This is a genomic window from Ignavibacteriales bacterium (assembly GCA_026390815.1).
Taxonomy (GTDB): Bacteria; Bacteroidota; Ignavibacteria; order Ignavibacteriales; family SURF-24; genus JAPLFH01.
In genome coordinates this window covers 115344-173014 of sequence record JAPLFH010000024.1, presented here as the reverse complement: position 1 = coordinate 173014, position 57671 = coordinate 115344, and the positions used below count along the sequence as shown (strand labels likewise).

Here is a 57671-nt window from a genome sequence, read left to right as displayed (position 1 = left end):
CTGGCTCGCTTTTCTTGAATGATTTCCTGTAACCCCAGCACATTTTTATAAAACTTTACAGAACGATCAAGATCGGAAACCTGCAATTCGACATTACCAATTTGTGCGTCTGGATGTATAAAATATTCCTGCATTTTTTACTATTCAGTTGGAATTTCTATTAATAAAATTTTTGAGTCTGATAAAGCGCTAATTGATATTTCACTCAAACCATTCAAACCAATTGCATCACGTTTAAATAATTCTTCATCCGCAATTTTAATTTCTCCATCAAGCACAAAAACATAAATACCATTACCCGGAAATTTTATTTTATAATTTATCTCAGTTGAATTCTCCATGGATGCAAGTGATAATGCTGCATTCTGATGAATGTAAAGCGCTTCATTTTTATCAATTCCGGAAGCAACAGTTTGAAATTTATTTTTCCTGTCATCAGGTGAAAAATATTTCTGATCATAGCGTGGCTTTATGTTCTTTTCCTTTGGAAAAATCCATATCTGAAGCAGGTTTAGCAAATCATTTTGGGACGGATTAAATTCCGAATGCAAAATTCCAGATCCGGCAGACATTACCTGTACTTCATCTTTCTTGATTACTGAACCATTACCCATACTATCCTTATGTTCAAGTGCTCCTTCAAGAATAATTGTGATTATTTCCATGTTATTATGTGGATGGGTTCCAAATCCTTGACCGGGTTCAACTATATCATCGTTTAATACGCGAAGCAACCCGAAATTCATTTTGTCCGGATCATAATACTCGCTGAAGCTAAAGCTAAATCTTGTATGAAGCCAGCCATGTTCGGCGGCACCTCTATCTTCTGCACGGTGAATTATTGTTTTCATATTTCTCTCTAATTTTATATTTCTTCCAAATGTTTAATTTCCGATTCCCACGGTACCCCAAATTTTCCGTCATAAATAATTTCATCAATAGGTTTCCTTGTCCTTACAGCAAGTTCTCTAACTTTCAAATTTTCCGGAAGCATTTCAGGTTCACCTTTATAGCCAATTGCAAGCACACTTACCGCAGAAAATTCGTCCGGTAATAGAAATACTTCTTTTGCTTTTTCGGCACTGAATCCTCCCATTTGATGAACATATAAATTTATAGCCGTTGCCTGCAATGTTAAATTTGCAACGGACTGACCAACATCATAAAAAGCATATTTGTTGAGTTTATTGTTGAAATCAAGATTTTGTTTTGCGACAGTTAAAATAAGCGCTCCGGCGTTCTTTGCCCAGATCTTGTTTGGCTCATTTAATATCTTAACCATTTTATCGAAATTCTCCAAATCTTTTCTAACCGCTACAATAAACCGCCATGGTTGCTCGTTCATAGATGATGCAGCCCATCGAGCGGCTTCAAATAAATCTTCAAGCTTTTCCGGTTCAATTTCTTTTTCTGTAAACGCTCTTGGGCTATTTCTTTTAATTATCAGTTCGTGTAACATAATTTCAATTCCTTTTTATTTTCTTAACTCAAGTAATTATTGATTGAGGAAGAAATAATCTTCAACATTCAATCGTTCTTTACTTTATTTTTCTTTTACAATCTCAATATTGCACTGAATGTCAACATCTTTACCAACTATTGCTCCACCAGCTTCAATTAATGAATTCCATATTAGATTGAAGTCAAACCGATTTACTTTACCTGTTAAACTAAAGCCAACATGTTTGCTTCCAAAGGCTTCAATCTCACCGGTTTTAACTACATCAAATGTTACTGTTTTGGTAACATCGCGCATTGTAAAATCGCCGGTTAGCTCGTATTTATTATCATCAACTTTCTTCATCGATTTGCTAACAAATTTTATCTGCGGGAATTTTTCGGCATTAAAAAAGTCATCCGATTTAAGATGAGCATCCCGCTTCTCGTTATCGGTATTAATGCTGTTCGTTTCTGCTGTAAATTCAATTTTTGCAGTTGAAAAATCATCTCCATTTGTTGTAACTGTTCCATCAAACTTTTTAAAATTTCCGGTTACACTGCTAATTACCAAATGAGTAATGCTGAATTTTATCTGTGTATGTGATTTATCAAACTTCCAATTTGTGGTTTGAGCAAAGGATACTGCCGATAACACCAGGAGTACTAATAGCAAATTTATTTTTCTCATGATCCTATTCCTTTTTTTTGATTGAATTAAAGTTTTATAAAGATTTTTGTTTTATTATTTCAAAATCGCAGGTGATATTAATATTCTTCCCAACCATTGCCCCGCCGGTTTCAATCAGAGCATTCCATTTTAAATCATAATCAAAGCGGTTTAAGCTGCCTATAACTTTGAATCCTGCGCGAAGATTTCCGTAAGGATCAACTATCTGTCCACCATAGGTAACATCAAGTTCGATTGGTTTTGTAATATTTTTAATAGTAAGATTACCAAGCAATTTATATTTCTCATCATCAACTTTATTAAATATTTTGCTTTTGAAAATTATCTCCGGAAAATTTTGTGCATCAAAAAAATCTGCTGAACGAAGATGGTTATCCCGGTCGGTAACACCGGTATCTATACTGTTTGTATCGATGGTTAATTCAACTTCGCTATCTATAAAATCGTCAGTTGAACTATTCATTTTGAAATTGAAAGATTTGAAATTCCCGACAACTTCTGAGATTACCATATGGCGCACAGAAAATTGAAGCTTGGAATGCATTGGATCGATTGCCCAGCTTTGAACCTGGCTTACACTTTCTTCTTGCAATATATTTGATGAATTCATTTTCTACTCCTTAAATTTTGTTTATATAATTTTTCGTTCTTAGTTATAACAACAAGTGTTGTAACATTAAAAGTTCCAACATCAAATATATTTTTACAGGAAACTACAAATTTTGCTTAAATCCAAGAAAAATGATTAAATTATTACTGAATAATCTGGAGCACTAAATGAAAATTCTATTTGAACTGCTATGTTTGATGGCGCTTTTTCCTATTCTCCTTCTTGCACAACCTATAAAATTTAACAATTTTTTCTTTGATAAAACAATGCGGATTGATTATTTCCACGTTGGCAATGCTAATTCTGAAATCATTACAGTTGATAAAATTTATCAGCAGGGAATTTGGGCTGGCAGCTTGAACAACCTGATCGACGACTTTAACAATGGAAAATATTATTATAAAATTTATGATAAATCCTCCGGCACGCTTATCTATTCAAAAGGATTCGACAGTTACTTTGGCGAATACAAAACAAGCGACGATGGAATAAAAGGCATCCAACGGACTTACCACGAATCGTGTCTTCTCCCATATCCAAAAGATAAAATTATTTTTGCTCTGGAAAAAAGAAACAAACAGAATCAGCTTGAAGAATTCTTCCGCCAGGAAATTGATCCTAACAGCATTGGCGTTTTGAAAGATAAAATAATTGATAAATCAGTAAAAGTTTTTGAAGCTGTTAAGAACGGCAATCCGCATACAAAAGTGGATATTGTAATTTTAGGTGAGGGTTATACCGCAAAAGAAGTAAACAAATTTAAAAATGATTTGGAGAAATTTTCAAAAATCCATTTTGCACAGGAGCCATATAAATCATTAAAGAAAAATTTCAATATTTACGGCGTGCTTAAACCATCGGAGGAGAGCGGTGTAGATGAGCCTGACCACGGATCATTCAAGAATACAACTCTAAACTGTACTTTCAATTCACTTGGCTCCGAAAGATATCTTTTAACTGAGGACAACAAAACAATGCGCGATCTTGCAGCCCACGTTCCTTACGATGCAATTTATATTATGGTAAATCATAAACGGTATGGCGGCGGCGGGATTTATAATCTCTATTGTACTTTCACAACCGATAACCAATGGCACGAGTATCTTTTCCTGCATGAGTTTGGACATTCTTTTTCCGGACTTGCCGATGAGTATTACACTTCCGATGTTGCGTACAATGAATTTTATCCAAAAGGAATTGAACCTGTAGAACCAAACATCACCGCTTTGCTTGATCCGGAAAATTTAAAATGGAAAAACCTTGCAACACCGGGAATTGAAATTCCAGCTAAATGGGAAAAAGCCGGTTATGATTCAGCAGATTACGATTACCAAAAAATCCGCCGCGAATTGAATAATAAAATTGCTGAAATGAAACGAGGTGGTGGAGATAAAAAAGCGATTGCGGCACTGGAGGAAAAATCTGAACGTGTTTCACTTGAAAGAGCAAATGAAGCCGATGCTTATTTGTTGAAGAGTAAGTATTGGAATAAAGTTGGAGCATTTGAAGGTGCCGGTTACGCTTCCAACGGTTTGTATCGTCCAATGCTGGATTGCATTATGTTCAGCAAAGGAAAGAAACCGTTCTGCAAAGTTTGTGAACAAGCAATTATAAAAGTAATAGAGCATTACACAAAGTAAATTTTTATTTCGGATTTTGGATTGCAGAATTAATTCATTCCTTTCGCAACCTAAAATCTGAAATCCGCAATCACAAAACTGCCGATTCCTGATGAATCAAAAACATCTTCGGAAATTTCTTCATTACAGCATTTGCAATTATGTTTGCTGTTTCTTCATAGCTAAGCAGATTCGTATTCAGGACTAAATGATACAGAAGCAGATCATCAATATCTTTATGAAAATGTTTGTGCAAGTATTCTTTTCTGGAATCATCTTCATTTTTAATCATTGCAAGAGCTTCTTTCCTTCCAACATTGTAGTAATCCATCATTCGCTTTATTCTGTCTTCAAGCGGAGCAACTAAGCGAACGTGGAAAGAATTTGGCAAATGCGCGGTTATGATATTCCCAGCTCTGCCGACAATAATTACATTCCCCATTTGTGCAAGTTGTAAAATAGTATGCGTTGTTTTGTGAAGTAAAGAATACATCGAGGGCTGAAGCCCAAGTAGTTCACTCACCATGGATTTGGCAGATGAATGTTTTTCCTGGTGAAATAATTTGCCCAATCTTTCGGGAAGATTATGATCTTCCAAAACTTTTTCAATTAAATTTTTATCAAATATTTCCCAATCTCCATATTCCTCGCTTTGATGCTGCCGGAGAATATCTTTTAGTTTTTCATCAACAATGCCGGAACCCGCGCCAGATTGGCGGGAGACGGTTATACATGGACCAACCATTTTTATTAAATGAGAACCTGCGGTATGGGATTCGAGATACTCCCGAGCTTTTTCACTTTCACTTTTTACTTTCATATCAGCCTCCTTAAATTAGGTTATCCTCATTTCATAAGAGGGAAGTAATTCTTGAAGTAAGATAGATATTTTTATTCTTAATTAAAATACATGTCCGTCCCGTTTAAAGAAACTGTAAAAATTCATATAAAATGATATGCAATTCCGTCCAATGAAAAGATTGCTTCCAATTAATGGAAATCTTTGTTAACTTTTCAAGAAAATTTTTAGGAGTATTATATGAAAACAACAATACACATAACTCTCTTTTTCCTGGTTCTAATGTTTCTTCCGGTTTTTGCTCAGAGACCAATAAAAACCGACTTGCTTCCATTCTTTGAAAAAGTAATTCCACCGCCTGCTACTGCCAAAGATGCGTTTGAAAAAATATGTGTCAAATCTGAAGAGGCGGAAGATCCACTTTGCAATTCAGAACCACTTTTCAAACCGCTGAAGGATCAATTGGAAAATTTTTTGAAAGAAATAAACGCAACGGTTTTACAAGATAATATGCCCAATCAAGATCAGATAGATATGGCAAAAAAGTTTAAGGATGAGAAGATGGATGAAAAATTAAAAAATATGAGCAAGGAAGAAAAAATTAAGTGGGCGATGGAAATGGGAAAAAATATGGGTCCACAGGCAACTATTGAATCTCCTGCGGTGATAAAGGCTTTTCAGGATGCTTCTGAGCTAACACAAGCCTATTCAACAGAATTACAAAAAGTGATGAGTAATTATCCGGCTGAAGCAGAGTATGCACAAAAACTGGAAGCTAAGCATAAAGAAATTGATGATTGGGAGCGTGCGGAAATAGAAAAGCTGCCAAATTTATCTACAGGAGAAATGTCGTATAAAGATCCACAGCTTGTGCACAATATAAAATTAAAGGCAGCAGAAAAACACATTGCCGTTGTTGATGAAGAACTACAAGTCTTCGGTGGTAAATGGGCGGATATGAAAGAAAAAGCTAAATTGCGTTGTGCGCCATTTAATGAAAGTTTGGCTAAATGCCATTACGGAAATGATGCAAAGAATAAAATGATGGTTCAGTCTTTTGCTTCTGGACAGCAATTAATCATTAACACAATCATTGGATTGATTGCAGAGTCGTCTAAAGCATATGAAACATCTGCTCCTTATTATGCAAGGAAAGTAAAAATAGAAAAGGAAAAAATAGATTAGTCAAATATATTTGGCGAGTTGAAAGGCGACTTTAAAGGTCGCCTTTATCGTTCATTTAAATTTATTCTTCCAGAATTCTATTTGCTCTTTAACCATTTTCGGATTTGGAGAGCCGAATGTTTTCTTCCGGCTTAACGCAGTTTCAAGATTCAAACACTCCAATGCTGTTTCATCAAAGATTGGATTAATTTCTTTCATATCTGCCAGCACAAGATCATTAAAAGTTTTTCCATCATCCTCGCAATGCCGAACAAGAGTTCCAACAATGTTATGCGCTTCACGGAATGGAATTCCTTTCAATACAAGCCAGTCTGCCAAATCTGTTGCAAGAGAAAAATCTTTCTTTAGTTCTTCTGTAAATCTTTTAGCGTTCACTTCCATTGTTGCTATCATCATCTTCATAATGGAAAGAGAATTGATGTAAGTATTAAATGAATCGAACACCGGCTCTTTATCTTCCTGCAAATCGCGGTTGTAACTTAGCGGTAAACTTTTCATTGTGGAAAGAAGAGAAAACTGGTTGCCGAATACTCTTCCGGTTTTTCCTCTAACTAATTCCGCCATATCAGGATTTTTCTTTTGTGGCATCAATGATGAACCGGTTGCGAATTCGTCTGATAGTTTTATGAACTTCCATTCAGCCGAAGACCAGAGAATAATTTCTTCAGCAAGGCGGCTAAGGTGCATCATTCCAATTGAACAGGTATTTAAAAAATCAAGAAGGAAATCGCGATCAGAAACTGCATCCAAAGCATTGCGAGCCGGAAAATCAAAACCTAATTTTTCTGATGTATAATTTCTATCAAGTGGAAGCGTTGAACCGGCAAGTGCGCCAGAACCAAGCGGACATGCAGCCTCAGCCCTTTTCCCAATGGAAGAGATTTTAAAATCCCCTTCCTTTGGGGAAGGGGTTAGGGGATAGGCTCTTGCTTTATCTCTTTCAAGCATTTCTACATAAGTCAGCAGATGAAACGCAAAAGAAATTGGTTGCGCTCTTTGCAGATGTGTATAACCGGGAATAATTGTTTCTGTGTGCTGTTTCGCTGTTTCTACTAAAGTTTTCTGGAATGAAAGAATTTCATCTTTCAATTGATTGCCGGCTTTACGTATCCACAGTTTCATGTCTGTCGCAACCTGATCATTCCGGCTTCTTCCAGTATGTAGTTTGCCTGCGGATTCGCCAATCAGTTCTGTAAGCCGCCATTCAACGGCTGTATGAATATCTTCAAACTTGTTTTCATCCAGAACCCAATCATTAGATTTCCATTCCGTTTCAATTTTATTTAATCCATTTATAATTTGATTGCTTTCATCTTCCGTAATCAATCCAACTTTAGAAAGCATTTCCGCATGAACTTTACTGGCAAGAAGATCTTCAAGAATTAAATTTATATCAACGGAAAGCGATGAAGAAAAACTCAGCGCTTTGTCGTTTAACTTTTCTTTAAACCTTCCGCCCCACAACATCAGGCAACTTCCTTTTCTAAAACTGATTCGTAAACCTGGGTGATTGTTTTGTATGGTAAACCGTAAATTTTTATAAAGCCTTCACTCGCTTTATGATCAAACTTATCATCGCTCGTATAAGTTGCAAGCTCAAGATTATACAAACTAAACTGCGAGCTTCTTGAAAGCACGGTAATGTTTCCTTTGTAAAATTCCATTGTTACTTCACCGGTTAAATTTTTCTGAGTTGAATCAACAAACGCCATAAGCGAGTTGAACAGCGGTGAAAACCACAATCCGTCATAAATTAAATTAGCAATTTTGTTAGAAACATCCTGCTTAAATCTGAATGTTTCTTTATCAAGTATCAGCTTCTCAAGTTCGTTGTGTGCTTTATGAAGAATAACCGCGGCGGGCGCTTCATACACTTCTCTCGACTTAATACCAACAACACGGTTCTCAATCAAATCCATTCTTCCAATTCCATGCTTACCACCAATCGCATTAAGCACTTCAAGCATTTCAACAGGATCTGTAACAGAATTATTAACACAAACCGGAATACCTTTTTCAAAACTGATGGTTACTGTTTCAGATTTATCCGGAGCATAAATTGGATTAGTTGTTATTTGAAATGCATCTTCCGGAGGAGCGCAGGTTGGATCTTCAAGTACGCCGCACTCAACTGCAATGCCCCAAAGATTTTCATCAATTGAATATGGTTTTGCTTTGGTAATTTTTATGGGAATTTTATTTTCGATTGCGTAATCAATTTCTTCTTCTCGGCTTTTAAATTCCCATTCGCGCAGCGGGGCAATAACATTTAACTGTGGGGCAAGAGTCTGAACACCAACTTCAAATCTTACCTGATCGTTTCCTTTACCAGTACAGCCATGAGCAACTGTATCCGCGCCTTCCTGCAGAGCAACATCAACAAGCATCTTTGCCAGCAGCGGTCTTCCTATTGAACAAGCCATCGGATAGACACCTTCGTATAATGCACCGGCTTTTAATGCTTTCCAAAGATATTCAGTTACAAACTCGTGGCGTAAATCTAAAATAATTGATTTAACAGCGCCGGTTTTCATAGCTTTTTCTTCAAGTCCTTCAAGCTCTGCTCGCTGCCCTAAATTTCCGGTTGCTGTGATTATATCAGCATCATATTTTTCGCTTAACCATTTTACCATAATGGAAGTATCTAACCCTCCCGAGTATGCGACCACTATTTTTTTCCTGGACATTTTTCACTCCTTTATAAATTTAAATATGTTAATTCTTTTTCGATGGTGAACTGGTGGAATGAAAAATCAGGATAATCATTTATACTTTTTTATACGGTTCCACTATTTCACTTATGAATCTTTTTAAATGCCGGCGGTTCAGCCATCATTTGTTTTATCATTAGAACAATTTTACCAAGCTGAATTACCGAAGCTGGTATTACAAGCACTGTATCATCACCCGCAACGGTGCCTAATATTTCCGGCTTGTTCAACCGGTCTATATAATGCGCAACACCCTGAGCCCGTCCTGCAAGGGTTCTGATAAGAGCAAGTGATTCATTTTGCTCAACATTTAAAATTTCGAATCCGATAAGTTTTGCAATCTGCTTTCCTGATTCATCAGCGTTCAGGATATATCGCGGACCTCTATCGGTAAAGGTTCTAACAACACCAAGCTCCGCAAAATCGCGGCTTAGCGTTGCCTGTGTTGCTTCTACATTTTCTTTGTGAAGCACTTTCAACAGATCCTCATGGCAGGAAATAAATTTGTAGTTGAGGATCTCTTTAATTTTGTATTGTCTTCTTAGTTTTGCAGACATTTCTTTCTCAAATTGTTTTTGGATGGAATGCAATATAACATTTTTGAGAAATATTGCTAAAGACAAAGATGAAGGAATTTAAATTCCAAACTCTAATCCCGCATTGCGGGACCAAATAGCAAATAATTTTTAAATGCCAACTTTCTGGTAAAGATTCTTTTGAATTTTTATAACTTAAGATTTGGTGCTTCACAAATGTTTCGTTAAAGTTCATTCAATACTCCACTTAAAGCAGCACCAAATTGTACAATCTCTTTTTCCGTTATTATAAATGGTGGAAGCAAACGCAGAACAACTTCACCAGATGTTCCGGTTACTACACCATCGCTTAATAACTTTTGCGCAATTACCTTTGCAGAAATTCCTTCATTAAATTCAACTCCTATCATCAATCCTTTACCTCTCACTTCTTTTATCTGAATTGCATGAAGATTTATGATCGATTCAATTAAACTTGTTCCCAACTTATCTATTTGGTTTAAGACAGAATCATCAAGAAGATTAACAACTTCAATCGCTGCGGCAACAGCAACCGGATTGCCGCCAAAGGTTGAACCATGACTGCCCGGTTTAATTTCATCTCCGACTTCTTTAGAACAAATTGCAGCACCAAGCGGTAAGCCATTTGCAATTCCTTTTGCAATCGTAATGATGTCCGGCTTTATTTCTTCCCACTGGTGTGCGAAAAACTTCCCGGTTCTTCCCATTCCACTTTGAACTTCATCAAGAATTAAAAGAAGATTATGCTCATCGCAGAATTGTCTTACATTTTTTAAATATCCTTCAGGAGGAATTATGATTCCGCTTTCTCCTTGAATTGGCTCCAACATTATTGCGACAGTTTCGTTCGCATGTTTATTGTATTCTTGTTCAAGCACATCTATGTCTCCAAACTCAGCATAAGAAAAACCCGGCGTAAGTGGTTCAAATCCTTCCCAGACTTTTTTCTGTCCGGTTGCAGAAAGGCTTCCCATTGTTCTTCCATGAAAACTGTTTAGAGCCGTGATGATATGACTTCTTCCTTTGCCCCATTTTCTTGCAAACTTGATTGCGGCTTCATTTGCTTCAGTTCCTGAGTTGCAGAAGAAAACGGAATCCAATCCGGATATTTCAGCAAGTTTTTCAGCAAGAATTTCCTGCTGTTCTGATTCAAATAGATTTGAAACATGCCATAATTTATTAATCTGTTTTTCTACGGCGGATTTAATTCTTGGATTACTGTGCCCAAATCCTGTTACAGCAATACCGCTAAGAAAGTCGAGATATTTTTTTCCGTTCTTATCAAAAAGGTAAGCGCCATCTCCAGAAACAAATTCAACCGGATAGCGGGAGTAATTTTTTAAAAGCGATGATTCTTTTTCAACTATATCATTATGCTGATTGAACAATCCACGTTCCTCCTGAAACTTTCTTTTCTCCAATTATATCTTCCAGAATTTTTGAACCAATCCAGATTTTGTTTATCCCTTTATTCAAAAGGTCAAGGCAGCTATTCATCTTTGGAATCATTCCGTCGGTAATCTCGCCTTCATTAATTCCTTTAAGAATATCTTCCGCATCAATTGTCTGCTGAAAATTTCCATTCAGCATTACGCCTTGAACATCCGACACAAAGAAAACTGATTCAGCTTTTAGCGAAGCAGCAAGAACTTCAGTAAAAATATCTGCATTAACATTCATAAGATTGCCAGCGGCATCTCTGCACACACTAGAAAAAACAGGAATAACTTTTGTTTTTGCCAAATCCTTAATCCAGTTAATGGATTGAACTTGTTTGGGCACGCCGACAAAACCTAATTCTTCATTTACATTTTCTGCAACAAATGATCCTCGGTCAATTCCTGTTAAACCAATTGCATTCAAACCGGAAGAAATTAATTTGCTTACGATTTTCGCGTTCAATATGCCCGCCTGAACTGCTGCAACAACATCCATAACTTCTTCGGTTGTTACGCGCTGACCGTCAATAAATTTACTTTGGTGACCAAGTGCTTCTGACCATTCGGAAATATTTTTTCCTGCACCATGAACTATTACTAATCCATCATAAAAATGATTTAGCTTTTGGATTGATTGAATCCATGCTTCGGAAGCGAACAATTCGTTCAAAGCTTTACCAGATATTTTTAGAACTGCTATCTTCATCTTAAATCTCTTTTCTAAATGTTAGTTTACTTCTCAACGATCAGGATAATTGTTTAATTGTTACATTGCTTTTCGTCTTGCGTTTGACGCCTGCCTGACGGTAGTCGGGTTTCACACTTCACGCTATTTTAGGTTCTATAATCCGCATTTATTCTAACGTACTCTTCAGAGAAATCGCACGTCCACCAAGTCGAAGAATCGTTTCCGCCGTTAAGATTAATTTTAATCCGAAACTCTGGTTTAGTTAAAATTTCTTTGGCAGCTTTCTCATTTAAAACAATATTGTAATTAGGAAGCACAACTGGCAAATCATCAAAGAAAATGCTCATAGTAGCAGGATCAATATCTGCACCGCTGTTTCCAGCCGCCGACATAATCCTTCCCCAGTTTGCGTCCTGACCATACAAAGCTGTTTTAACAAGAGAAGAATTAGCAACAGCTTTTCCGACCATATCCGCATCTTGTTGCGAATGCGCTCCGGTTACATTGATCGTTACTAATTTAGTTGCTCCTTCTCCATCAGAAACAATTGATTTTGCCATTGCCACACAAATTGCGTGAAGTGCTTCCTGGAAAAATTTTTCATCTTTGGATTGTTCATTTATCTCTATTCCGGAAATTCCATTTGATAATAGAACAACCATATCATTTGTGCTTGTATCGCCATCCACAGAAATTTTATTGAATGAATTTTTAACTGCATTGCTAAGCATTTTTTGTAAAACGGGTTGATCAATTTTTGCGTCAGTTGTAATGAACGCAAGCATAGTTGCCATATTGGGCATAATCATTCCGCTGCCTTTGCAGATTGCTCCGATTGTAATCTCGTCTTTTTCCAGTTTAACTTTTACCGCAAACGATTTCTCTTTTTTATCTGTAGTTAAAATCGCTTCGGCGGCATCGGCTCCACCAGTGATAGTTAGCTGTGGAACTATTGCATCGATACCTGAAAGCAATTTTTCCATCGGCATTCTTTGTCCAATTACTCCTGTTGAACTTACCAAAACCTCCGAAGGTGAAATGCCCAATGAAGCGGCACAATATTTTTGAGAAATCTCAGCATCTCTATAACCCGATTCGCCAGTGCATGCATTGGCGTTGCCAGAATTAACCAGAATTGCTCTAATTAAATTTTTATTGTTGATGAGTTCTTGTGAAAGAATAAGTGGGGCGGCTTTAACTTTATTCAAAGTGAAAGTACCAGCAGCCGTGCATTCCTTTTTAGAAAAAATTAGCGCAAGATCTTTTTTCCTTTTCTTAATGCCGCAAAAAATTCCAGCAGCTACAAATCCTGGAGTAGAGGTAACGGTTCCATTCTCAATAAACTGATACATCTTTAACTCCTTTATTTAATATTCCAAGTTTCTCATCCCAATCAAATAGTTTATTCATATTTTGAATTGCCTGCCCGGCAGCGCCTTTAATTAAATTATCAATTGCGGAAGTGAGGATTACTGTTTTGTCCTTTACCGCTACATTTATATCGCAAAAGTTTGTTCCTGTTACCCAGCCTAAATTCGGTGGAGTGTTTCTCAATCGTACAAAAAATGAACTGCCATATGACTCTTTGAAAGCCTGGTTCAAATCGTTTTCACTTATTTTGCTCTTCAAATGAATTGATGTAGTAGAGTAAATTCCAACAGCAACAGGAAGCAAGTGTGTTGTAAAGGAAAATGGTGAGTTGAATCCTGCTTTGTGCAACTCCTGCAAAATTTCCGGTTGGTGCCTGTGTTGATTAACGTTATACGCTCTAACGTTGCCATCCATTTCAGACATTAGCAAATCAGTTTTAGCGGATTTACCTGCTCCGCTGGTTCCTGAATAAGCAACTGTACTAACTGATAATATTTCTTCACTGAAATTTGATGCAAGCGGAAGTAGCGAAAGTAATGCGGCTGTTGGATAACATCCAGGATTGGCAACCAAATCATATCCGGAATAATCTGTGTCGGAAAAATCTGCAAGTCCATAAATTTTATTTTTAAGCAGATATGGAGATGAATGTTTAATTTTATACCAGTTTGTATAAATCTCTTCCATATCAAGTCGGTAATCTCCGCCAAGATCAATAACTTTTTTGCCCTGATTAATTAAGAATGGAATGTAGTTTAAAGCTTCGCCATGCGGTAAAGCGGTAAAGTATAAATCATGTTCAAGTGAAAGATCGCCAACAGATTTAATTGTTTTATCATCAACCCACCCGGACATTTCCGGAAAGACTGTGCTTATATTTTCGCCTGCGGTTATATTTCCGTAAACTTCAAACCCATCAACAAAAGGATGATTGTTACAAAATTGAATTAACTTTTTACCCGTATAACCGCTGCCGCCAATAATTCCAACCGAAATCATTTTTTAGACTCCTTACTAAAATTGAAAACTGAATTAATTAAATATGTTTTTAAAATGATGTATTACCCCAAGCGGGGGCGGCGAGGACGTAAGCTGTTAAGACTTTTATACGAAGAAAAAGCTGACTCAATAATTTTTATATGTGAAAATTTGTTTTTCATTTGATTCAAAGATAAATCATGAAGGAAAGTTTGTCAAGAGTTAAAGGGGATTTATATCCAGAAAATTTAAATATTCTGGATTGGATTCCTCTCCGGTGGAATAATATCCAGTTTTATTTGGATCTGTTATTTTCTTATTCCGAAATCCTCAAATTACTATCAACTATATTCATCCCAGCTTTTTATTTTTAAGCTGCCAGAGGAATAGAGTCCAAGAGATTTTGCAAACCGTTTTGCAAACTGGATGTTGGTAATAAGCGGAATATTCATATCAACAGATTTCCGCCGGATCAGGTAATCATTTTCTAATTCTGCCTTCTCAGCACTCTTGGGAATGTTTACAACAAGATCGATTTTGCCTTCGGAAAGGTAAGTCATAATGTTTGGTTCTAAATTATCGAATGGCCAGTAAAGCACTTCCGCTTCCATACCATTGCCTTGTAAATAATCAGCTGTTCCTTTAGTTGCGTAAAATTTCAAACCTTTTTCATAAAGAATTCTTGCTCCTTCCAGAAATTCTGCTTTATCCTTTGGTGTTCCGGTAGAAAGCAGGATTGCTTTTTTAGGAATTTTAAATCCAGTTGAAAGACAGCTTTTCAAAAACGCTTCATTAAAATCATCTCCAATGCAGGCAACTTCGCCCGTGGAAGACATTTCAACTCCAAGAACCGGATCGGATCCTTTTAATCTTGTAAAAGAAAACTGGGGCGCTTTAACGCCAACATAATCTAAATCAAACGATGATTTATCAATCCTGTTTACTTTTTCCCCCATCATTAACCGAGTAGCAATATCAATAAAATTTATTTTTAAAACTTTAGAAACAAATGGAAAACTTCGTGAAGCACGCAGGTTACACTCAATTACTTTTACATCATTATCCTTAGCAATAAACTGGATGTTGAATGGACCGGTTATTTTCAAAGCAGCAGCGATTTCTTTAGTAATAATTTTCACTCTGCGCATAGTTTCCAAGTAAGTCCGCTGCGGCGGTAAAACCAACGTAGCATCACCAGAATGAACTCCGGCGTTTTCTACATGTTCAGAAATTGCATAACAAAATAACTCACCATTATCTCCAACAGCATCAGCTTCAATTTCCCTTGCTTCTGTAATAAACTTACTAATTACTACAGGATAATCTTTACTTATAAGCGATGCTTTATTAAGATAGAATTCTAACTCATCTTCATTTAGAACAATGCTCATGGAAGCGCCGCTTAGTACATAACTTGGGCGGATTAAAACCGGGTAACCAACGCGTACAGAAAACTCTTTTGCTTCTTTCAAACTTGTTAGTTCTTTCCAATCCGGCTGGTCGATCTTTAGTTCATCAAGAATTTTAGAAAACTTATGGCGATTTTCTGCATTATCGATTTGTAAAGGTGATGTTCCTAAAATTCGAACACCAGAATTATGCAGCTTCATTGCAAGGTTATTTGGAGTTTGCCCTCCCATCGAAACAATAATTCCCATCGGATTTTCTTTTTCATAAATATCCATCACCCGCTCATAAGTCAGCTCTTCAAAATAAAGTTTATCACAAATATCATAATCAGTGCTAACTGTTTCCGGATTGCAGTTAATCATTATTGTTTTATATTCTAAGTTGTTAAGCGTTTGAACGGAATTTACGCAGCACCAGTCGAACTCAACAGAGGAACCAATTCTATATGCTCCACTGCCAAGCACAACAATCTGGTCGCTTTCACCCTGAACAATGTCATCTTCGCTGCCGTTATAAGTAAGATAAAGATAATTTGTTTTGGCGGGGAATTCCGCCGCCAAAGTATCAATTTGCTTTACGAAAGGAATGATATTCAATTCCTTCCTTTTTTCACGGATATTTTTTTCGTTGGTTTTAAAGATCAATCCAATTTGCTTATCAGAAAATCCTTGCTTCTTAGCTTTACGGAATAGTTCTTCCGGGATGTTTTCAGTTCTGCATTCCATCAACTCTTTTTCTGATTCAACAATATTCTTAAGCTTATATAAAAACCATTTATCAATTTTGGAAAGTTCATGAATTCTTTCAACGGTAATTCCCGAACGTATCGCCTGGGCAATTGCAAACATTCTTTTATCTGTGGGTTTTTCAATCGCTTCTTCAATGCCACCAAATGAAGTTAATTCAATTTCATTGCAAACAAATCCGTTCATGCCAACATCAAGCATGCGAATTGCTTTTTGCATAACTTCTTCAAAACTTCTTCCGATGGACATTACTTCACCAACGGATTTCATTTCACTTCCGAGTAATGTACTTACCTGGCTGAATTTCTGCAAATCCCAGCGTGGGTACTTAAGTGTGATATAATCAAGTGCCGGTTCAAAACAGGCAGAAGTTTCTTGCGTAATAATATTTTCAACTTCATTCAAAGCATAACCGAGAGCTAATTTTGTAGCAATGAATGCAAGCGGATAACCGGTTGCTTTAGACGCAAGCGCTGAACTCCGGCTTAACCGTGCGTTCACTTCTATTATTCTGTAATCATCAGAATGTGGATCGAGTGCGTACTGAATGTTGCACTCACCAATTATTCCAAGATGACGGATTAATTTAATTCCGATTGAGCGAAGCATAAAGTTTTCTTTTGCGGAAAGCGTTTGAACCGGAGCAACAACAATGCTGTCGCCGGTGTGGATTCCCATCGGATCGACATTCTCCATCGAACACACTGTTATGCAATTATTAAATCGATCGCGTACAATTTCATACTCAACTTCTTTCCAGCCGTAGAGAGACTCTTCCAAAAGAATTTGATTCGTAAATGAGAATGCACGCTTTGCTTTATCAAGCAATTCGGTTTTATCCTTCACAATGCCAGAGCCAAGACCACCGAGTGCATACGCAATCCGAACCATCAATGGAAAACCAATTTCATTTGCAGCCGCATCAATTTCTTCAAGCGAATTTACAGTTTTGCTTTTGGCTACTTTTAGTCCAACCTCCGTAACTTTATTATTGAAGAGAAGCCGGTCTTCGGTATTCATAATTGCTTCTACCGATGTACCCAGAACGTTAACATTATGTTTCTGAAGAATTCCTTTTTTGTAAAGATCGACTCCAACGTTTAGCGCTGTTTGACCACCAAAGCTTAGCAGAATATTATCCGGTTTTTCTTTTTCAATCACCTTCTCTACAAAATTAGTTTTGATCGGGAGGAAATAAACCTTATCGGCAAAATCTTCCGAGGTTTGGATTGTAGCAATATTTGGATTTATTAATATGGTTGTTATCCCATCTTCCTTAAGTGCTTTTATTGCCTGACTGCCGGAATAATCAAATTCGCCTGCTTGCCCAATTTGAAGTGCACCGGAACCAAGAATTAAAACTTTGTTGGCTTTTCTTTTTTTTATCATTAGCCCACTCCCAACCCTCTCCCAAAGGAAGAGGGAATTAATATATCATTTAAAATTTCTGCTTTATTCATCTCTATTTTTTTTTCTGCTTCTTGCAAGAGGAATAAATAGAAGAGAATTCAGCTATAATGAACACCAAATTTCGAACAAGGAATTTTGAAGATCAAAATTTTAGCATTTAGTTATTTACAATATTTATTTTAGAATTAACCTCTGCATATTCTTTCCCCTCTCCTTGGGCTTACCTACCAGTAGGAAGGAGCGGGGATAAAGGCGAGGCTACTTTATAGACCTCACGAACATATCGAAAATAAATTCTGTATCATCGGGACCCGGCGATGCTTCGGGATGGAACTGTGCACCAAAGATTGGTTTTGAAATATGAATGATGCCTTCGTTTGTACCATCGTTATCGTTTATAAACCATTCACGCCAATCTTCCGGCAGAGTTTCTGTTTTAATTGCGTATCCATGGTTTTGCGAAGTAATATAACATCGTTTTGTGCCGGATTCATTGCACGGCTGGTTGTGTCCACGATGCCCATATTTTAATTTATACGTGTCTGCACCTGCAGCAAGAGCAAGTATTTGACTGCCAAGGCAAATTCCTAAAATCGGAATGTTGTTTTCGATTGCCCGTTTTGTATTTTCTATCGTTGTCTTACATATTTTTGGATCGCCTGGTCCATTCGAAATTACAATTCCATCAACTTTTTCTTTGGAAAAATCATAGTTATAAGGAACACGCAAAATAGAAATTTTTCTACCAAGGAAAGCTTGAAGAATATTGTTCTTGGTGCCACAATCAACAACCACAATTTTTTTCTTACCTTTGGAATATTCAATCGGCTCTTTTACGCTAACCTCACTTACTAAATCATTTTGATTCGGATCTTCAAAACTAATTTCATTTTCGTCATCAAAAATAATTTTACCGGGCATTGTTCCTTCTTCCCGGAGCTTCCTTGTTAGCTGGCGTGTATCAATACCATAAATCCCCGGAATCATTTTTTCTATCATCCAATCTTTTAAAGATTTTTTTGCATTCCAATGTGAATAATCAAAGGAATAATCCGAGACTATCAAAGCCCGGACATGAATTTCTTCAGATTCAAAATTTTTCGCAAGATCATTTTCTCTTTCGTCCCCTGGTACTCCATAGTTACCAATAAGCGGATAAGTACACACGAGTATTTGTCCTCGGTAAGAAGGATCCGTCATAGTTTCCGGATATCCAACCATTCCGGTATTAAAGACAACCTCGCCATTTGTGTTTTTGGTATAACCAAAGGAATAGCCGGGAAATTCCGAGCCGTCTTTCAAAATTAGTTTTGCTTTAATGTTGTTCACATTCATTTCCTAAATAAAAAAATAGCCACTCTAAGAGTGGCTGTTAAAATATAATAATTATTTCTCCTGTGGAGAACGGTATTTTTCTCTTCTTTAATTTATTTACTGATAAAGTATTATTTTTCAATAAAATTTTTAATTGCCTTTTAGTTTTAATTCATAATTTCTGGTTTCAAATTTAAAGAATAAAGTAAAACAACACAACCGAACCCACAAAAATCCTGCAATCAAATGAACATTCCTGAAATCTTATCCATTATTTGTAATTGATGGAGCTCCTTTTATATAGTGAACCAACTGATCTATCATAAATTCTTTTTTATCAATTAGTGCTTTCACCACATCTCCAATAGAAATTATACCACACAATTTTTCGTCTTGTAAAACAGGAAGATGCCGGACTCGTTTATTAGTCATTAGCGCCATGCATTCTTCTATTGTTTGGTCTATGTTGATATACAAAACATCGGCAGACATAATTTCATTTACAGATGTTTCCCTGGATGATTTTCCTAACAAGGCAACTTTTCTTGCGTAATCCCTCTCGGATATTATTCCAACCAATTCCACACCTTCGCACACAAGTAAAGCACCAATCTCTTTTTCTGCCATTAATTTAAGTGCATCTATAATTTTTACGTTGGGCGAAATAGAAAAAGTTGTTTTCCCTTTAATCTCAAGAATTTCTCTAACCGTATTCATAAATGTTTAGCCCTTATAAATAAGACCAAATTAGTTCTGCTTTATTTTAGCAATTATCCCATAATAAATCAAGTTGGCAGTGGAACAATTTCTGTAAGAGAAACAAATGTAAGACACCATTCGTCATATTAAGTGATAATCATCTTTCATTAATACTTTTTTATTATTTTAGACAAAGAAAAATTTGGGAAAATATGATTCAAATAAAAAGCGTAACAAAGAAATTTCCAACAATCACCGCAGTGGATAATATTTCCCTTGAGATAAAAGAAAAAGAGTTTTTTGGATTGATAGGTCCCAACGGTGCCGGTAAATCAACATTGATGAATTTATTGGTGGGTTATTTTAATCCTGATGCGGGTGAAATTTCAATCAACAATCAGAAAGTTTCTATAGATAATTTAGAGTTACGGAAATCAATAGGATTGGTGCCGCAATCTCTGGCATTATATGATGATATATCTGCGCAAGAGAACCTGGAAATATTTGGCAGTCTTTTTAACATCCCCAAAAATATTCTAAAAGAAAAGATTAAAGACAGGTTAAACTCGGTTGAACTGTATGAGCGCCGCAAAGATAAAGTTAGAACTTTTTCCGGTGGAATGAAACGCAGACTAAATATGATCGCCAGCCTTTTACATGATCCAACTGTTCTTCTTTGCGATGAACCAACTGTTGGTGTCGATCCGCAATCAAGAAACGCAATTTTCGATTTCCTGATTAACTTGAATGAACAGGGTAAAACGATTATTTACACAACCCATTATATGGAAGAAGCCGAACGACTTTGCAGCAGAATAGCAATTATCGATCTGGGTAAAATAATTGCCGAAGGTTCCGTTGGCGAACTTATCCATAAGCTTCCCTATGAACAAACGATCCTGATTAATAAAAACCAAACTACCATCCACCAAACTGATTTGTTTAAACAATTTGGGGATCTGATAGATGAGCAGGACTATTTTGAATTAAAACCGAATGACGGTTTAGTGCTTTCTTCATTTTTTGCCAAGCTGGAAAAAGGTGGAATTGAATATCAATCAATCGTATTAAAAAAACCATCACTCGAAGCTGTGTTCCTGCATTTGACTGGAAGGAGGTTAAGAGATTGAGCGCCATATTATCACTACTAAAAAAAGAATATCGTTTGTTCTGGAACGATAAGGTTGGCATGAGTCTTACTTTTTTGGTCCCCATTTTTTTAATATTCATCTTCGGATCAATATTCAGCGGAAGCTCTCAACCACAGGGAATTCACCTTGCTTTTATTAACAAGAGCACTGCTCCGGTTGCAAAAAAACTTGAACGTACTTTGGACACAATGAAAACTTTTATTCTTATAAAATCATTTACAAACGATGCGGGGAAAAAAGTTAATTTCGATACTACTTCTATTAAAGATTATGTTAGAAAAGGAAATGCTTCTGCGGGATTGGTTATTCCGGAAGATGCTTACACCGATACTTCCTCGGCTCTTAAATTAAAATTTTATTATGATCCGAAGAATGATTTAGAAATACAATTGATTCAAGGTATGCTTCAAAAAACCGTGATGGAAGAATTGCCTTCTATTTTTAATAAAAGCCTGCAGCAGCAATCTAAAAAATATCTTGGCAACGATAAAGGAAATGTTTTTAACAAAGAAATGGCAATTGTAGTTAGCAAGTATTTCAATGTAGATGCTTCGGAGATATTAAATTCCAATTTAAATGATACAGCAACAACTGCAAACGATACTTCGCGAGATTCAAAGAACTTCTTTTCAAATATTCTTCAATTTGAAAAAGAACAATTAGTTGGTAAGGATATAACCAATCCCTGGGCTGCCCGAAGTGTTGGCGGTTGGGCAATGATGTTCTTATTGTTCAGCATAAGTGCATCAGCATCTTCTCTATTTGATGATAAGAAAAGCGGGGTTGTTTTACGAATTCTTACCTCACCGGTTTCCCGTGTTCATATTTTATGGAGCAAATATATTTTCAATATTTCGTTAGGCATAATTCAGCTTTTTGTTCTGTTTATTGCCGGTTCATTTATGTTTAAGCTGGATATTTTTTCAAATGTTGTTAATCTTTTTTTAGTAATTATTGCTGGGGCAACTGCATGCACATCATTTGGAATGATCTTAGCCGCATTCACAAAAACATCTGCACAGGCAAACGGATGGGGCACATTTTTAATTTTAGGAATGAGCGCTATTGGCGGCGCCTGGTTTCCAACCTTTCTTATGCCGGCATTCATACAGTCCATTGGTAAATTAACTTTTGTTTACTGGACCATTGACGGTTTTTTACAAGTACTCTGGAGAAATGCTTCTTTCCTGGAAATCCTGCCAAACCTTGGAATACTTTTGGGAATTGCTGCACTATTAAGTGTTGTAAGTATAATCCAATTTAAGAAGGGACATGTATTTTAATATCCTGTCCCTTCACAATTCTATAACTTGTGGTCAAATTGAAGACGATTAAATCTCCTCTGACATTTCTAATTCAGCCTGCATTTTCAATACCTGTTGAACATTCAGCGCTTCATGGATTCTATAAATATCTGCCGGACAGTAGCCCGATAATAAGGAACAAAATAAACCTCCTTTCTGTTGTAAAATAGAAAAGAAGGATATAATGAAGATGCTTTTGGTTTTGCTTTTGGGACTTTTATTACTGGATCTTAAAGCCCAGATTCACAAAGAATATATTGATTACAAGGAGGGTAATGTTCCGCTTCAGGGTTATCTTGTTTACGATGAATCAGTCAAAGAAAAACGACCGGGGATTCTTGTAGTTCATGAATGGTACGGCTTGAATGATTATGCTAAAATGCGGGCAGAGCAATTGGCAAAACTTGGCTACGTTGCTTTTGCGGCAGATATTTATGGTAAAGGAATAGTTGCTAAATCACCTGAAGAAGCCGGGAAATTAGCCGGTGAGTTTTACAAGGACCGTACAAAATTCCGCAAGAGATTAAATGCTGCCCTGGAAGTTTTAAAAAAGAATAAAATGATAGCCGAAAACAAAATTGCTGCAATTGGATATTGCTTTGGTGGCGGTGGAGTATTGGAACTTGCCAGAAGCGGTGCTGATGTAAAGGGTGTTGTCTCCTTTCATGGAAATCTTTCTACGGCAAATCCTGCTGATGCAAAAAATATCAAATGTAAAGTATTAGTTCTCCATGGCTCCAATGATCCTTATTCTCCTGTTGAGCAGGTGGAAAGTTTTAAAAAAGAAATGAATGATGCAAAAGTTGATTGGCAGTTAAACATCTATTGCGATGCTGTTCATGGTTTTACAAATCCAGCAAATGGTAATGATGCAACCAAAGGTGTGGCATATAATGAAAAAGCGGATAAGCGTTCCTGGGAAGCGATGAAAATTTTCTTTGATGAAATTTTCAAATAACGGGAAATAGATGGATGATGTAAAATGGTTGATGTAAAAACAAAACTTCCATCAACCATCATACATTTCTTCCCATCAGCCGTATACATTACAGCAGACTTGCGAATTTTTTATGGCAGTTCACCTTTAATTACTAAATCGTCTGTTGCTGCATATTTATCAATACCCTATTTGAAATTATTCTACTTAATATAAACCTGGTATTCCCATGGTGTTAGTTTAAAATCATACTGTGCTTTGATGGATGTCTTTATACCAGTGAACAGGTTTTTATATTTATCTTTCATTACATCGTTGGTTAAAGTTACATCCTGACTTTTATCCGATAGATTCAAAACAACCAGCACTTTATTTTTTCCTTTCTCTCTTACAAAAGCAAATATTGAAGAATCATTTGTAGAAGAAATTTTAATCATCTCGCCTCCAGCATTACCATTTAATAATGCTTTGTTCTTTAGCTTAAGGTTGAACAGTGCTGAATAAAAATCTCCAAGCTTGCTGTACTTCCATTCAATAGGATCTTTTTCAAAAAAGCTAAGGCGTTTATTCAATTCAGCTTCCTGTCCGTTATATAGAAGAGGCATTCCTTTAACGGTTGCTGTTAACACAGCACAAGCTTCTACTGCAGCGCCTAATCTTTCAAATTCAGTTCCGTTCCAGGAATTTTCATCGTGATTAGTAATGAATAGCATACGGTAGGCATCAGCGGGATAAGTGTTGTCTTCCTTAAGAAAATAAATATCCAGATCAGTTGCTTTTTTCTTTCCTTTGGCAATATCATTTAATAAATGATACAAATCCCAGCCGTAAGTCATATCAAAAGCTGAATGCATTTCCGGTTTCTCTTCTTCCGCCAACATAAAAACCGGTTTAATTTTATCTAATTCAATCCGCGCCTGATTCCAGAATTCCGTTGGCACCATACCGGCAACGTCGCAACGATAGCCATCAATATCAAAATCTTTCACCCAAAACTTCAATGCATCAGTCATGTATTTCCACAGCTCTTTGTTGTCATAATTTAAATCGATTACATCTGCCCAATCCTTTACTGGAGGCACAAACTTTCCGGCAGAATCTTTTGTAAAAAATTCCGGGTGTGTGTTTGTTAATTCATTATCCCACGAAGTATGGTTTGCAACCCAATCAATTATTACATGCATTCCTTGCTGGTGAATTTTTTGCACGAGCGATTTGAACTCTTCCTTGGTTCCAAATTCCGAATTAACATCTAAATAATCTTTTACAGAATAATAACTGCCAAGCGTTCCTTTCCGGTTAACTTTGCCAATTGGATTAATCGGCATTAGCCAGATAATTCCAACACCAAGTTCTTTTAACCGCGGCAGCTCATTTTCAATTGCCTTAAATGTTCCTTCCTTAGAAAACTGACGGATGTTTAATTCATAGATGGTTTGGTTGCGGCTCCATTCCGGATGTGCAACTGATGTTTTTGTTGATTGTGTAAAAGTTTGATTACTAAAAACAAAAAGGAAAGCCAAAATTAGAAAAACAAAATGTCTTGAAGTTTTTTCTAAATGAAATTTAAACATCATTCTATTCTCCTTTATAAGTAAAAAATCTTAAAATTCTTTTTAAAAATATTGAATTTATAAATGAACTGCAGGAGAAAGTCAGGAATCTTCAGTAAGAATTTGTATTGCCAAAGATTAAAAGTTATGGAATAAATCCTTCGAAAATAATGTTATCGCAAATCCTTTTTGCATTTAATTCTTCTTCTTTTGATTTTGCCGTGTATCCGATTATTGGTTTAGTTTTTTTTAAGATGAGTTTTTCCGGCAAATGGTGAATATTAACAGCAAGAAAATTTGCATTTATAAACGAAGTGTAAAGATCTGCCCGATAAATGGAACGGGAAAGCATTCCGCGGAGTATCTTTGGCGCATTCAGCTTAAACCATAGAACCGTAAGCGGATTAAAAGATTCAATTGCAAACTGTCCTTTGTATTTTCTTAAAATCTTTAGCAAATTTTCTTCAAATCTGCCGGGAAGTAACCGGCTTTTCAATTCAATTAGTAAAGGAACCTTTCCTGCAACAAGTTCCAGCATCTCTTCTACAGTTGGAATTTTTTCCTGTGTGTTTAATAACTTTAAAGATGAGAGAATGTTTTTATTCTTCTTATGAATTGATCCTTGTTCTCCGGTCATTCTGGAAAGGTTAATATCATGGAAAACAGCAATGCTGTTATCGTTTAATAATTGAAGATCAAGTTCTATTGGATAGTTCTTTTCAATTGCTTTGGTAAATGAAAGAAGGGAATTCTCCGGCACAGTTTGGTTATCATGCAAACCACGATGAGCAATTGGAGTTTGTGTTAACCAGTTCACAATAAATATTCAGTTTTTGACGGAATAAAAAAATTCGTAAAACCTCTTTTAGTTAATCCGGTTTTTAATTTTTTATCACTTGTCCATAAAAAAGCTTCAAATTCTATTGCCGCTGCCATAAAGGGAGTATCCGCCTCATCTATATCCTTACATAAATTATAAGCTAACGCTCTGTTTTCCAAAGCTATTTGATATTCTTCAACAAAGGTTATCCGGGATGAAATCATATTGAACATTTCATCAATTTCGGTTTCCTTTAATTGTGATTGCATCAGAAGTTTTCTTTTGTGCTTGAAAATTTCTATTAGAGTAAAATTAGGAGATATAAATTCTACATTTTGATTAAAAAAAATCTTTCGCAGTTTAGATTGCTTAAATAGCAACATTGAAAAAATAATGTTGGTATCAATTACTACTTTTCGCATCTATTCCCCGTAAATATTTCTTTTTGTTCTTTTTCCACCAATTTTGTTTTATCTCTTCCGAGAGATCAACTATTTGTTTGGAAAAATTCCCCCTGGCTACAAGCTCTTCGAACCGAAGTCCTTTAAGAAGGTTATTTATAAAGCGCGGATCAAATACTTTTTTATCTATTTCAATTATTATTTTGTCCCTAGTTGAGTTAATACTTAATCCATCCATTGGTTCACCTTTATTCTAAAACGACTTCTGTTTCATTTGCAATATACAAAAAATATTCTTACAAAGTATTTTTGAGTATAAGTCAAGTAAAGATTATCTTTAAAACAAAAACACGCAGATATTACCACCAGCGTGTTCTATCCATTTTCCTTTTCTTACTCTTACTCTTTTCCATTTGATTAAGAGTACGATGATATAATTATCTTCCTAAAGTTGTTCCTTCAGCCCGCAAATCCCGCACAGCTTGCTTAACTCTTTCCTTCATAGAAGTTTCAGATTTTTTTAAGTAAGTACGTGGATCGTACAATTTTTTATTGCCAACTTCACCTTCAACTTTAAGAACCCCATCATAGTTCTTAAAGAAGTGATCAACAAGTGGGCGTGTAAACGCATATTGAGTATCGGTATCAACATTCATTTTTATTACACCGTACTCAAGAGTCTCCCTTATTTCTTCCAAAGAAGAACCACTGCCGCCATGGAAAACCAAATAGAAGGAAGCTTCTTTTCCATACTTAGCAACAACAGCATCCTGCCCCTGTTTAAGTATAACAGGTTTTAATTTTACATTTCCAGGTTTGTATACACCATGCACGTTTCCAAATGTTGCTGCAAACATAAATTTTGCATCTTTAACTTCAGATAACCTGTGGTAAACTTCCACCATATCTTCTGGAGTTGTATATAATTTTTCTATCGGCGAGCCTTCATTATTCACACCATCTTCTTCACCGCCAACAACACCGGCTTCAACTTCTAAAACAATTCCTAGTTCTTTACATTCCTTTAGAAGCTTTACTGCAATATCCATATTTTCTTTAAGCGGAAGTTCGCTGCCATCAAACATGTGTGAATTAAAGAGTGGCTTTAATCCAGCTTTAACTCTCTTCCTTGATTCTTCAATCAAAGGTTTTAGGAATGGTTCAACTTTTTTAGCGGGGCAGTGATCGGTATGCATAGCAACATTAATGTCATATCTATCTGCAACCAGATGCACATGATTAGCAATAGATATTGCACCAAGAGCGGCATCTTTTAGCATTTGTCCGGATGCAAATTCTCCTCCTCCGGTAGAAACCTGTATAATTCCATCACATTTTAATTCGGCAAAAGCTTCCAATACCGCATTGGCACTAACTTCTGAAGTTACGTTAATTGCAGGATAAGCAAATTTATTTTTCTTGGCATTATCTAGCATTTCACAATATTTTTGATAATCTACTAAGGGCATTCTTTACTCCATTTTTAAAAATTTCTCGGTCAAACTTAACCAATATCTAATAGATTTTCAACGAGGAGGTCTGGCAAGTATTGATTTAAAAATCTTTTGCGGTTTTCAGTCTTCAATTGTCAATCGAAAACTGTACTATTCCAATTGTTACCGTTTTGTTATATTTGGGCTACACAAAATAAAGTTATTCAATGAAGGATCAGGAACAAATTAAAAGCGTAGTATTCGATTTGGATGGAACTCTGATGATGTCCAGCGCTACAATTTACAAGGCTACAATTAAAACATTAGAAGAATTTAATATTACTCCAAATTTTACCGAAGATGAGTTTAATGGAAAAATCGGTCATCACTTTAAAAATATTTTTGATGATTTTAAGGTTGATGTTAGCGACATAGAATATTTTATAGACCGGTACAAAACTTACTATTTTGATTTTATAGATGATTCCAACTTTTTTCCTAATGTAGTTGAAGTGCTCCAAACGTTAAAGGAAAACAAAATACCGGCATCCATACTTACAACTAAAGCACAGGATCAGGCGGATAAAATTATCAATCACTTTGGAATGAGAAGTTATTTTACCATTATAATGGGAAGGCAGGATGGAATTAAAATTAAACCAGCACCGGATGCTTTGCTTAGGATTTGCCGCCAGGTTGGTATACTACCCGCTAATACATTAATGGTGGGCGATTCTGAACTGGATATTAAATGCGGTAAAGCTGCAGGAGCGCAATCCTGTGCGGTAACTTTTGGTTACCGGAATAAAGAGTTTTTGTTGAATGAAAACCCAGATTTTGTTGTTGATGATATTAGGGATCTGGTTGCAATTTTAAAATTAGATTAAAGAATCATCTGAAAATAAATTTTGTTAAATCAGCCTTCAAAAAGCGAGTAATAAATGAAGGAAGAAGGAAATGTACAACTGGAACTTAAGGATGGAATAGGAACCATCACGTTCTTCAATTCAAAAGGTAACTCACTCCATAAATCACTTCTTCACCAGTTAACAGATTCAATAATTAAATTCGGTCAACATTCTCTGTGCAAGGTTATCCTTCTTAAAAGCGGGGGAAGCGGTTCGTTTTGCACCGGCGCCTCTTTGGATGAACTTGCTGAATTAAAATATTATGAAAACAGCAAAGAGTTTTTCCATGGTTTTGCAAAATTAATTTTTGCAATGATAAACTCCGGCAAATTTATTATTACGCGCGTTCAGGGGAAAGCCGTTGGCGGCGGAGTTGGAATTATTGCCGCTTCGGATTATGCACTTGCGCTTGATACTGCTTCTATAAAACTGAGCGAACTTGACCTTGGAATCGGTCCATTTGTAATTTCTCCAATTGTAGAAAGAAAGATTGGGATTGCCGCTTCCAGCGCGATGACTATTGATACAGGCTGGCGCGATGCCGGCTGGGCAAAACACTTTGGATTGTATGCCAATACTTTTTCTACTTTACAGGAACTTGATGAAGCAACAAACCAGCTTGTGGAAAACCTTTCTAAAAAAAGTCCTGAAGCAATGACGCATTTAAAATCTATTTTATGGAACGATAAAGAAGAGTTAAAAAAATTATTGGAAGATCGAGCAGAAATCAGTGCAAAATTAATCCTGTCAAATTTTACTAAAAACTTCCTTGCAAATTTTTTAAGAACACGGTCCACCGGGGACGGGAAAACAAGTATAAAATAAAATTGGAAGAACTTTTCTTTTACTTATATCCGGACTATTAAAATCAACTAACTAATATTCCCCAGATTTCTAATTTCTAATTCCTAATTTCAGATTCCTAATTTCTAATTCCCAATTCCTAATTTCTAATTCCCAATTTCAGATTCCTAATTTCTAACATACTACCACGCATAAGCTTCCGGAGCCTGGTTTCCTGGTCCGGGCCAAATTTCATTTAGCTTATCCAAAATCTCTTTTGATGGTTTGAATTCAAGCGCGGAAATATTTTCATCCAATTGTTCGATTGTTCTTGGTCCAACAATCGGTGCAGTAACTACTGGATTACTTAACACCCAGCTAAGCGCCACAACAGCAGGTTTTTGCCCGATCTCTTTGCACAAGTTTTCGTATTTCTCAATCTGTGGTCTAAGTTTTTCTGCTGATGCCAGTAGCGCGGGTCTTGCCCTTCTTCCGATTTCTGGCTTATCTAAAATTCCACAAAGAATCCCTCCGCCAAGCGGACTCCATGGAATCAAACCTACGCCAAGTGCTTTGCAAGCCGGAATAACTTCAAGCTCAATGTGGCGGTTTCTTAAACTGTAAATACTTTGTTCAGAAATCATTCCCAATAAATTTCTTGCTTTTGCTTTGTAGATTGCTTCGGCAATATTCCATGCGGCAAAGTTACTGCTGCCAACGTAAATAACTTTTCCTTCTTTAACAAGCTGCTCCATTGCCTGCCAAATTTCTTCCCACGGAGTTTCTCTATCGATGTGATGCATCTGGTAAAGATCGATATGATCGGTTTGCAATCTTCTTAAACTATCTTCGCAGGCTTTTATAATATGATATGCTGACAGCTTTGAATCGTTCTGCCAATCACTCATGCCGCCATAAACTTTTGTTGCAAGAACAATTTTTTCTCTGCGCCCGCCTTGTGCAAGGTACCGCCCGATGAACTCTTCTGTTTGTCCTTTGAAAGAACCATAAACATTTGCCGTATCAAAAAAATTTATTCCTGAATCCAGTGCGTGATCCATTATTTTATAACTTTCTTCTTCGGAATTATAAGCGCCGTAGTTCATTGTACCAAGACATAACCGGCTTACTTTTACTCCTGAGCGACCGAGATGAACATATTCCATATTTTTCTCTTATCTAAATTTAATTTATTGATGTAGATTTTGTCTTGTAAAAACCTATTGAAAAGAAAACAGAAAGGCAAGGAAGTAACCGAAAGTTAAATTGAATAAGGCTGGAAAATTTGATAAGTTTAAGCAGAATAAAATGAAAAGAAAAAATGGAATTATTCACTAAGACCGATTTGATTTCAATTAAAGAAGCAACCACTTGGGCAAGTTCGTACATAAATAAAAATGTAACGGAATCCAACGTTTCATATTTAATCCAATATGGAAGAATTAAAAAGTTTGGTGAGAATGGTGGAATAACTATTTCCAGAGCCGAGTTACAACACTATTACGATTCGTATTACGGGAAAAGAGAGATGAATTGGAAAGATAGGCTTGGCGATGATTTGAACTGGCATCTTTCTTTTGAATCTTTCAAAGAAGCAGAAACGACAAAACATGTTCACCGATTGCATCCATATAAAGGGAAGTTTATTCCACAGCTTGTTGAATATTTTTTAGATGACCATACCGACGAATTCAAAAAAGAAGTTTACTTCAACAAAGGAGACATAATTCTGGATCCCTTTTGTGGGAGTGGAACAACGTTGGTACAAGCAAGTGAACTTGGAATACACGCAATAGGAATTGATGTCTCCGCTTTTAATGCACTTATTAGCAACGTAAAAGTGGGTAAGCCTAATTTTATCGATCTCCACAAAGAAATTCAAAATATTACTTTAGCTCTTAAACGGTTTATTACTGATTTAGCTACAATAAAGTTTGAAGCTCGATTAGTTGAAGAGCTTTTTAAATTTAACACTAAATTCTTTCCATCTCCTGAATTCAAGTACAAAGTTAAACGAAAGGAAATAGATGAAGATGTTTATGGTGAAGAAAAAGCTAAAGAGTTTTTACCTGTATTCAAAAAGTTGATAAAAGAATTTGATATAAAGTTAAAGATAGAAAGCCAAGATACGTTTTTAGATAAATGGTACTTGCATCATATCCGTTCAGAAATTGATTTCGCTTTTAATTTAGTAAAGAAAATAAAAAATCCTTCTACAAAAAAAGTTCTAACCATTATTTTAAGCCGAACAATTCGATCTTGCAGGGCAACAACACACGCTGACTTAGCAACGCTGAAAGAACCAATAACTTCTACTTACTTTTGTGCAAAGCATGGAAAGATTTGTAAGCCATTGTTTTCTATTCTTAGCTGGTGGGAACGATATAGCAAAGATACTTTAGTAAGACTTTCTCATTTTAACAAACTTCGTACTGATACTTCGCAATATTGTATTACTGGCGATTCACGTACCATCAATTTGGTTGATGAAATTAAAAAGAAAAATATGATGTTTGGTAAACTTGTAGAGAGCCAAAAGATAAAAGGAATTTTCTCAAGTCCTCCTTACGTTGGATTGATTGATTACCACGAACAACATGCTTACGCTTATGATCTTTTTAATTTTAAAAGAAATGATAAATTAGAGATTGGACCGTTGTGCAAAGGAACTGGAAAAGAAGCCAAGGAATCTTACATTAAAGGTATTTCAGAAGTTTTACTGAATTGTAAAAAATTCTTTGTCGACGACTATAGCGTATTCCTTGTAGCGAATGACAAGAACAATATATACCCAATCATTGCCGAAAAATCGGGGATGAGGATTGTAAACCAATTCAAAAGACCTGTTTTAAATAGAACAGAGAAAGATAAAGGGGCATATTCAGAAATAATATTCCATTTAAAAGAGATATAAATTATGTCCTTTACAGAAAATCAGATAAAAATTATTAATGATGCTATTAAGAATTCCCTAAAAAATAAGTTTAAGAATTATAAACCCGAAACTAACAATATGCCGTTTCATTATAGGTTATTGGGAAAAGATAGGATGGCGCTTTATTCTTTTATGCAATCTTTAGTTTCGAAATTTGGAAATTCGATTTTTGAACCCGTCGCAGTAGCGCTTGGAAAACTCAATTTTATTGAAGCTAAATCCCAACAAGTTTCTGGTAACAAAATAAGCGAAGAGGCACAAAAAGTAATTCAACAAATAATGGATAGTTTAATTACCGGACAACTTGATTCTAATAAAATTCACGAAATTGACCAGATTAGAAATGTATGCAAGAGTGGGGCGTTAATAACTGTAAAACCAACAAAAGTAGACCTTCAATTAAGAAGTTTAGATGGAACGTTGATATTAATCGATATTAAAACAGTCAAGCCAAATCGAGGAAATTTTAAGGAATATAAACGTACTTTGTTAGAATGGGTAGCAGCCGTTTTATCGAATAATCCTGAAGAGAAAATAAAGACAGCTATCGCGATTCCTTATAATCCTTATGAGCCAAAGCCGTATGAAAGATGGACAGCGAAAGGAATGCTCGATTTAAAAGAAGAAATATATGTAGCAAACGAATTTTGGGATTTTCTTGGTGGTGTTGGTGCTTATCACGCTTTATTAGATTGCTTCGAAAAAGTCGGAATTGAGCTCAGGCCAGAAATAGACAAATACTTTGAAAGGTTTAGAAATGAATAAGAAAAGTGAAAACAAAATAATCTATTCAATCAACTTTGCCGATGTTCAGCAGGTTGCAGAAGAAAACTTTGGAAGAAAACTGACAAAAGATGAACTCAAAATTATCGAAGCTAAAATTGGAGATTACTTCAGTTGGTATGATTCAATACACTCTTTGATTTATGAACAGCTTGGATTGGAGTCAGTAGATGATGAATAAAAAACCCCGAACAAGTCCGGGGTCATTCATTTTATTTAGAGGAGTGCGATCAATAACTAATTCCAAGTGATAAATAATGCCTTCCGCCAAAAAGCCCAAATGGTTCGTAAGCATAATCAAAACGGAGCGGCACATTGGATACATCATACTTAAATCCAGCACCGAAAGTTAAACCACGTTCATCGTAATTTTGCTGGTAGCCAATTCGTGCAACAAATAAATCTTTAAAATGGTATTCACCACCAAGTTTTATCTTCTCGCCAAAATCTCGCGGGTGCCTGGATTCGAAGCTGAGAATAAAATTGTGTTCTTTACTTTCTTCATAAAAAAAGTTTAACGGCTGAACTGTTACCCCAAAACTTACAGCAAACGGCATTGGGAAATCAACGCTTTCATAACGGAATTCGCGCGAGATATTTTGAAGTACAGCAGCAAAGCGGATTCCATTATAAAGAAAATCGTAGTACGCGCCAACATCCATAGCAATAGGAAGCGTATTAAATTTTGATGATTCATAACTCCGCTTTTCTAAAGTTAAAGCGGAATCTGTAAGCGATGTTCCTTTTGTAGAAACATATGCATCACCTAAATTTTGGTAAACATATTTTATATGCACACCATATGAAAATCTATCCGTAACTTTCTGGGAGAAAGCAAGTCCCACTGCAAATGCCGCAGGAGAAAACGTTCCAGTTTCAACATAGCCCTGCTCGTTAGCTGCGCGGTGTGTTTCATAGAATGTTCCGTAATCCATTGCCAGCAAACTAAATCCAAGGACTCCAAAATTGCCAACATGCAATGCTGCAGCAATAGCGCTATAATTAATATCTGCAATGCCCCGCGTATGGTTAAGGCTTAGATCAACCGAGTGGTCTGTCCAACCAAGCAATGCCGGGTTCCAGAAGATACCATTTGCATTTAGTGTTGATGTAATACCAACTCCACCGCGCCCCATTACTTCGGCAGAAACCGGGTTTTCAAGAAAGCGGAATCCAACCTGCCCCTTTTTTACAATTTGGGAATAGCTGATATTTCCGACAATCAGCATTACAACTATTACCTGAAAAAACTTTTTATTCATATTAAACTCCATCATATTAAACCCATTAAAAGCCCTCTTACTTTAATAAGAGGGTTGGGAGTAGACTTTTTAATTATCTGACAAGTACAAATTTTACAAACTGATCATCCAGATTATTTCCATCAACACTTTGGCATCCGGTTACTGCAAGGATATAAATTCCGGCAGTTATATATTGGTTATTATCCGTGCGCTGATTCCACTCTTCATCGGCGGTACCCTGATGTTCAATTATCTTAATTAAATCGCCGGTTTCTGTAAAAATTCTTAAAGTACATTTATATGGTAAATTGAAAAATGAAATTTTGTCCGGTGTTCCACCAGCCAAACCAGCACCTGCAGCTACTGTTGCAGGATTAGGAACAACACGAACTTTTCCGGATTCAGATAAACCTGGTTTAAAAGGAATTACGGGCAGCAAAGAACGGGTTACATAGCGTGAACTTTCTAATTTAGCATTTGTAAATAAACCGGAATTATTTTGCGAGCCATTATCAACAGCAGTAACCGCATAATAATAATCTACACCACGCTCAACATTTATATCATCATACGAAAGTACATTGCGATCAGTAGTTTCATATACCAACTTCCAAATTGCATTACTCTTTTGATCTAAAGGATCGTTAACAAGCAATGCTCCGCGTTTGCGGTATACCCGCCAGGCATACCAATCATCTACACCTGTTTCTGCATCTTTAAAGTAAGCAGGATCCGGGTAGCTCCATTTTACATAATTTTTTTCCGGGCCCGATGCAACATCAATATCTGGCGGCGGCGGAGACGCTGGGATTTGCTGCCCATTGTTTAATCTATTCCAAGCCCAATTAGCTCTATCAAGCGTTTGCCATAATGAATCTTTTCCTTTCATTACCCAAGCATCTTTAACCGAATCCGAAATTTCATTATTTATCCACAATCTTCCAATTGAATCTGCGGCATTCCAACCTATTCCACCTACACCAACAGCATAAACAAATGTAACCGAATCATTCCTGCTTGTTGCAGAATCTTTTGTTAGTTCATATGGTCCAACGGTTATAAATCTCATTGGTCCCGTCTCTGGACGAGTAGAAAATTTTTCAGTGATCGCATCAAGAGGAAAGCGACCACGGTCATCATCACCCCTATACGTTTTTTTCAAACTAACATCTCTTCTTACCCATAAATCTTTGCTTATAGTTGCATGCGGCATTGCATAAGGTTGATTCGGATCATCAACTTTTTGATTAAATGATTTATCAGCATAAAGAAGAGTAAATCCTGGAATTTGTGTTGAATTTAAAAATCCTGTGGTTCTATCCGGATCGCCCATATTATCTGATGAACCATTTGTATAAACTTTTGCTGTTGGTTCATTAGAATCCCAATAGTACGCAACGTAAAGTGAATCCCGTGTTCCTCCTTTTACAAGTTCCGATTTTCTTTTAAACCAGCTATCAAGATCATCCTGACCTTCGAAAGAAAAAGTATTCTGAACTGCTTTTTCACCAGCTTTGGATGGACCAAAACTAAACGACAGGGGCCACCAGAATTTAATTGTTTGATCAACTATGCGATTACCACCAGGAGTGGTTGATCTTGGTAAAACCGTTTCACCAGTAAACTTGTGTGTGGTTTTCCAGATAAAGAAATCCCCAAGGTAAGGATTTGCAAATCCAATCATCTCGCAACGGCTTCGGATGCCAAATTGAATCAAGACATCTTCAAACTCAATTTTAATATCAGATTTTAAATTCGGATCAACATTCCACTGGTACGGAGCATTAAGCTGAATACCATCTACAACAATGTTTGGCGGGCGATACCGGCGTGTTTCAATTGCCCAATCTGTATAACCAATATTTCGCAGCGCATCACCGCTTATATACAAATCATGCTTATTTCCTTTCAGATCTTTAATACCATTATCATCCAGGGAAATAGGATTATAGATTTGATAAAGTATATTTGATTGCCACTCATCCTGAGGCCAGAAAAAGATTTCTGTATTTTGCGGACTTCCAGTTGTTAAATTCCAGCTATATTGAGACAGCATGCCTCCCAGCGGATAAGAAGGATCTGATCCGTTCGATCTATCCATAGTCATTTGAATTTTGCCAACATTAAACTGCATCTGCGACGGATTATAATTGCGTTGAGCCCGCGTGCTTAGAGAAAACACAAATAAGAATACGAACGCACATTGAAAAACTTTTCTAACATTCATATTTATACCTAAAAGAAATTTTAATTTTATTTTTACATTACTTGTCAACACTTCAAATTTACCTGGGATGATATTTTTTTATCCCGTGTAAAGTTGGTGGACAACTTATTCAATCTACAAATTCAACCTAAAGCCCAGAACTATCCTTCTTGGATTAAGGAATAGTGGTGCATCATACCAGCCAGTTTTAATATATGGCTTATCATATTCTCCCCACTTATCGTTTCCACCTTTATCCGGGGTTTTTAAAGATTGTTTATAATCATTTAATTGAGATGTTGTCATATTTCCAGTGCTTAGCCATTTGTTATTAGTTAGGTTTTGAATAGTAACAACAAGTTCCAAACTACCCCACGGAGTAGAGAAAAGTGCTGAACCTCTAAAGTCTAAATTCCAGTAATTAACAACATCTACATAAATTCTATTTTTAATATCAGCTTCTTCCGGATTAAGTAATATTCTTCCACCATCTTTCCATTCAAAAAAGAAATTAGCAAAAAGTCCACCGAGCCAATTTGTACCCAACCATTCAGGTCCAAAATCATCTGGTGTATGAAGATTAAGATTTATATTTGCTCTTGGCAAAGGCTCACTTGTGGAAATAAAAGCTGATCTTAGTTCTCCTTCCCTGGCTTTCAATCTGTTCTCATAAACTACTGCTAAGCCGCTTTGCCCAGCACTTGTTAACCGATAATCGTACATTGCATTAAAGCTGACAAATCGACCAACCGGTTTTTCAAACCTAACTTCTACACCACGAATGTCTTTATATGCATCTGGAAAATATTGAGTAACCTGGTTGTTTTCAAAATAATTAATAAATGTTCTTGCAAGAGGTTCATTAGATACATCTTTATAGTATGCTGTTACATTTACAAGAAAATCTGCAAGGAACAATTGTTCATAACCAAATTCGTATGAAACTGTTTTTGCCATATTTAAATCCGGCGTTGGAACAGTAACACTGCCTGGATTTATATATAAATTATACATAAACGAGATTGGCGGGCGTTGATAAAAATGTCCGTAATTAAAATACATTTTGCTTGTTTCAGTAATTGGAAATGAAACACCCATACGTGGCGAAAGATAAACCTGAATTTTATTTTCTGTTCTGGGCCATCCTGGTGGAGAATCAAGAAGCTGCCGCCATTCCTTCCAGCGCTCAAAACTTTGTTCTTCACCCGGCAGGTTTAAATAAGTTTCGTTATATAGCTTAATATATTCTTCATCAAGCGGAAACTTTGCGGAAAATCCACCCTTATTTGGATTAAGATAATCAAGTCTTAGTCCTGCATTCAGAACCAATCCTTCAAATTCTATTTTATCCTGTAAATAAACACCCATCTCTAAAGGTTTGGCTTTGTAATATTGCCAAGTATTTGGTGTGTAAGATAATTGTGTTTGAAGCCATGTGCCGGCATAAACAAACATATCTTGTAATCGTGCCGAAAATCCTGCTTCTATCTGATGGTGTCTGCCAAGCTGAGCTGTATAATCACCCTTAAATTGATAAACATAAGAATATGATGAATCTATTCTTTGTATTCCACCGTACATATCGTACGTATTAAGAACATCAGGTTGCAGGTTAGTGGAAGCGTTTGGAGTTCCGTAGTTGGGAACGGAATAGCTATACCAAGTCTTCTTCTTTTCGCTATAAAAAGAAACCAGGTTTTTGCCACCAGTAGTATCCATTCTAAATGGTTGTAAACTTTGATCAGTATAACCAACCTGAAAATCCAAAGTATAGAACATTGCTGGATTAAGAGTATGTGTTAACTTTGCACCTCCAACCACAAGGCGTTGATCATAAAATTGAAGTCTGCTTCTATTAAATAGTTGTCTATAATTTCCGCCTCCGATTAAGCCTGCTTGTGCAGTTACAGAGGATGATGTGCTGTTAAGAAAACTAAAGCTTTGGGAATAATCCTGCAAAGCACCACCGTAACTTGTTGTTCTTCCACCGCTAACAGTATTAATTTTTGAATACATTCCATTAACCGAAAGTTTCATATTAGGAAGAATGGTGGTTAACTTTAATTGACCATTCCAATCTTCATAATTATTTCTTGGACCAACCGGAAATGATAACTGCGAGTTTTCATATTTCCATGCTAACAAAAAAGTAGTTCTATCTGCAAACTCACTCCAAATTGGAATAAAAGATCCAGGTATTGGACCACTTATACTTCCTTCAATGTAATAATCCGGTTTATCCTGAAATGTATATTGCGGATGCTGGGCTTTCCATAATTGCCAGTTTTGAACTGAATCAAGAAGCTTTTCGCCAGAACGTGGCGTTTTACCACCCCAACCTTTAAAGGACCTGAACTCAAACGGCACAGTTGTATCACCTTTAGGAACGCCACGGAAAGCATAACCATTTGCTGATGTATCAGCATAAACTCTATAAATCCAAGATTCATTACTCCATGGATTTGTACCAAAATATCTTTTTTGGTTTTTAGGAGCTACATCCATTTTGATAGACACCTGGTATCTGTCCCTGCTTCCATCTTTGGTTACAACATTCAACAAGCCGGAACGAATTCCACCATACTTTGCCTGGAAACCGCCGGTTAGAATTTGTATTTCCTGGATTGACGTTGAGTTTAAAGCCAAGTAGGAATTTTCTGTTCTTGGATCCTGCAAAGAAATTCCGTCTAACCGCACATCTGTTTCTCTAATTGCACCACCACGAACACTCAATCCATTTCCTTCAGCGCCGCTCTGCAGTTCTACTCCCTTTATCTTCCCTATAAATTCATCAACTCTTAACACGGGCATATGTTCAATGCGTTCTGTAGCAATTACTTCTTGTGTACCGGAAACGTCCTGTTTAACAATTTCCCGCTTTGCTGTAACTACAACCTGGTTTACCTCAATAGCAGTTGATGACAATTGGAAGTTGAGTGAAATTGTTCTATCCAATCCAACTTCAACATCTTTCTGTGTTACAGAAGAAAAGCCAATACTGCTTGCTTTAATTGTATATTTGCCCGGCGGTACATCAAGAATAAAGTAGTAACCTTCTGGATCTGCAGCAGCACCGCGAGAAAAATTTACCGGTACTTCAGAGCCGTTAGACAAAATAACGTGTGTTATTATAATGTTTGCTGATGGAACTGATTCGCCTGTTTGCTTATCTGTAATTCTTCCAGTAATCTTTCCATTTGCTGCAAACACAAGGCTGCCCGAAATTGAAATCCATAAAGCAGCATTTATAATAAATTTTGAAAAGTAAAAAATTCTCATATAAAACCTATTTTTTATGTGCATTAAACACTTTTGCGTGCGATGGAAACTAAATCTATTTGTATGAAGTGTCAAGAATAATTTTTTAAGTAAAATATTTTAGAATTGGGGAACTTTTTAATTTACAGTAGCATTACGATCATCTAAATTATAATTGAGCTGCGGTATTATAAGATGGGAAAGTGATTTCAAACCTTTAAAGTTTTAATTCTCGTTGTCCTTTCCTTTTGTTATTTTTGCAATGTTTTCAAAAAATAACTTTTGAACTTACACCAGAAAAGTCTGACAATTAAATTGGTAGTTCCTTGTTTGCTTTCTGCTGGCTGGTTCAACATTCGCCATCATTGGAAAAACAATTTATCTTTACAAAATGAATTCAAATCTTAAAAACTTCTTCTATCCAAAATCTATTTGCGTTGCTGGAGCTTCCACAAAAGAAAAAAGCATTGGGTATGAGCTTCTTAAAACAATCCTTACTTACGGATATAAAGGAAAAGTGTTTCCTGTAAATCCAAAGGCAGACGAAATACTTGGATTAAAATGTTATCAGACTATTTCTTCCATTAATGAAGAAATTGATATGGCAATCATCCTTGTTCCGAAATCAATTGTTGAGCAAACGCTTGATGAACTATTGAGCAAGAATGTAAAGTCAATTATTTTAATCACTGCTGGATTTAAGGAAACCGGCAGGGAAGGGGAACAAATTGAAAAAAATATTTTAGAAAAAGTAAAAGTTGCCGGCGCAAGTTTGGTTGGTCCAAATTGTATGGGTGTAATAAATACATCTGCCGATGTAAAACTTAATGCAACATTCGTTGCAGAAAAACCCGAGTTTGGCAAAGTTGGTTTTCTATCCCAGAGCGGGGCGCTTGGTGCCGCCGTGTTAAATTCATTAAGAGATACTGATATTAAATTTGCACACTTTATATCTGTTGGCAATAAAGTGGATGTTAATGAGAATGATATAATTGATTTCTGGCAGAAAGATAATAATATACAAATACTTGCTCTTTACTTGGAAAGTTTTGTTGATGGAAAAGAATTTATACAGAACTTCTACGAAAGAAAAATTACAAAATCAACCATTGTATTAAAAGCCGGAAGAACTTTAGAAGGAATGAAAGCAGCCTCATCGCACACCGGCGCTCTTGGCAGCAGCGATAAAGTTGTTGATGCAGTAATGAATCAATTTGGAATTATCCGCGCCGCTGATTTAAACGAACTTTTTAACACCGCAAAAGGTTTTGAATATTTCTCGGCACCGAAAGGAAACCGTGTAGCCATTATAACAAACGCCGGCGGACCGGCAATCCTTGCTGTTGATGCTTTGGAGAAAAGACAATTGGTTTTAGCTTCATTTACAAATGAAACAAAAAAGCAACTTAAAGAAATTGTACATCGAGAGGGAAGTGTAGAAAATCCGGTTGACTTGCTTCCAGGAGGAACCGCCGAAGTTTATAAACGAGTTGTTGAAACCGTTATCAACGATTACAATATCGATGCTGTTATTTCAATTTTTGTTGAGCCAGTTATGGTTCAACCGCTTCCTGTAATAGAAGCTGTTTACCAAATTCATTCGGAGAAACCAATTCTTCAGGTTTGTATGCCACTGCCGGAATTCTGGAATGATTACAGGCAGAATTCAAAAATTAAAAAACCAGTGTTCAGAAATCCAGAGGACACTGTGGAAGTTATTTCCAACATGCTGTTTTTAAAAGAAAGTGGTGAGAGAAATAAAAATGATTTAAATGAACGACTAAATAAATCATCTTCTCCCAAAAAGTTTTCATTTAATCCGGGTTATCTGCTTCCAGAGGAAATTGATCAGCTTGCTGCAGAATATAATCTTCCGCTGGTTCATAATTTTATGTTCACCGAAGATGAGCTTTACAGACTTGAAGAAATTTACAAACTTAAATACCCATTGGTACTAAAAGGAATAAGCAAAGATGTTGTTCATAAATCAGAATTTGAAGCGGTTAAACTTAATATCAAATCAAAAGAAGAATTGATTACTGCTGTTGAAGATATGATACAAAACTTTAAAAGAAATAATTTTTCCGTTGAAGGATTTTTGCTTCAACCATACTTAAAAACCAAACACGAGCTGCTGCTGGGCGGATTCAGAGATCAGTCCTTTGGACCAATGATTATGTTTGGGAGCGGTGGAAAATATGTTGAAGTTATTAATGATACAAGAATTAAATCTGCTCACTTATCAAATTATGATGTTGAAGATTTGATTCACCAAACAAAGATTGGAAAAATTCTTGGTGGAGTCCGCGGAGAAAAGGCAATTGATATTGAAATGCTAAATAGAATTATTAAGTCAGCCGCCCAAATGATTTTAGATTACGATGAGATTTCGGAATTCGATATCAATCCGCTGGTTATTGATGAGAATGATTCTTTTTCTGCAGTTGATGTAAGAATTAAAATCATTTAATAAAAAAATAATTCAATTACTTCCAGATTCTTTTTGATAAAAATTCAAATCGGATTTCTATTTTTGAATCACACCCGTGCTACTCACTAACGTTAATTTTACCTGGAAATCTAACTGTTTCAATTGCTGCGGAAAATTGCCCTTGCGATTTCCTCCACCGCCCATTGATTTTCCTCCACGTCTACCCCCTGCCATTCCTTGCCCCATTCCATCACCCATGTTCTTGTTTCCAAGTCTCTCGCGGTTAAATTCTTCTGTTTGAAATCCAACTTTAATAACATCTCCAGGATTAGCATTTACACAGTACTCTTTTGGGCTCAATCCTTTTAATGGAATTTTCATTTCATAAACAAATTGTTGAAGGTGGTACCCCAATTTAATTTCTATCCCTGCTTTATTCTGAAGATTAAATGCAGTTAATGGAAATTTTTCCTTATTAAGAACTGAGAATTCATTTTCGGTCAATTGAAATTTATTGATAATTTCTTCCATCTTTAATTTTTCCATTTCATCCCGATTAATATTCATCGACTCATCACGATTAAACGCTGATTCTCCGATTGGATATTTGATTCCGATTGTCTTGCCATCAGTACCGATTGTTTCAAACCATATTGTAAACCCGGATCTTATTATCTGAAACATCCGGGCTCTTTCTCCGGTTGTTATACACAAATACAAATTTTCATCGTCATTACAAAATCCATAGGCAATATTTTCATCAGTATTATAATTTAGTTTGTTCTGCCAATCTTCCTGGTTTCCATCAATGGTTATCTTCTTATCATTCCAGATACTTGCTAAATCTTTTGTAGAGCTACATTGCCAAAAACTTATTGACATAAATAAAATAACAAACGCATAAAATATCTTTTTCATTTCGAACCTCTATATCCTAAATTTTATTAATTCTGTAAAAGAAATGGAATTTTTATATACTGTTGACAACCTGAAATTGATTTTGGTTTCTTCTTTTAGATTGATTTACCAGAAAAGCTGATCGGTTTACCTTAATTAAAACTGTATCTGCCGATTGAAATTTGAATTATTTACATGGAGGGGTTAATTTTGAATTAGATTATAAAAAGAGATTTATTAAACGCTCTGAAACCTCTTTTAGCTAAACTATGTTGTCAACAAGAAAACTTCCAAAATAAAATGAAAAACTTTATAATCTTTTTTTCTATTGTGCTTCTCATTTATGGATCGGTTAATTATTACATCTTCATCCGCGGATGGCAGGCAATTCCAAAAGACTCACCAATCAGGACTTATTACCTGATCCTCTTTTTGTTTCTAGCGCTTTCTTACCTTGCAGGAAGAGTTATAGAAAATTTCGCGCTCTCTACATTTAGTGATGTCTTTGTTTGGATCGGATCATTCTGGCTTGCAATAATGGTTTATCTTTTACTTGGTGTTTTGCTGATAGATATCCTCCGACTGATCAATTATCTAACAGGAATTTTTCCTCAATTTATATTTAAAGATTACGCAAAAACAAAACAGGTTATAGCGATAATCCTTGTTTCAATTTCTTTCTTGGCGTTAATTGCCGGAAGGATAAATGCTCTTAATCCCCGCATTAAAACACTGGAGATAAATATTCCAAAGAAAGTTAATTCACAAACAAGCTGGAACGTTGTTGTTGCTTCTGATATTCATCTTGGGACAATAATTGGTAAATCGCGCCTGAGTTTTCTTGTAAATACAATCAATTCCTTAAAGCCAGATATTGTGTTGCTTGCCGGTGATATAATTGATGAAGATCTTGCGCCGGTTATAAAGGAAGATCTTGGAGATACATTGCGAAATATTAAAGCCCAACACGGAGTTTATGCAATTACCGGAAATCATGAATACATTGGCGGAGTTGAAGCCGCAGTAAAATATCTTGGTGAGCATGGAATAAAAATGCTGCGCGATACTTCGGTTAAGATTAACAACAGCTTTTATTTGGTTGGAAGAGAAGACAGAAGCATTAATCAATTTGCCCATAAGAAAAGGAAAGAATTAAAAGAAATTATGTTGGGCGTAGACAAAACCCTTCCAGTTGTTATGATGGATCATCAACCGTTTGGATTGAATGAAGCAGTTGAGAATGGAGTGGATTTACAAATATCCGGACATACACACCACGGACAGCTTTGGCCATTCAACTATATTACCGAAATGGTTTATGAGGTTAGCTGGGGTTATAAGAAAAAAGGGAATACGCACTTTTATGTTTCAAGCGGTTTTGGCGGATGGGGACCACCAATACGATTGGGAAACCGACCAGAAATTGTAAACATAAAATTGAATTTCGACTAAAGACAAAGTACTTCTTTCGGATAATTTATCATCAGCACTTTAGATGAACACCACAAAAAAATGGGGGGAAATTTTTAATCTGTCTATTATATATTAAATATTTTTTTGCATCAATATAACATCAAAATCTTTTCCGAACTTATTACCAATACAACGGAATCTCCCACATTCAACAAAGTCATTCTTTAATTGAAAACTAATGCTTTGATCATTCAGTGAAGAGATGCTTGTCAGAGTGTTTTTATATTCTTCGTCTTACAATCTGCCACAATCAAATCAAAAGGCTTTTATCCAAATACTCTTCCAGAATACCCCAGTAAAATGCTATAAGTCTATGAGAGTATTTATTGCTTCAAAAATTAATTTGGTATGATTGAAATATTAAAGCCGGTCCAAAGACCGGCTTTTTCATTATTTGGATTTAACCCAGATACAGAAGGCCTTAAGCCCACATTCTCCAGCATATATAACTCTTCCATTACGAAGAGTTATTTTCTTGGTGAATATTTTGATATATCCAGGTTTTCCTTTTTTTGAAGACATTAGCGTCCTCCTTATTAAAGGAATGATACAAATGGCTTGACTTTTTCTCTTGGAAGGTTTAAGTTGAACCTTGTGTTATTAAGAGTCCCAACATCAAGCCGACTGTTAGATTTTTGGGATTTATTGTTTTACCCGAAGTATGCTATTACTTCGGGTTTTTTATTTTATATAGATTTAAACTGAAAGAAAGATATAACTTTTTTTTGAAACAAAAAATTTATTTAAAAAATATATTTTTGAAAATAACACAAAACATCTACATGAAATGGACTTAAAGATTTGCTATGGATTATATGAATAGCTTAAGCAGAAAGGTAATCAGATATATCACCTTATATTTTTCCAATATCATCTTCATTCATTGCCAGAAATAGTTAAAAACTGCTGTACTGATTGATCATCTTCTTTTTTGTAACAATGAATTTGTCCTTCTATAGCCTTATCGGTTTGAAACTCGCGGTTAAACTTGAATGAAGCTTTTGGGTGTCATAAATTGTGCTCTTTAAATAATGGCTGATAAATCATATTCATCAGCCAAAATTTAATTTTTGATTTAAGAACACTCACTTCAATAAAATAAATTTCTTTGTGGTTGTAAATCCTGCCGATTGCAATTTATAGAAATAAACTCCGCTTGAAAATGCTGATTTACCGTTTGGCAGATTCGCTGCATTAAATTCAACTTGGTATTTACCTGCTGACTTTTCCTCGTTTACAAGTGTTGCTACTTCATTACCAAGAACATCATATACTTTTAATGTTACTTTACCAGTAATTCCTAATTCGTAATTTATAATTGTAACTGGGTTGAATGGATTCGGATAATTCTGTTCCAATCTAAATTCCAAAGACTCCTTAACAACTTTATTTTCTACATCAGTTATAATTTGAGAAAACTTTGTACGGCTTGCATTAATTGAATTCTGAACGTCTGCCAGATTATCCCCCGCAGAAATCGCAAATGCAACATCAACGGAATCGCCAACTGTTAATGAGTATGGTCCTGAAGAAACAACCATCGATATATCACTGGGACCGGCTTGCTTTTTAAAAACACCGCTGGAAAGTGCTTCCCATTTTTCTGAATCAGTAAATCCATCATATACACCAAAGCCACCATCTCCACCCTCATTGCGTATCGCATAATATCCATAATTTGCAGAGGAGATTAATGCACAACCCACATAAGTCTCCGGTTGTCCGCCGGTAGGATGTACGTATCCAAAATTATTCACGGAGTCATAATTTGTTTCATCAGTGGAACCACCATATAAATCCCAATCGAAATATAAACCAGTATAAAGATTAGATATGCTTGTCCTGCCTTTATTGGTAAATCGATAATGAAGGATAATAGATTTTTCCAAGGGTGTACTGGCGAAAGAATACGTGTGTAATTTTGTTGTAATCCCAAGTTTTTTAAGAGAAGAATTATCATTAAAAATTGTTAGTCCTTCCTGGTCAGCAATTGCGCCCGGAATGTACAGAGTAAAAGGTTGTACTATTGAAAAGTCTTTGCTTTGAACTCCAGCGTCTGAACTTCTCGCAACGTTATTAACATTCGTTGCTGTCGTTCCATACATCAAGGCTCCTTCAAACAAAAGGTTGCTCCCGTTTTTATATTTAAATCCATTTCCCTGTTGATTATCTGCATAATCATTAAATCCAAGATTACCCTTGCTTGTAACCGTCATTTCAATTTCATTCCCACCTTGAGTTAGATAAGTTGGATTTACAGTTACATTCAGCCCCTGGAAGTCTGAATAAGAGCCATCATTGTAATTAATTAAGAATGATTGAACATAATCGTACGGTACATTTTGGTTTATAATAAATTTGAATGCTACTGTTAATGAATCTTGCGAACTAATTGTTCCTGCGTTGTAATCTGGATTTTCAACAGTGGCAAAATTAGAAAGACTTTGCAGATTAATTACAAGGTTTGAAGTAGCATTTAAAATATTTCTGAATTTAACATTAATCTGAACTTCTTCTCCCGGTTTAAAAATTCCATTACCATCTCCGCCGGTAGTCAAATCAGTATATTGAATACTGTATGCCCGGACAGAAATTGAATTTGTATTACTTAACGCTTTGAAAGCATTTATTCTTCCACCACCAAGCTGCTTTGCAAATGAAGAATTTATATTATCGATGTTATCACAATTAACACGTATTTGTTCCCCGACTTGCATTGGAGAAAGATTAGGAAACTGGGAGAATACCAATCCGGCTAAGCCGGCAGCACATGGCGAAGACATTGACGTACCCTGCAAGTAAGCATAGCCATCATTCATCCAGGTAGAATAAATACTTTCTCCGGGTGCGCAAACGTCCACAGTATAGCCATAGTTTGAAAATGAAGATTTTATATCGCTCGTTCCAGTTGAAGCAACTGAAAGTACTCCATCATAACCTGCGGGAAACTCTGTTTCAGAAACACCATTATTACCAGAGCCAGCAACTACAAGCGCCCCTTTAGATAAAGTGTAATTTATAACCGCCTGCGATAGCATAGAAAATCCCGACCCACCCCAACTACAATTTATTACTTTAGCTCCATTATCGGCAGCATAAACAATTCCTTCGTACCCGTACGCTATATAAGGATTGCCATTTCCATCCCGGTAATTATCTTGTGAAGTTTTTACAGCCATCAATTTACACTTACTTCCGATGGATGCAACACCTACACTATTATCTGTAACCGCCGAAGCAATACCGGCAACATGTGTTCCGTGGTCCGGACGGTCTTCCATTGGATTATTATCCGGCGAACCGCTCAGTCCACCAAAATCCCAGCCTCTGTAATCATCAACAAAACCATTGTGGTCATCATCTACTCCGTTATTCGGATTTTCATTTCTGTTGATCCAGATGTTGGCTGCTAAATCCGGATGATCCCAATCTATGCCCGTATCTACAATCGCAATAATAACCGAAGTATCTCCTTTTGAAATATCCCAGGCTTCCTGAGCTTTTATTTTTGATAAACTCCATTGTAATGAATATGATGGATCATTTGGAACAAAATTGATTTTATAAACATAATGCGGCTCTGCCCAAAGCACTCCTTCAAGACTGCGGACTTTTGCAGCAACAATCATCGGATCAACTTCTGATGAATATTCTATTGTTACAATATTATTTAATGAGTTTGAGGAAGACGAATTGATTAAGAAAGTCTTACTTACTTTCTGAACTTTATATAAGATTAATTTACTGGAAAGCGAAGAAGAAAGTGAAATGCTTTTATTTAAATTGTCTACCGCCGCTGTTTTTAATTTTACAATTACTTTATTTGATAAATAATATCTGTTTCCATTTTGAATAACTCTTAGGTTCTGACTATAAAAATTTCCACAAAGAAAAACCAGGAAGAATAATGCGAACATTAATTTTCTAAAGCTAATCATTTAAAACCTCTTTGAAATTTTGGCTTATAGAAAAGCCACCCGGGAATTTCAGGATGGCAATACTATTTTCAATATTAATATAATTTTTGTTTTTATTATAAAGAAATAGAATTTTATTGATGCTAGTCCATTTTTGTTTGTACCAACTCGTGGGATTTTGGATTGGTTGTTACAAGCACAAAGCAAGAGAAGTTTAAGATTATGCTTCGACACTGCTGTTTAGCTTCTCTGCTCTATCAGCCATTTTTAGCGCTTCGATTAAATCCTTTACATCACCTTCCATGATGTTGGAAAGGTTATAAAGAGTTAAACCAATCCGGTGATCTGTAACTCTGTTTTGCGGAAAGTTGTACGTTCTAATTTTATCACTTCTGTCGCCGCTTCTTACAATTGATTTTCTGGTAGCGGCAATTTCATCTGTTCTTTCTTTTTGCTTTGCATCATAAAGTCGTGCTCGTAAAACCTTCATCGCCTTCTGCCTGTTTTTTAACTGCGATCTTTCATCCTGGCATTGAACAACTATTCCGGTTGGAATGTGAGTTATTCTAATTGCAGTTTCAACTTTATTTACATTCTGTCCACCAGCGCCACCGCTTCTGTAAACATCAATTCGTAATTCGTTCATATCGATATCTATCTGAACTTCTTCAACCTCCGGCATAACTACAACAGAAGCCGCAGAAGTGTGAACTCTACCCTGTGTTTCTGTCAAAGGTACTCTCTGCACGCGATGAACACCATTTTCAAATTTCAAATCGCCGTAAACTCCCTGCCCATTTAAAGAGAAAACAACTTCTTTTAATCCGCCTAAACCCGATTCATTAATATCAATTACTTCTTTCTTCCATCCTTTCATTTCAGAAAATCGGGAGTACATTCTGTACAAATCGGCAGCAAACAATCCAGCTTCATCCCCGCCTGTCCCCGCACGGATTTCTACAATCACATCTTTATTATCGTTTGGATCTTTCGGAATTAAGATTACTTTAATTTCATCTTCAAGTTCTTCTTTCCTTTTTTTTAATTCCGTCAGTTCGGCATCGGCAAAATCCACAAGTTCTTTGTCGGTTTCGCTTTCAATTATTTCTTTATTGCCATCGATGTTTTTGAGAACTTCATTGTATTTATTATATGCATCAACTATGGTAAGAAGTTCGCTTCTTTCTCTACTTAAAGAGATTAGCTTTTCCTGGTTACTTAAATTGTTCGGGTCTTCAAGTTGATTAATAACTCTGTCGTACCTTTCTTTTATCAATCTTAATTTGTCTATTAGCGCCATTAATATCCTTATAAATTGGAGTGTAAATATAGCAAAGTGAAAAAAGAAAAACTAAGTAATAAGCTAAGGCTCTGGTTATGGAAAAATTTGGCGATTGTTTTTTAAGCCACAATCCTTAATGCTTCCAAATATTTTTTTTGAATATCAATCGGTGGAATCTTGGAATCACCCCAGCCGATAACCTTGGAAGAATCATATAATTTCAACAACTCATCAATTGCTGTAAACATTGGAACTAATGGAAAGGCTGCGTCCCGCAGATAGTGAATTAACTTCAAGGTTTTGAATCCATCAAACCAAAAAATTTTTTGCTTTTGAAGTGTCTCTGAATTTTTATAATTATTCCTGATTTTTTCCCAATTTGAGTCGAACTTCTGTTCAATTAAAAAATCATAAAGTGATTGATGAATATCCCGGGCTTCTTCCAAATATTCCATTGATGATTTGATTGATGAGTTATTAAAAATCTCTAACCATTTTTTTAAGATGATGAATGCTTCCGGCGAGTAAAGCAAGTATTCATTCTGCGCGTTAGATAGAAACCGGCTAATCCGCTGCCCGGTTCCAAATGGAACCCGCCACGATGGTCTTGCTGAAGGATAAATATTTGTAGTTTCTATCTTTTCTATTTTATAATTCTTTGCAAGTTTTTCCATAAAATAAAAATCTTCTGCGGCTTTTTGCTTGTTCATTCCCTCAACTTTTATGTAGCTTAAATAATCACAAACCATGGTTGAACCAACAGTATGGAAAGCAAAATGCGAGTTTGCAAGTTGCAAACCAAGAACATAATACCGGAGAAAAATTTCATAACAGATAATTGCAAGGTTATCTTCTGCGTTCCCTTTTAATGGATGATTAAAGTTTACATATGCGGTTGAAATATTTTTTTGTTTGAATGACTGATGAATTTCAGTAAGATAATTTTTATCAACAGTGCAATCTGCATCAAGACAAACAAGAATTTTTTTTCTGGAAGAATTGTAATTAAATACTTTAAGAGATAAATCCAACCCAATCTTTCTTGCAAGCCCAACTCCGCCATCCTTTTCCGGAAGTTCCTTTCCTTTTGAAGAAGCATCTATAAAACCAATTTTTAGTTTAGCTGCAAATACTTTTTTTTCTAACTCATCCTTTGCTTTACCAAGCAGAACCTCTTTAAGAAGCTGAATCGATTTCCAATTATCACTTTTAACTTCTTCAGAAGAAGATTGAAGATTATTTATGACAAAAAGAATTAATGTTTCTTCAAAAAAAAATTTTCATTTTCAGCAAGTGAAGAAATAAGCGTACGAATGTTTTCGTATTCTGCAATTGCAGGAATTACAACAATGCAATTAATATTATCAAGCGCACAGCCTTCCATTTGCCAGGTTGTGAGTGAGTATTTATTTAAGTACCGCTCTACTTCTGACGGTAAATTTGTTTTTAGATTGCTATTGTTTAATTGCTGCATTGTTTAATTGTTGATAATTTAATGCGTGGTTTGATATGTTGATGAATGATTCTGTTAATGCACTGGCGTGAATTAAAAAAATTCCAAAAAATATTTTTCTTTGATAATCCTGGCTGCTTTTTCAAAATCGGCACCATCAATCCAATTAATAAAAATTCCTTCCCTCTCTATTTTTCTAAACCAGGTTCCTTGCCTTTTTGAAAAACTTTGAATCGAACTATTTAATTTTTGGAACATGTCATTAAAACTCAACTTGCCTTGCAGGTACAATCCAATATATCTATACTCCAAACCAAAGAAACTTAATTTATCATAACTCAATCCGTTTTCAACAAGGCGGGCAACTTCTTCAATCATACCGGAGTCAAGGCGGATCTTAAGCCTGGTTGTAATTCTTTCCTTAACAGCAGTGCGCTCTAACCTAACACCAATAACAATCGAATTTATTTCCGGCTTTTCAATTTCCTTGCTTGCATTTACTGCAATTTCAATTGCCCTTATTACTCTTTCTTTGTCTAACAAATCTGTGGTATTATGTAGTGCCGGATTAAGTTTCAATAATTTATTCTGAAGCTCTTCCAGAGAATAAGTACGAAGATAATCCTGGTAATCTTTATCTGGTAACGATTCTTTTAGCAAATAATTTTTAAGAACAGCGTCAAGATAAAGACCGGTGCCTCCAACAAGAAATGGAATTTTGTTGTGCGATTTTATTATTTGAAATGCAGCAGTAAAATCCTTTACGAATTGAAAAAGATTATACTCTTCTGTTGGTTCAGCAACATCAATTAAATGAAATGGAACATGAAAATCATCAACCACATAATCCTGCAAATCTTTTCCAGTGCCTATATCCATTCCTCTATAAACCTGGCGGGAATCCGCAGATATAATTTCCCCATTAAATACTTTGGCAAGCTGCGAGGCAAGAAAGGTTTTACCCACAGCAGTTGCACCAAGGATAGTGATCAGGTTATACTTTTGCATAACAATAAAAATTAATGGTTGAATGAAAAATGAATTTGTTTCACTTAATCAGCAACCATATTTACTAAAATGTTGGAAGTGTAATAATAAAAGTTGCTCCTTCGCCAAGATCGCTTTCAACATCAATCTTGCCGTTGTGGTTTTCAATAATGCTGCGGGTAATTGATAAGCCGAGCCCGGTTCCCTCTTTCTTTCCATGAGACATAAATGGATCGAATATTTTTTCTTTAATGCTGTCCGGAATTCCCAAGCCATTATCTTTAAAGGAAATTTCAACGTAGCTCTTTACTATTTTTGTTGTAACAAGAATTTTTCCTCCATCCGGCATTGCATCGCAGGCATTTCTGATGATGTGCATACATGCAATTGAAAATTCTTTCTTGTCTATTTTTACAGTAGTATCATTATCAAAACTTTTAACAATCGCGCAGTTCCTAATCCGTACAATAGATTCCTGCTTTGCAAGAATTTCATTTAATGTTTCATTTAATTTGTAAGTTATTGATTGAACAATTGAATTTCCTTCAGAGTAACTTGAAGTTGTTTGGACAAGATCGGCTACATGATTCAACTGTTCCAACATCATATCTAAAACCTGGCTATACTCAGGCGGAGGATTTTTTGATTTCATATGCTCAGCATATCGTTTGCTAACAAGAATCGGTTTCTTAATATCCTGGATAAGAAAGTTAGCCATTTTACCAAGCGAGCTTATTCTTTCTGTCTGTAAAAGTTTTTCAACAAGTTCAGCATTTTCCAATGCAAGCGCGGCGTGAACAGAAAGCATTTCTAAATACCGTTCATCAAATTTTGTAAATTCGCCATACTTGCAGTTTAATAATTGAAGAACTCCAACAACTTCATCAGATTTATTTTTGATAGGAAAGCACAACATATTTCTAGTTTGAAAGCCGCTTGTTTTATCATAATCCTGGTTAAACCTTGCATCGTTCTTAACATCACCAATGTTAACTACTTCTTTATTTTGTGCAACCCATCCGGCAATTCCCTCTCCAATTCTTAATCTAACTTCGGTAATATTATCACCATCCAAAACCTTCGACCATATTTCTTCCTTCGCTCTATCAACCAAATAAAGAGTTCCTCTTTCTGCATGTGTTAGGCGCTGCGCGGAGTCTAAAATGGACTTAAGAACATCCTCAAGTTTTATGTTACTATTTACCGATTGTGCTGCGCGAATAATTAAATGCAGTTGTTCGTCCGAAAGCTGTTTTGATTCTATCTTGTCAACCGGTTCAGCTTCTTCCTTAGAAATAGCTTCAGCATTAGTTCCCAATTCAATGTGTACCGGTTTTTGCTCAACGCTTCCCTCGTTTTCAATTACCGGCGCTTCCATTTTATTAAAATCAAAATCTTTTTCCTTTATAAAATCAGTACCGTTAATATCCTTTTCAAGTTCTTTTTGTTTTAATTCTGCTTCTTTTAATTCATTTGATGAAGCCGGTTTTACTAAATCAATAATTTCATCTGACTCTCTTTTAAGGTTTTCAAGAATTTTTTCGTTATCGCTAATCAAAAAATCAATCTCGGCTCTTTCAAGAACAACAAGTTTGCAATCTTTAAGTGCAAATGCGGTGGAGCTACGCGGCATATTTTCCAAAAAATCTTCCTCGCCTAAAAAATCGTTTTCACTTCTAATAACCCTTTTCGCCATTCCAAGTAGCCGCTCTTTAACTATCCTTGCCTCACCATTAATAATAAGGAAAATGTTTTCCGCAACATCGCCCTCTCTATAAATTACATCACCTCGTAACTTATAAAGCAAATTATCCGGACTTAAATGAAGATTAAATTCTTCTTCTTTTATATTTTTGAATAACTTATTTTCTTTTATATTTTTTAGTGTTTGTGCGAGCATAAATTTTTAATTGATTTTTAATACGCGATTTTTACTATGACAAAGCAAGAAATTGAAAAAGGAATTGTTCATCTTTCAAGGAACGATAAACGCCTCTCAACTTTAATAAAAAAGATTGGTAAATGCAATTTGCAGCCGCATAATGATTATTACATTTCTTTGTTGGGTTCAATCATTCAACAACAATTATCACTTAAAGCGGCGGACTCAATTTACAGGCGATTTATGGATTACTTTAACCAGGATCCTAAACCAAAGAAAATTTTAGATGCCGAACATACTGATATTCGTGCTCTTGGTTTATCAAATTCTAAGGTAAAGTTTGTAAAAGATCTGTCTGAAAAAATTATTAGTAAAGAAATAAGTTTTAGAAAAATACAGATCAAATCAAATGAAGAGATTACAAACGAGCTAATAAAAGTAAAAGGGATTGGAACCTGGACAGTACACATGTTTCTTATTTTTACTTTAGGAAGATCAGATGTTTTACCCACTGGTGATCTTGGATTAAAGCGTGCAATTATGTTAATTTACAATCTAAAGAAATTGCCCGATGAAAAGAGGATCATAAAAATTTCTAAAGAAAACAATTGGAGTCCTTTTAGTTCGGTGGCAAGTTGGTATTTATGGAAAAGCCTGGAAATTAAATAAAAAATAAATGTCGGTATTGTACCACCAAGTAAAACCCTTAGACATAAAATAAAGGACGAATCTTTAATAAAGAAAGAGCATCACATAAAATGGAAGAAAGTGAATTAATAAATCAGGCAAAGAACGGCGATAGAAAAGCGCTGACAGAACTTGTAAAAAATTACGAGCAGACGATATTCAACTTTGCTTTTAAGATTTGCAGGAATAAAGATAAAGCCGAACATACCATGCAGGAAACATTTCTGAGTATGGTAAAAAATCTTAATCAATTTGATGGTAAATCGAAGTTATCAACCTGGCTTTACACAATAGTTTCCAACCACTGCCTGATGCTTGCGAGAGCAAGTAAAAGAGAAATGTTTGCATCGTTTGATGACGATGACGCTTTAATTGATGAAAGCAGTATTACAGATTGGAATATTTCTCCAGAACGAATTACTGATAACAACGAGCTAAAAAATTTACTGGATGGTGCGATTGAAAAATTGCCCGCTGATTATAGAATTGTTTTTATGCTTAGGGATGTTGAGGGATTATCCACTGAGGAAACTGGTAAAATTGTGGGGCTTTCTGTGCCTGCTGTAAAATCTCGGTTACACAGAGCAAGAGCCTTTTTAAGAAACGAACTAAACAAAACAATGCAATATGGAAAATAATATAACTTGTAAAGAAGTGATGAGTCACATTTGTGATAATCTCGGCGAACAGCTAAATTCTCCAAGATGCGTTGCAATTAAAAACCATCTTGATAGCTGTTCTGCCTGCCAGAGTTATTTCAAAAGTGTTGAAACGACAATCGACTTTTATAAAAAATATAATGTTAATCTTCCGGACGAAGCTCATAACCGGCTGATTTCTTTTCTTGGTCTGAAAGAATAGTTAACAATATTTCAATCATAAATTGATTTACTCTACAATAGTTGTCATTTAAAACTTTTGGAATTGCCGATTATATTTTTCTTGTTTTGCTGAAACCATTCGCAAAACGATTCATCACATAACAATATAAATTAAAAAAATTGGAGAATTGTATGCCTATTTTCGAATATAAATGTAATGACTGCAATACAAAATACGAAGTACTCCATAAATCCAGTGCTAATTTATCGGAAGTATCTTGTCCAAAATGCAGCTCAGCCAATGCAAAAAAACTTTTATCTACTTTCAGCGCATCAATGAATGAATCTTCAGGATCTTCCTATAATGATAGCTGTGCAAGCGGAAATTGTGGTTTACCATCCGGCGGTTGTTCTACTGGAATGTGCGGGTTGAATTAGCTGGTAACCTTTTGCTGAATGGTGAATGAAATCTATATTCACCATTCCATCATTTTCTTATTTTAAATTTATCTTCATCCAAATCACCAAACAAATCCTACCATCTTAGAATCATTATAATTATATTTTCAGAAAACAAATAATAATATGATTTATCAAATATTTCTATCCTATTTAATAATATTAATTTTTCTTTCATCAAATCTTTTGTCTCAATTTACAAAGGATGTTCAAATGAATCCTGATCAATTAAAAAACACAGAAGAATTTGTTCCGCTGTGGGCAAAGAAAGCAGTCTGGTATCAAATCTTTCCGGAAAGATTTAGGAATGGTGATCCATCAAATGATCCAATATTTGAAAACATTCGCGGATGCTGGCCTCACGATACAACTTCACCATGGCAAATCAGCCCGTGGACATCGGATTGGTATGAGCTTCAACCCTGGGAAAAGCAAAACGGAAAGAATGTTTGGTACAACATCCAGCGAAGACGATACGGCGGAGATATTAAAGGAATAATAGACAAACTTGATTATCTACAGGAGCTTGGTGTAAACGCCATTTATCTCAATCCTGTTTTTGAAGCTCCCTCTCTTCATAAATATGATGGCGCAACTTATCACCACGTCGATCCAAATTTTGGTCCAGATCCGGATGGTGATAGAAAGTTAATTGCTTCAGAAATCCCCGACGATCCATCAACGTGGAATTGGACCCAGGCAGATAAACTTGTTTTAAAGTTAATTGAAGAAATTCATAAAAGAGGAATGAGAATAATATTCGATGGCGTTTTTAATCATATGGGGATTAACTCTTTTGCATTTAAGGATGTTTTGAAGAATCAACAAAAGTCACGATTCAAGGATTGGTTCACAATCAAGTCCTGGAATAATCCAGCCAAAGGAGAAAAATTTGATTATGAAGGCTGGTTTGGAGTAAAAGATCTTCCAGAATTAAGAGAAGATGAAAACGGAATTGTAAAGGGTCCCAGAGAATATATTTTTGCTGCAACAAAAAGATGGATGGATCCGGCTGGCAATGGAAACACTTTAGTAGGTATAGATGGCTGGCGCCTTGATGTAGCGTTCTGTGTGAAGCACGCATTCTGGAAAGACTGGCGGAAAGTTGTTAAGTCGATAAATCCGGAAGCATACTTAACTGCCGAGGTTATAGATTCGATAAAAGCAATCCAACCATATCTTGAAGGAGACGAGTTTGATGCAGTTATGAATTATAACTTCGCTTTTATTTCTTCCGAATATTTTATTGATGAAAATAATAGATTGAAAACCTCTGAGTTTGATAAGAAGTTGAAAGAATTGCGCGAATCATTTATTACAGGAGTTTCATTTGTTCAGCAGAATTTATTCGATAGCCACGATACAAACAGATTACTTTCCCATATTGTAAACCGGGATTTAGCTTCTTACAGCAACTGGCCGGACTTCTTCCAAAAATCGAAAGCGGAAAATACAAAATACAATACAAGAAAACCGAATGGAGATGAAATCCAAATTCAAAAGCTGATGGCGATTTTTCAGATGACTTATCTTGGTGCGCCTATGATTTATTATGGAGACGAAGCTGGTATGTGGGGCGCTAATGATCCCTGCTGCCGCAAACCAATGGTGTGGGAAGACAATAAATATGAAGATGAAATATTTCTACCCGATCAAACAAAAAAGTTTAACCCTGATAAAGTTGAATTCAACAAAGACATTTTCAAACATTATAAAAAATTAATTGAAATACGAAACAGTTTGCCGGTATTGCAACTTGGCGATTTCCACACTGTGTTGGCTGATAATAAAAATGAAGTCTACGTCTTCTCCAGAAATTATGAGAGCCAAAAAGTTATTGTTGTTATAAATAATAGCAGGTTGAAGAAAAGTGTTCGCATTCCGGTTACAATAAAAGAAGAGTATTATGATGTACTAAATGGAGAGCAATTTAATTCTGATACTTCCGAAATTAAAATTAAACTTAATTCCAAATGGGCGGCGATTTTAGTTAGAAAAAATT

Annotated in this window: 51 protein-coding genes (2 of these 51 cut by a window edge); 18 read left to right on the top strand and 33 right to left on the bottom strand. The window is 35.8% G+C overall.

What is annotated here, in order from left to right; translation table 11 throughout:
* The 5 genes from NTX22_08405 to NTX22_08385 form a co-directional block, all read right to left on the bottom strand.
* Positions 1-134, bottom strand: the 5' portion of a protein-coding gene (locus NTX22_08405; protein MCX6150527.1) for a VOC family protein. It extends 760 nt beyond the left edge of the window; 134 of the gene's 894 nt are visible here — the first part of the coding sequence; its start codon is at positions 132-134; its stop codon lies off the left edge, out of view.
* Between the two features lie 6 nt (positions 135-140).
* A complete protein-coding gene (locus NTX22_08400; protein MCX6150526.1) occupies positions 141-851 on the bottom strand; it encodes a pirin family protein in 711 nt (236 codons plus the stop codon).
* 14 nt (positions 852-865) lie between these two features.
* Positions 866-1459, bottom strand: a complete 594-nt coding sequence (locus tag NTX22_08395) for a nitroreductase family protein (protein ID MCX6150525.1) — start codon at positions 1457-1459, stop codon at positions 866-868.
* 84 nt (positions 1460-1543) lie between these two features.
* The gene (locus NTX22_08390) at positions 1544-2128 is read right to left on the bottom strand and encodes a YceI family protein (protein MCX6150524.1); all 585 of its coding nucleotides are present in this window, start codon (positions 2126-2128) and stop codon (positions 1544-1546) included.
* 34 nt (positions 2129-2162) lie between these two features.
* Positions 2163-2738 carry a YceI family protein gene (locus NTX22_08385; protein MCX6150523.1) on the bottom strand — a complete coding sequence of 192 codons (576 nt, stop codon included), beginning with the start codon at positions 2736-2738 and terminating at the stop codon, positions 2163-2165.
* A 167-nt stretch (positions 2739-2905) separates the two neighbouring features.
* On the opposite strand from NTX22_08385, the gene NTX22_08380 reads away from it, so the two are divergent.
* Positions 2906-4378, top strand: coding sequence for a M64 family metallo-endopeptidase (locus NTX22_08380; protein ID MCX6150522.1), 1473 nt, complete (start codon positions 2906-2908; stop codon positions 4376-4378).
* Between the two features lie 70 nt (positions 4379-4448).
* Here NTX22_08380 and NTX22_08375 read toward each other — a convergent pair whose 3' ends face one another.
* Positions 4449-5177 (bottom strand): cytidylate kinase-like family protein, encoded by a 729-nt coding sequence (locus NTX22_08375; protein ID MCX6150521.1) that lies wholly within the window; start codon positions 5175-5177, stop codon positions 4449-4451.
* Between the two features lie 219 nt (positions 5178-5396).
* On the opposite strand from NTX22_08375, the gene NTX22_08370 reads away from it, so the two are divergent.
* Complete coding sequence (locus NTX22_08370; protein MCX6150520.1) at positions 5397-6341, top strand: hypothetical protein; 945 nt, start codon at positions 5397-5399, stop codon at positions 6339-6341.
* Between the two features lie 51 nt (positions 6342-6392).
* On the opposite strand, the gene argH is transcribed toward NTX22_08370, so the two are convergent.
* The 10 genes from argH to NTX22_08320 all read right to left on the bottom strand — a co-directional run bounded on the left by argH (position 6393) and on the right by NTX22_08320 (position 19682).
* Complete coding sequence (gene argH, locus NTX22_08365; protein ID MCX6150519.1) at positions 6393-7808, bottom strand: argininosuccinate lyase; 1416 nt, start codon at positions 7806-7808, stop codon at positions 6393-6395.
* Positions 7808-9028 carry an argininosuccinate synthase gene (locus tag NTX22_08360; GenBank protein ID MCX6150518.1) on the bottom strand — a complete coding sequence of 407 codons (1221 nt, stop codon included), beginning with the start codon at positions 9026-9028 and terminating at the stop codon, positions 7808-7810. The genes argH and NTX22_08360 overlap by 1 nt, the downstream gene beginning before the upstream one ends.
* 107 nt (positions 9029-9135) lie before the next feature.
* Positions 9136-9609, bottom strand: coding sequence for a hypothetical protein (locus NTX22_08355; GenBank protein MCX6150517.1), 474 nt, complete (start codon positions 9607-9609; stop codon positions 9136-9138).
* A 203-nt stretch (positions 9610-9812) separates the two neighbouring features.
* The gene (locus NTX22_08350; protein ID MCX6150516.1) at positions 9813-11030 is read right to left on the bottom strand and encodes an acetylornithine/succinylornithine family transaminase; all 1218 of its coding nucleotides are present in this window, start codon (positions 11028-11030) and stop codon (positions 9813-9815) included.
* Positions 10981-11754: an acetylglutamate kinase gene (gene argB, locus NTX22_08345; GenBank protein ID MCX6150515.1), complete on the bottom strand. Its 774-nt coding sequence runs from the start codon at positions 11752-11754 to the stop codon at positions 10981-10983. Before argB ends, NTX22_08350 begins: the two co-directional genes overlap by 50 nt.
* 128 nt (positions 11755-11882) lie before the next feature.
* A complete protein-coding gene (gene argJ / locus NTX22_08340; GenBank protein ID MCX6150514.1) occupies positions 11883-13088 on the bottom strand; it encodes a bifunctional glutamate N-acetyltransferase/amino-acid acetyltransferase ArgJ in 1206 nt (401 codons plus the stop codon).
* Positions 13072-14106, bottom strand: coding sequence for an N-acetyl-gamma-glutamyl-phosphate reductase (gene argC / locus NTX22_08335; protein ID MCX6150513.1), 1035 nt, complete (start codon positions 14104-14106; stop codon positions 13072-13074). Before argC ends, argJ begins: the two co-directional genes overlap by 17 nt.
* 320 nt (positions 14107-14426) lie before the next feature.
* Positions 14427-17630 carry a carbamoyl-phosphate synthase (glutamine-hydrolyzing) large subunit gene (gene carB / locus NTX22_08330; protein ID MCX6150512.1) on the bottom strand — a complete coding sequence of 1068 codons (3204 nt, stop codon included), beginning with the start codon at positions 17628-17630 and terminating at the stop codon, positions 14427-14429.
* A 279-nt stretch (positions 17631-17909) separates the two neighbouring features.
* A complete protein-coding gene (gene carA, locus NTX22_08325) occupies positions 17910-18980 on the bottom strand; it encodes a glutamine-hydrolyzing carbamoyl-phosphate synthase small subunit (protein MCX6150511.1) in 1071 nt (356 codons plus the stop codon).
* A 249-nt stretch (positions 18981-19229) separates the two neighbouring features.
* Entirely contained in the window at positions 19230-19682 is a 453-nt protein-coding gene (locus tag NTX22_08320; GenBank protein MCX6150510.1) for a CBS domain-containing protein, read from the bottom strand.
* A gap of 194 nt (positions 19683-19876) precedes the next feature.
* Here NTX22_08320 and NTX22_08315 point away from each other — a divergent pair, with 194 nt between their 5' ends.
* The 4 genes from NTX22_08315 (at position 19877) to NTX22_08300 (ending at position 23272) form a co-directional block, all read left to right on the top strand.
* Positions 19877-20794, top strand: coding sequence for an ABC transporter ATP-binding protein (locus NTX22_08315; protein ID MCX6150509.1), 918 nt, complete (start codon positions 19877-19879; stop codon positions 20792-20794).
* Positions 20791-22098 (top strand): ABC transporter permease, encoded by a 1308-nt coding sequence (locus tag NTX22_08310; protein MCX6150508.1) that lies wholly within the window; start codon positions 20791-20793, stop codon positions 22096-22098. The genes NTX22_08315 and NTX22_08310 overlap by 4 nt, the downstream gene beginning before the upstream one ends.
* A gap of 205 nt (positions 22099-22303) precedes the next feature.
* A complete protein-coding gene (locus tag NTX22_08305; GenBank protein ID MCX6150507.1) occupies positions 22304-23077 on the top strand; it encodes a dienelactone hydrolase family protein in 774 nt (257 codons plus the stop codon).
* 24 nt (positions 23078-23101) lie between these two features.
* Positions 23102-23272: a hypothetical protein gene (locus NTX22_08300; protein MCX6150506.1), complete on the top strand. Its 171-nt coding sequence runs from the start codon at positions 23102-23104 to the stop codon at positions 23270-23272.
* Here the strand turns inward: NTX22_08300 and NTX22_08295 are convergent.
* The 5 genes from NTX22_08295 to fbaA form a co-directional block, all read right to left on the bottom strand.
* The gene (locus NTX22_08295) at positions 23260-24633 is read right to left on the bottom strand and encodes an alpha-amylase family glycosyl hydrolase (GenBank protein MCX6150505.1); all 1374 of its coding nucleotides are present in this window, start codon (positions 24631-24633) and stop codon (positions 23260-23262) included. The genes NTX22_08300 and NTX22_08295 overlap by 13 nt on opposite strands.
* A 121-nt stretch (positions 24634-24754) precedes the next feature.
* Entirely contained in the window at positions 24755-25426 is a 672-nt protein-coding gene (locus tag NTX22_08290; GenBank protein MCX6150504.1) for a glycerophosphodiester phosphodiesterase family protein, read from the bottom strand.
* A complete protein-coding gene (locus NTX22_08285; protein MCX6150503.1) occupies positions 25423-25812 on the bottom strand; it encodes a PIN domain-containing protein in 390 nt (129 codons plus the stop codon). The genes NTX22_08290 and NTX22_08285 overlap by 4 nt, the downstream gene beginning before the upstream one ends.
* Before the next feature lie 19 nt (positions 25813-25831).
* Entirely contained in the window at positions 25832-26068 is a 237-nt protein-coding gene (locus NTX22_08280; GenBank protein ID MCX6150502.1) for a hypothetical protein, read from the bottom strand.
* A 199-nt stretch (positions 26069-26267) separates the two neighbouring features.
* Positions 26268-27299, bottom strand: coding sequence for a class II fructose-bisphosphate aldolase (gene fbaA / locus NTX22_08275; GenBank protein ID MCX6150501.1), 1032 nt, complete (start codon positions 27297-27299; stop codon positions 26268-26270).
* Positions 27300-27490: 191 nt separating this feature from the next.
* On the opposite strand from fbaA, the gene NTX22_08270 reads away from it, so the two are divergent.
* Together NTX22_08270 and NTX22_08265 are read left to right on the top strand one after the other, a co-directional pair.
* Positions 27491-28150, top strand: coding sequence for an HAD family hydrolase (locus NTX22_08270; GenBank protein MCX6150500.1), 660 nt, complete (start codon positions 27491-27493; stop codon positions 28148-28150).
* A gap of 54 nt (positions 28151-28204) precedes the next feature.
* Positions 28205-28996: an enoyl-CoA hydratase/isomerase family protein gene (locus NTX22_08265; GenBank protein ID MCX6150499.1), complete on the top strand. Its 792-nt coding sequence runs from the start codon at positions 28205-28207 to the stop codon at positions 28994-28996.
* 161 nt (positions 28997-29157) lie between these two features.
* Here NTX22_08265 and NTX22_08260 read toward each other — a convergent pair whose 3' ends face one another.
* A complete protein-coding gene (locus NTX22_08260) occupies positions 29158-30120 on the bottom strand; it encodes an aldo/keto reductase (GenBank protein ID MCX6150498.1) in 963 nt (320 codons plus the stop codon).
* A gap of 155 nt (positions 30121-30275) precedes the next feature.
* On the opposite strand from NTX22_08260, the gene NTX22_08255 reads away from it, so the two are divergent.
* Genes NTX22_08255 through NTX22_08245 form a run of 3 tightly spaced genes read left to right on the top strand, consistent with a single transcriptional unit; the run spans position 30276 to position 32853 of the window.
* Complete coding sequence (locus tag NTX22_08255) at positions 30276-31868, top strand: DNA methyltransferase (GenBank protein ID MCX6150497.1); 1593 nt, start codon at positions 30276-30278, stop codon at positions 31866-31868.
* A gap of 3 nt (positions 31869-31871) precedes the next feature.
* Positions 31872-32654, top strand: coding sequence for a TdeIII family type II restriction endonuclease (locus NTX22_08250; GenBank protein ID MCX6150496.1), 783 nt, complete (start codon positions 31872-31874; stop codon positions 32652-32654).
* Complete coding sequence (locus NTX22_08245; GenBank protein ID MCX6150495.1) at positions 32647-32853, top strand: hypothetical protein; 207 nt, start codon at positions 32647-32649, stop codon at positions 32851-32853. Before NTX22_08250 ends, NTX22_08245 begins: the two co-directional genes overlap by 8 nt.
* Before the next feature lie 49 nt (positions 32854-32902).
* Here NTX22_08245 and NTX22_08240 read toward each other — a convergent pair whose 3' ends face one another.
* From NTX22_08240 to NTX22_08230, 3 genes are all read right to left on the bottom strand, one after another.
* On the bottom strand, positions 32903-33934 hold the full coding sequence (locus tag NTX22_08240; protein ID MCX6150494.1) for a PorV/PorQ family protein: 1032 nt from the start codon (positions 33932-33934) through the stop codon (positions 32903-32905).
* Positions 33935-34007: 73 nt separating this feature from the next.
* Positions 34008-36143, bottom strand: a complete 2136-nt coding sequence (locus NTX22_08235; GenBank protein ID MCX6150493.1) for a hypothetical protein — start codon at positions 36141-36143, stop codon at positions 34008-34010.
* Between the two features lie 114 nt (positions 36144-36257).
* Positions 36258-39401, bottom strand: a complete 3144-nt coding sequence (locus NTX22_08230; protein MCX6150492.1) for a TonB-dependent receptor — start codon at positions 39399-39401, stop codon at positions 36258-36260.
* Positions 39402-39771: 370 nt separating this feature from the next.
* On the opposite strand from NTX22_08230, the gene NTX22_08225 reads away from it, so the two are divergent.
* A complete protein-coding gene (locus NTX22_08225; protein MCX6150491.1) occupies positions 39772-41850 on the top strand; it encodes an acetate--CoA ligase family protein in 2079 nt (692 codons plus the stop codon).
* 57 nt (positions 41851-41907) lie between these two features.
* Here the strand turns inward: NTX22_08225 and NTX22_08220 are convergent, their stop codons facing one another.
* Positions 41908-42729 (bottom strand): hypothetical protein, encoded by an 822-nt coding sequence (locus NTX22_08220; GenBank protein ID MCX6150490.1) that lies wholly within the window; start codon positions 42727-42729, stop codon positions 41908-41910.
* A gap of 279 nt (positions 42730-43008) precedes the next feature.
* Between NTX22_08220 and NTX22_08215 the strand changes: the two genes are divergently transcribed.
* Positions 43009-44160 (top strand): metallophosphoesterase, encoded by a 1152-nt coding sequence (locus NTX22_08215; protein MCX6150489.1) that lies wholly within the window; start codon positions 43009-43011, stop codon positions 44158-44160.
* Between the two features lie 411 nt (positions 44161-44571).
* Here NTX22_08215 and NTX22_08210 read toward each other — a convergent pair whose 3' ends face one another.
* The 7 genes from NTX22_08210 to NTX22_08180 all read right to left on the bottom strand — a co-directional run bounded on the left by NTX22_08210 (position 44572) and on the right by NTX22_08180 (position 53720).
* Positions 44572-44703 carry a hypothetical protein gene (locus NTX22_08210; protein ID MCX6150488.1) on the bottom strand — a complete coding sequence of 44 codons (132 nt, stop codon included), beginning with the start codon at positions 44701-44703 and terminating at the stop codon, positions 44572-44574.
* Between the two features lie 563 nt (positions 44704-45266).
* Entirely contained in the window at positions 45267-48119 is a 2853-nt protein-coding gene (locus tag NTX22_08205; protein ID MCX6150487.1) for a S8 family serine peptidase, read from the bottom strand.
* Positions 48120-48318: 199 nt separating this feature from the next.
* Complete coding sequence (gene prfA, locus NTX22_08200; GenBank protein MCX6150486.1) at positions 48319-49398, bottom strand: peptide chain release factor 1; 1080 nt, start codon at positions 49396-49398, stop codon at positions 48319-48321.
* Positions 49399-49499: 101 nt separating this feature from the next.
* Positions 49500-50411, bottom strand: coding sequence for a hypothetical protein (locus NTX22_08195; GenBank protein MCX6150485.1), 912 nt, complete (start codon positions 50409-50411; stop codon positions 49500-49502).
* A 224-nt stretch (positions 50412-50635) separates the two neighbouring features.
* Entirely contained in the window at positions 50636-50854 is a 219-nt protein-coding gene (locus tag NTX22_08190) for a hypothetical protein (GenBank protein MCX6150484.1), read from the bottom strand.
* Positions 50855-50926: 72 nt separating this feature from the next.
* The gene (gene miaA / locus NTX22_08185) at positions 50927-51841 is read right to left on the bottom strand and encodes a tRNA (adenosine(37)-N6)-dimethylallyltransferase MiaA (GenBank protein MCX6150483.1); all 915 of its coding nucleotides are present in this window, start codon (positions 51839-51841) and stop codon (positions 50927-50929) included.
* 64 nt (positions 51842-51905) lie between these two features.
* Complete coding sequence (locus tag NTX22_08180; protein ID MCX6150482.1) at positions 51906-53720, bottom strand: ATP-binding protein; 1815 nt, start codon at positions 53718-53720, stop codon at positions 51906-51908.
* A gap of 36 nt (positions 53721-53756) precedes the next feature.
* On the opposite strand from NTX22_08180, the gene NTX22_08175 reads away from it, so the two are divergent.
* The 5 genes from NTX22_08175 to NTX22_08155 all read left to right on the top strand — a co-directional run.
* Positions 53757-54371 carry a hypothetical protein gene (locus tag NTX22_08175; protein ID MCX6150481.1) on the top strand — a complete coding sequence of 205 codons (615 nt, stop codon included), beginning with the start codon at positions 53757-53759 and terminating at the stop codon, positions 54369-54371.
* A gap of 89 nt (positions 54372-54460) precedes the next feature.
* Positions 54461-55027 carry a sigma-70 family RNA polymerase sigma factor gene (locus NTX22_08170; GenBank protein MCX6150480.1) on the top strand — a complete coding sequence of 189 codons (567 nt, stop codon included), beginning with the start codon at positions 54461-54463 and terminating at the stop codon, positions 55025-55027.
* Positions 55017-55250 carry a hypothetical protein gene (locus NTX22_08165; GenBank protein ID MCX6150479.1) on the top strand — a complete coding sequence of 78 codons (234 nt, stop codon included), beginning with the start codon at positions 55017-55019 and terminating at the stop codon, positions 55248-55250. Before NTX22_08170 ends, NTX22_08165 begins: the two co-directional genes overlap by 11 nt.
* A gap of 152 nt (positions 55251-55402) precedes the next feature.
* Positions 55403-55648, top strand: coding sequence for a zinc ribbon domain-containing protein (locus NTX22_08160; protein ID MCX6150478.1), 246 nt, complete (start codon positions 55403-55405; stop codon positions 55646-55648).
* Between the two features lie 234 nt (positions 55649-55882).
* A protein-coding gene (locus NTX22_08155) for a glycoside hydrolase family 13 protein (GenBank protein ID MCX6150477.1) crosses the window boundary here: on the top strand, positions 55883-57671 show its 5' portion. Its footprint extends 2 nt past the window's final position; only the first 1789 of its 1791 coding nucleotides appear in the window; the start codon lies at positions 55883-55885; its stop codon straddles the right edge of the window (only 1 of its three bases is visible, at position 57671).

Bases quoted from the DNA above. Each gene is read 5' to 3' on its own strand.
- NTX22_08315 (MCX6150509.1), top strand. From the start codon at position 19,877: ATGATTCAAATAAAAAGCGTAACAAAGAAATTTCCAACAATCACCGCA.
- argC (MCX6150513.1), bottom strand. From the start codon at position 14,106: ATGATTTCGGTTGGAATTATTGGCGGCAGCGGTTATACGGGTAAAAAG.
- NTX22_08215 (MCX6150489.1), top strand. From the start codon at position 43,009: ATGAAAAACTTTATAATCTTTTTTTCTATTGTGCTTCTCATTTATGGA.
- NTX22_08355 (MCX6150517.1), bottom strand. From the start codon at position 9,609: ATGTCTGCAAAACTAAGAAGACAATACAAAATTAAAGAGATCCTCAAC.
- NTX22_08205 (MCX6150487.1), bottom strand. From the start codon at position 48,119: ATGATTAGCTTTAGAAAATTAATGTTCGCATTATTCTTCCTGGTTTTT.
- NTX22_08370 (MCX6150520.1), top strand. From the start codon at position 5,397: ATGAAAACAACAATACACATAACTCTCTTTTTCCTGGTTCTAATGTTT.
- NTX22_08240 (MCX6150494.1), bottom strand. From the start codon at position 33,934: ATGAATAAAAAGTTTTTTCAGGTAATAGTTGTAATGCTGATTGTCGGA.
- NTX22_08390 (MCX6150524.1), bottom strand. From the start codon at position 2,128: ATGAGAAAAATAAATTTGCTATTAGTACTCCTGGTGTTATCGGCAGTA.
- NTX22_08180 (MCX6150482.1), bottom strand. From the start codon at position 53,720: ATGCTCGCACAAACACTAAAAAATATAAAAGAAAATAAGTTATTCAAA.
- NTX22_08230 (MCX6150492.1), bottom strand. From the start codon at position 39,401: ATGAGAATTTTTTACTTTTCAAAATTTATTATAAATGCTGCTTTATGG.
- carB (MCX6150512.1), bottom strand. From the start codon at position 17,630: ATGATAAAAAAAAGAAAAGCCAACAAAGTTTTAATTCTTGGTTCCGGT.
- NTX22_08245 (MCX6150495.1), top strand. From the start codon at position 32,647: ATGAATAAGAAAAGTGAAAACAAAATAATCTATTCAATCAACTTTGCC.
- NTX22_08250 (MCX6150496.1), top strand. From the start codon at position 31,872: ATGTCCTTTACAGAAAATCAGATAAAAATTATTAATGATGCTATTAAG.
- NTX22_08295 (MCX6150505.1), bottom strand. From the start codon at position 24,633: ATGATGTTTAAATTTCATTTAGAAAAAACTTCAAGACATTTTGTTTTT.
- prfA (MCX6150486.1), bottom strand. From the start codon at position 49,398: ATGGCGCTAATAGACAAATTAAGATTGATAAAAGAAAGGTACGACAGA.
- NTX22_08235 (MCX6150493.1), bottom strand. From the start codon at position 36,143: ATGAATGTTAGAAAAGTTTTTCAATGTGCGTTCGTATTCTTATTTGTG.
- argJ (MCX6150514.1), bottom strand. From the start codon at position 13,088: ATGTATCAGTTTATTGAGAATGGAACCGTTACCTCTACTCCAGGATTT.
- fbaA (MCX6150501.1), bottom strand. From the start codon at position 27,299: ATGCCCTTAGTAGATTATCAAAAATATTGTGAAATGCTAGATAATGCC.
- NTX22_08165 (MCX6150479.1), top strand. From the start codon at position 55,017: ATGGAAAATAATATAACTTGTAAAGAAGTGATGAGTCACATTTGTGAT.
- NTX22_08270 (MCX6150500.1), top strand. From the start codon at position 27,491: ATGAAGGATCAGGAACAAATTAAAAGCGTAGTATTCGATTTGGATGGA.
- NTX22_08385 (MCX6150523.1), bottom strand. From the start codon at position 2,738: ATGAATTCATCAAATATATTGCAAGAAGAAAGTGTAAGCCAGGTTCAA.
- NTX22_08220 (MCX6150490.1), bottom strand. From the start codon at position 42,729: ATGAAAAAGATATTTTATGCGTTTGTTATTTTATTTATGTCAATAAGT.
- NTX22_08190 (MCX6150484.1), bottom strand. From the start codon at position 50,854: ATGCAGCAATTAAACAATAGCAATCTAAAAACAAATTTACCGTCAGAA.
- NTX22_08160 (MCX6150478.1), top strand. From the start codon at position 55,403: ATGCCTATTTTCGAATATAAATGTAATGACTGCAATACAAAATACGAA.
- NTX22_08300 (MCX6150506.1), top strand. From the start codon at position 23,102: ATGGTTGATGTAAAAACAAAACTTCCATCAACCATCATACATTTCTTC.
- NTX22_08400 (MCX6150526.1), bottom strand. From the start codon at position 851: ATGAAAACAATAATTCACCGTGCAGAAGATAGAGGTGCCGCCGAACAT.
- NTX22_08255 (MCX6150497.1), top strand. From the start codon at position 30,276: ATGGAATTATTCACTAAGACCGATTTGATTTCAATTAAAGAAGCAACC.
- NTX22_08170 (MCX6150480.1), top strand. From the start codon at position 54,461: ATGGAAGAAAGTGAATTAATAAATCAGGCAAAGAACGGCGATAGAAAA.
- NTX22_08210 (MCX6150488.1), bottom strand. From the start codon at position 44,703: ATGTCTTCAAAAAAAGGAAAACCTGGATATATCAAAATATTCACCAAG.
- NTX22_08225 (MCX6150491.1), top strand. From the start codon at position 39,772: ATGAATTCAAATCTTAAAAACTTCTTCTATCCAAAATCTATTTGCGTT.
- NTX22_08375 (MCX6150521.1), bottom strand. From the start codon at position 5,177: ATGAAAGTAAAAAGTGAAAGTGAAAAAGCTCGGGAGTATCTCGAATCC.
- NTX22_08305 (MCX6150507.1), top strand. From the start codon at position 22,304: ATGAAGATGCTTTTGGTTTTGCTTTTGGGACTTTTATTACTGGATCTT.
- NTX22_08280 (MCX6150502.1), bottom strand. From the start codon at position 26,068: ATGGATGGATTAAGTATTAACTCAACTAGGGACAAAATAATAATTGAA.
- NTX22_08320 (MCX6150510.1), bottom strand. From the start codon at position 19,682: ATGAATACGGTTAGAGAAATTCTTGAGATTAAAGGGAAAACAACTTTT.
- argB (MCX6150515.1), bottom strand. From the start codon at position 11,754: ATGAAGATAGCAGTTCTAAAAATATCTGGTAAAGCTTTGAACGAATTG.
- NTX22_08260 (MCX6150498.1), bottom strand. From the start codon at position 30,120: ATGGAATATGTTCATCTCGGTCGCTCAGGAGTAAAAGTAAGCCGGTTA.
- miaA (MCX6150483.1), bottom strand. From the start codon at position 51,841: ATGCAAAAGTATAACCTGATCACTATCCTTGGTGCAACTGCTGTGGGT.
- NTX22_08265 (MCX6150499.1), top strand. From the start codon at position 28,205: ATGAAGGAAGAAGGAAATGTACAACTGGAACTTAAGGATGGAATAGGA.
- NTX22_08380 (MCX6150522.1), top strand. From the start codon at position 2,906: ATGAAAATTCTATTTGAACTGCTATGTTTGATGGCGCTTTTTCCTATT.
- NTX22_08285 (MCX6150503.1), bottom strand. From the start codon at position 25,812: ATGTTGCTATTTAAGCAATCTAAACTGCGAAAGATTTTTTTTAATCAA.
- NTX22_08395 (MCX6150525.1), bottom strand. From the start codon at position 1,459: ATGTTACACGAACTGATAATTAAAAGAAATAGCCCAAGAGCGTTTACA.
- NTX22_08175 (MCX6150481.1), top strand. From the start codon at position 53,757: ATGACAAAGCAAGAAATTGAAAAAGGAATTGTTCATCTTTCAAGGAAC.
- argH (MCX6150519.1), bottom strand. From the start codon at position 7,808: ATGTTGTGGGGCGGAAGGTTTAAAGAAAAGTTAAACGACAAAGCGCTG.
- NTX22_08360 (MCX6150518.1), bottom strand. From the start codon at position 9,028: ATGTCCAGGAAAAAAATAGTGGTCGCATACTCGGGAGGGTTAGATACT.